This window comes from Stenotrophomonas sp. 86428_Sma, from assembly GCF_056481585.1.
Genome location: NZ_CM151156.1, coordinates 3,093,206 through 3,147,425, shown reverse-complemented (window position 1 = coordinate 3,147,425; position 54,220 = coordinate 3,093,206). Strand labels below are relative to the sequence as shown.

At 63.4% G+C, this 54,220-nt stretch carries 59 protein-coding genes and 1 tRNA gene (1 of these 60 only partly in view); 31 read left to right on the top strand and 29 right to left on the bottom strand.

Annotated elements, in window-relative coordinates; translation table 11 throughout:
* The first annotated feature begins 93 nt into the window (after positions 1–93).
* The 3 genes from serC to aroA all read left to right on the top strand — a co-directional run bounded on the left by serC (position 94) and on the right by aroA (position 3,814).
* Positions 94–1,179: a 3-phosphoserine/phosphohydroxythreonine transaminase gene (serC, locus tag ACZK3J_RS14520; RefSeq protein ID WP_478476006.1), complete on the top strand. Its 1,086-nt coding sequence runs from the start codon at positions 94–96 to the stop codon at positions 1,177–1,179.
* 51 nt (positions 1,180–1,230) lie between these two features.
* Complete coding sequence (gene pheA, locus ACZK3J_RS14515; protein WP_478476005.1) at positions 1,231–2,430, top strand: prephenate dehydratase; 1,200 nt, start codon at positions 1,231–1,233, stop codon at positions 2,428–2,430.
* A gap of 76 nt (positions 2,431–2,506) precedes the next feature.
* Positions 2,507–3,814, top strand: a complete 1,308-nt coding sequence (aroA, locus tag ACZK3J_RS14510; protein ID WP_478476004.1) for a 3-phosphoshikimate 1-carboxyvinyltransferase — start codon at positions 2,507–2,509, stop codon at positions 3,812–3,814.
* Between the two features lie 272 nt (positions 3,815–4,086).
* Here aroA and ACZK3J_RS14505 read toward each other — a convergent pair whose 3' ends face one another.
* Both ACZK3J_RS14505 and ACZK3J_RS14500 read right to left on the bottom strand, forming a co-directional pair.
* Positions 4,087–4,659: a TonB family protein gene (locus ACZK3J_RS14505; protein WP_279943126.1), complete on the bottom strand. Its 573-nt coding sequence runs from the start codon at positions 4,657–4,659 to the stop codon at positions 4,087–4,089.
* A gap of 119 nt (positions 4,660–4,778) precedes the next feature.
* On the bottom strand, positions 4,779–5,417 hold the full coding sequence (locus ACZK3J_RS14500; protein WP_478476003.1) for an energy transducer TonB: 639 nt from the start codon (positions 5,415–5,417) through the stop codon (positions 4,779–4,781).
* 113 nt (positions 5,418–5,530) lie between these two features.
* On the opposite strand from ACZK3J_RS14500, the gene serS reads away from it, so the two are divergent.
* On the top strand, positions 5,531–6,811 hold the full coding sequence (gene serS, locus ACZK3J_RS14495) for a serine--tRNA ligase (protein ID WP_032129791.1): 1,281 nt from the start codon (positions 5,531–5,533) through the stop codon (positions 6,809–6,811).
* Between the two features lie 297 nt (positions 6,812–7,108).
* Here the strand turns inward: serS and ACZK3J_RS14490 are convergent, their stop codons facing one another.
* Positions 7,109–7,459 carry an SH3 domain-containing protein gene (locus ACZK3J_RS14490; RefSeq protein WP_049460795.1) on the bottom strand — a complete coding sequence of 117 codons (351 nt, stop codon included), beginning with the start codon at positions 7,457–7,459 and terminating at the stop codon, positions 7,109–7,111.
* A 221-nt stretch (positions 7,460–7,680) separates the two neighbouring features.
* On the bottom strand, positions 7,681–8,268 hold the full coding sequence (locus tag ACZK3J_RS14485) for an FMN-dependent NADH-azoreductase (protein ID WP_134951004.1): 588 nt from the start codon (positions 8,266–8,268) through the stop codon (positions 7,681–7,683).
* A 122-nt stretch (positions 8,269–8,390) separates the two neighbouring features.
* Here ACZK3J_RS14485 and ACZK3J_RS14480 point away from each other — a divergent pair, with 122 nt between their 5' ends.
* Positions 8,391–9,383 carry a LysR family transcriptional regulator gene (locus tag ACZK3J_RS14480; protein WP_005410175.1) on the top strand — a complete coding sequence of 331 codons (993 nt, stop codon included), beginning with the start codon at positions 8,391–8,393 and terminating at the stop codon, positions 9,381–9,383.
* Positions 9,384–9,464: 81 nt separating this feature from the next.
* Here ACZK3J_RS14480 and ACZK3J_RS14475 read toward each other — a convergent pair whose 3' ends face one another.
* A complete protein-coding gene (locus ACZK3J_RS14475) occupies positions 9,465–10,535 on the bottom strand; it encodes a DUF4241 domain-containing protein (RefSeq protein ID WP_414578320.1) in 1,071 nt (356 codons plus the stop codon).
* Positions 10,536–10,658: 123 nt separating this feature from the next.
* On the opposite strand from ACZK3J_RS14475, the gene ACZK3J_RS14470 reads away from it, so the two are divergent.
* Positions 10,659–10,748: transfer RNA gene (locus ACZK3J_RS14470), tRNA-Ser, on the top strand.
* A 155-nt stretch (positions 10,749–10,903) separates the two neighbouring features.
* Positions 10,904–11,032, top strand: a complete 129-nt coding sequence (locus ACZK3J_RS14465) for a hypothetical protein (RefSeq protein ID WP_478476002.1) — start codon at positions 10,904–10,906, stop codon at positions 11,030–11,032.
* A gap of 20 nt (positions 11,033–11,052) precedes the next feature.
* On the opposite strand, the gene ACZK3J_RS14460 is transcribed toward ACZK3J_RS14465, so the two are convergent.
* Positions 11,053–12,404, bottom strand: a protein-coding gene (locus ACZK3J_RS14460) for an IS3 family transposase (protein WP_478476001.1) whose coding sequence is annotated in 2 segments (ribosomal slippage) — positions 11,053–11,957 and positions 11,957–12,404 — 1,353 coding nt in all. Because the reading frame shifts where the segments join, the coding sequence is not laid out codon by codon here.
* Positions 12,405–12,487: 83 nt separating this feature from the next.
* Here ACZK3J_RS14460 and ACZK3J_RS14455 point away from each other — a divergent pair.
* From ACZK3J_RS14455 to ACZK3J_RS14445, 3 genes are read left to right on the top strand one after another with little or no spacing between them, the layout of a single operon-like run.
* Positions 12,488–13,195, top strand: coding sequence for a hypothetical protein (locus ACZK3J_RS14455; RefSeq protein WP_414577228.1), 708 nt, complete (start codon positions 12,488–12,490; stop codon positions 13,193–13,195).
* Between the two features lie 23 nt (positions 13,196–13,218).
* The gene (locus tag ACZK3J_RS14450) at positions 13,219–14,988 is read left to right on the top strand and encodes an ATP-dependent nuclease (RefSeq protein WP_414577226.1); all 1,770 of its coding nucleotides are present in this window, start codon (positions 13,219–13,221) and stop codon (positions 14,986–14,988) included.
* Positions 14,985–15,776, top strand: coding sequence for a hypothetical protein (locus ACZK3J_RS14445; protein ID WP_414577224.1), 792 nt, complete (start codon positions 14,985–14,987; stop codon positions 15,774–15,776). The genes ACZK3J_RS14450 and ACZK3J_RS14445 overlap by 4 nt, the downstream gene beginning before the upstream one ends.
* A 138-nt stretch (positions 15,777–15,914) precedes the next feature.
* On the opposite strand, the gene ACZK3J_RS14440 is transcribed toward ACZK3J_RS14445, so the two are convergent.
* Positions 15,915–16,253 carry a nucleotidyltransferase domain-containing protein gene (locus ACZK3J_RS14440; protein ID WP_046272133.1) on the bottom strand — a complete coding sequence of 113 codons (339 nt, stop codon included), beginning with the start codon at positions 16,251–16,253 and terminating at the stop codon, positions 15,915–15,917.
* A gap of 165 nt (positions 16,254–16,418) precedes the next feature.
* Positions 16,419–16,895, bottom strand: coding sequence for a hypothetical protein (locus ACZK3J_RS14435; protein WP_414577222.1), 477 nt, complete (start codon positions 16,893–16,895; stop codon positions 16,419–16,421).
* A 467-nt stretch (positions 16,896–17,362) separates the two neighbouring features.
* Between ACZK3J_RS14435 and ACZK3J_RS14430 the strand changes: the two genes are divergently transcribed.
* The 6 genes from ACZK3J_RS14430 (at position 17,363) to ACZK3J_RS14405 (ending at position 21,691) form a co-directional block, all read left to right on the top strand.
* A complete protein-coding gene (locus tag ACZK3J_RS14430; RefSeq protein ID WP_414577220.1) occupies positions 17,363–17,578 on the top strand; it encodes a hypothetical protein in 216 nt (71 codons plus the stop codon).
* A gap of 31 nt (positions 17,579–17,609) precedes the next feature.
* A complete protein-coding gene (locus ACZK3J_RS14425) occupies positions 17,610–18,023 on the top strand; it encodes a hypothetical protein (RefSeq protein WP_414577218.1) in 414 nt (137 codons plus the stop codon).
* A 105-nt stretch (positions 18,024–18,128) separates the two neighbouring features.
* Positions 18,129–18,647: an H-NS family nucleoid-associated regulatory protein gene (locus tag ACZK3J_RS14420; protein WP_478476000.1), complete on the top strand. Its 519-nt coding sequence runs from the start codon at positions 18,129–18,131 to the stop codon at positions 18,645–18,647.
* 2 nt (positions 18,648–18,649) lie between these two features.
* Positions 18,650–19,069, top strand: a complete 420-nt coding sequence (locus ACZK3J_RS14415; RefSeq protein ID WP_414577214.1) for a hypothetical protein — start codon at positions 18,650–18,652, stop codon at positions 19,067–19,069.
* A 431-nt stretch (positions 19,070–19,500) separates the two neighbouring features.
* Positions 19,501–19,920, top strand: coding sequence for a hypothetical protein (locus tag ACZK3J_RS14410; protein WP_414577213.1), 420 nt, complete (start codon positions 19,501–19,503; stop codon positions 19,918–19,920).
* A gap of 28 nt (positions 19,921–19,948) precedes the next feature.
* A complete protein-coding gene (locus ACZK3J_RS14405) occupies positions 19,949–21,691 on the top strand; it encodes a hypothetical protein (RefSeq protein WP_414577211.1) in 1,743 nt (580 codons plus the stop codon).
* Between the two features lie 146 nt (positions 21,692–21,837).
* Here the strand turns inward: ACZK3J_RS14405 and ACZK3J_RS14400 are convergent, their stop codons facing one another.
* Both ACZK3J_RS14400 and ACZK3J_RS14395 read right to left on the bottom strand, forming a co-directional pair.
* On the bottom strand, positions 21,838–22,152 hold the full coding sequence (locus ACZK3J_RS14400; RefSeq protein ID WP_414577210.1) for a hypothetical protein: 315 nt from the start codon (positions 22,150–22,152) through the stop codon (positions 21,838–21,840).
* Positions 22,153–22,453: 301 nt separating this feature from the next.
* Positions 22,454–22,759 (bottom strand): hypothetical protein, encoded by a 306-nt coding sequence (locus tag ACZK3J_RS14395; protein WP_132810413.1) that lies wholly within the window; start codon positions 22,757–22,759, stop codon positions 22,454–22,456.
* A 322-nt stretch (positions 22,760–23,081) separates the two neighbouring features.
* Between ACZK3J_RS14395 and ACZK3J_RS14390 the strand changes: the two genes are divergently transcribed.
* From ACZK3J_RS14390 to ACZK3J_RS14375, 4 genes are all read left to right on the top strand, one after another.
* Positions 23,082–23,225 carry a ribbon-helix-helix protein, CopG family gene (locus ACZK3J_RS14390; RefSeq protein WP_223276969.1) on the top strand — a complete coding sequence of 48 codons (144 nt, stop codon included), beginning with the start codon at positions 23,082–23,084 and terminating at the stop codon, positions 23,223–23,225.
* A 46-nt stretch (positions 23,226–23,271) separates the two neighbouring features.
* Positions 23,272–23,979: an HNH endonuclease gene (locus ACZK3J_RS14385; protein WP_414577208.1), complete on the top strand. Its 708-nt coding sequence runs from the start codon at positions 23,272–23,274 to the stop codon at positions 23,977–23,979.
* Positions 23,980–24,176: 197 nt separating this feature from the next.
* Positions 24,177–25,559 (top strand): competence protein CoiA family protein, encoded by a 1,383-nt coding sequence (locus tag ACZK3J_RS14380; RefSeq protein ID WP_478475999.1) that lies wholly within the window; start codon positions 24,177–24,179, stop codon positions 25,557–25,559.
* On the top strand, positions 25,556–26,344 hold the full coding sequence (locus ACZK3J_RS14375) for a DUF6988 family protein (protein WP_414577204.1): 789 nt from the start codon (positions 25,556–25,558) through the stop codon (positions 26,342–26,344). The genes ACZK3J_RS14380 and ACZK3J_RS14375 overlap by 4 nt, the downstream gene beginning before the upstream one ends.
* Positions 26,345–26,434: 90 nt before the next feature.
* Here the strand turns inward: ACZK3J_RS14375 and ACZK3J_RS14370 are convergent, their stop codons facing one another.
* Positions 26,435–26,635 carry a hypothetical protein gene (locus ACZK3J_RS14370; RefSeq protein WP_478475998.1) on the bottom strand — a complete coding sequence of 67 codons (201 nt, stop codon included), beginning with the start codon at positions 26,633–26,635 and terminating at the stop codon, positions 26,435–26,437.
* A 60-nt stretch (positions 26,636–26,695) separates the two neighbouring features.
* Positions 26,696–29,449: a UvrD-helicase domain-containing protein gene (locus ACZK3J_RS14365; protein ID WP_478476987.1), complete on the bottom strand. Its 2,754-nt coding sequence runs from the start codon at positions 29,447–29,449 to the stop codon at positions 26,696–26,698.
* A 163-nt stretch (positions 29,450–29,612) separates the two neighbouring features.
* Between ACZK3J_RS14365 and ACZK3J_RS14360 the strand changes: the two genes are divergently transcribed.
* Entirely contained in the window at positions 29,613–29,837 is a 225-nt protein-coding gene (locus tag ACZK3J_RS14360; RefSeq protein ID WP_049463017.1) for a hypothetical protein, read from the top strand.
* 69 nt (positions 29,838–29,906) lie between these two features.
* On the opposite strand, the gene ACZK3J_RS14355 is transcribed toward ACZK3J_RS14360, so the two are convergent.
* The gene (locus tag ACZK3J_RS14355) at positions 29,907–30,227 is read right to left on the bottom strand and encodes a hypothetical protein (RefSeq protein ID WP_478475997.1); all 321 of its coding nucleotides are present in this window, start codon (positions 30,225–30,227) and stop codon (positions 29,907–29,909) included.
* A 128-nt stretch (positions 30,228–30,355) separates the two neighbouring features.
* Complete coding sequence (gene acuI, locus ACZK3J_RS14350) at positions 30,356–31,345, bottom strand: acrylyl-CoA reductase (NADPH) (RefSeq protein WP_478475996.1); 990 nt, start codon at positions 31,343–31,345, stop codon at positions 30,356–30,358.
* Between the two features lie 101 nt (positions 31,346–31,446).
* On the opposite strand from acuI, the gene ACZK3J_RS14345 reads away from it, so the two are divergent.
* A complete protein-coding gene (locus ACZK3J_RS14345) occupies positions 31,447–31,794 on the top strand; it encodes a winged helix-turn-helix transcriptional regulator (protein ID WP_107431662.1) in 348 nt (115 codons plus the stop codon).
* Between the two features lie 292 nt (positions 31,795–32,086).
* Here the strand turns inward: ACZK3J_RS14345 and ACZK3J_RS14340 are convergent, their stop codons facing one another.
* From ACZK3J_RS14340 to ACZK3J_RS14305, 8 genes are all read right to left on the bottom strand, one after another.
* The gene (locus tag ACZK3J_RS14340) at positions 32,087–32,284 is read right to left on the bottom strand and encodes a hypothetical protein (protein WP_032128612.1); all 198 of its coding nucleotides are present in this window, start codon (positions 32,282–32,284) and stop codon (positions 32,087–32,089) included.
* A gap of 115 nt (positions 32,285–32,399) precedes the next feature.
* Positions 32,400–32,777, bottom strand: coding sequence for an EF-hand domain-containing protein (locus ACZK3J_RS14335; RefSeq protein ID WP_478475995.1), 378 nt, complete (start codon positions 32,775–32,777; stop codon positions 32,400–32,402).
* A gap of 26 nt (positions 32,778–32,803) precedes the next feature.
* The gene (locus tag ACZK3J_RS14330) at positions 32,804–33,199 is read right to left on the bottom strand and encodes a hypothetical protein (RefSeq protein WP_049463022.1); all 396 of its coding nucleotides are present in this window, start codon (positions 33,197–33,199) and stop codon (positions 32,804–32,806) included.
* A gap of 90 nt (positions 33,200–33,289) precedes the next feature.
* A complete protein-coding gene (locus tag ACZK3J_RS14325) occupies positions 33,290–35,254 on the bottom strand; it encodes a MacB family efflux pump subunit (protein WP_049463023.1) in 1,965 nt (654 codons plus the stop codon).
* Positions 35,251–36,441, bottom strand: a complete 1,191-nt coding sequence (locus tag ACZK3J_RS14320; RefSeq protein WP_478475994.1) for an efflux RND transporter periplasmic adaptor subunit — start codon at positions 36,439–36,441, stop codon at positions 35,251–35,253. The genes ACZK3J_RS14325 and ACZK3J_RS14320 overlap by 4 nt, the downstream gene beginning before the upstream one ends.
* A 135-nt stretch (positions 36,442–36,576) precedes the next feature.
* A complete protein-coding gene (locus tag ACZK3J_RS14315) occupies positions 36,577–36,975 on the bottom strand; it encodes a hypothetical protein (protein WP_478475993.1) in 399 nt (132 codons plus the stop codon).
* A gap of 341 nt (positions 36,976–37,316) precedes the next feature.
* Positions 37,317–38,666 carry a sensor histidine kinase gene (locus ACZK3J_RS14310; protein ID WP_032128607.1) on the bottom strand — a complete coding sequence of 450 codons (1,350 nt, stop codon included), beginning with the start codon at positions 38,664–38,666 and terminating at the stop codon, positions 37,317–37,319.
* Positions 38,666–39,340 (bottom strand): response regulator transcription factor, encoded by a 675-nt coding sequence (locus ACZK3J_RS14305; RefSeq protein WP_032128606.1) that lies wholly within the window; start codon positions 39,338–39,340, stop codon positions 38,666–38,668. The genes ACZK3J_RS14310 and ACZK3J_RS14305 overlap by 1 nt, the downstream gene beginning before the upstream one ends.
* 209 nt (positions 39,341–39,549) lie before the next feature.
* Between ACZK3J_RS14305 and ACZK3J_RS14300 the strand changes: the two genes are divergently transcribed.
* The gene (locus ACZK3J_RS14300; RefSeq protein ID WP_071227584.1) at positions 39,550–39,831 is read left to right on the top strand and encodes a hypothetical protein; all 282 of its coding nucleotides are present in this window, start codon (positions 39,550–39,552) and stop codon (positions 39,829–39,831) included.
* Between the two features lie 56 nt (positions 39,832–39,887).
* Here ACZK3J_RS14300 and ACZK3J_RS14295 read toward each other — a convergent pair whose 3' ends face one another.
* The gene (locus ACZK3J_RS14295; RefSeq protein WP_478475992.1) at positions 39,888–42,029 is read right to left on the bottom strand and encodes a TonB-dependent siderophore receptor; all 2,142 of its coding nucleotides are present in this window, start codon (positions 42,027–42,029) and stop codon (positions 39,888–39,890) included.
* A 73-nt stretch (positions 42,030–42,102) separates the two neighbouring features.
* Positions 42,103–42,747, bottom strand: a complete 645-nt coding sequence (locus tag ACZK3J_RS14290) for a TetR/AcrR family transcriptional regulator (protein ID WP_478475991.1) — start codon at positions 42,745–42,747, stop codon at positions 42,103–42,105.
* 82 nt (positions 42,748–42,829) lie between these two features.
* Between ACZK3J_RS14290 and ACZK3J_RS14285 the strand changes: the two genes are divergently transcribed.
* A complete protein-coding gene (locus tag ACZK3J_RS14285) occupies positions 42,830–44,359 on the top strand; it encodes an FAD-dependent monooxygenase (protein ID WP_478475990.1) in 1,530 nt (509 codons plus the stop codon).
* 45 nt (positions 44,360–44,404) lie between these two features.
* Here the strand turns inward: ACZK3J_RS14285 and ACZK3J_RS14280 are convergent, their stop codons facing one another.
* The 4 genes from ACZK3J_RS14280 to ACZK3J_RS14265 all read right to left on the bottom strand — a co-directional run bounded on the left by ACZK3J_RS14280 (position 44,405) and on the right by ACZK3J_RS14265 (position 46,957).
* Positions 44,405–44,650, bottom strand: coding sequence for a hypothetical protein (locus ACZK3J_RS14280; protein ID WP_197615117.1), 246 nt, complete (start codon positions 44,648–44,650; stop codon positions 44,405–44,407).
* Positions 44,651–44,775: 125 nt separating this feature from the next.
* Positions 44,776–45,045, bottom strand: a complete 270-nt coding sequence (locus ACZK3J_RS14275; RefSeq protein WP_032128601.1) for a hypothetical protein — start codon at positions 45,043–45,045, stop codon at positions 44,776–44,778.
* Between the two features lie 103 nt (positions 45,046–45,148).
* On the bottom strand, positions 45,149–45,625 hold the full coding sequence (locus ACZK3J_RS14270; protein WP_478475989.1) for a hypothetical protein: 477 nt from the start codon (positions 45,623–45,625) through the stop codon (positions 45,149–45,151).
* Positions 45,626–45,718: 93 nt separating this feature from the next.
* Entirely contained in the window at positions 45,719–46,957 is a 1,239-nt protein-coding gene (locus tag ACZK3J_RS14265) for an NADH:flavin oxidoreductase/NADH oxidase family protein (RefSeq protein ID WP_032128599.1), read from the bottom strand.
* A gap of 89 nt (positions 46,958–47,046) precedes the next feature.
* Here ACZK3J_RS14265 and ACZK3J_RS14260 point away from each other — a divergent pair, with 89 nt between their 5' ends.
* Entirely contained in the window at positions 47,047–47,526 is a 480-nt protein-coding gene (locus tag ACZK3J_RS14260; RefSeq protein ID WP_478475988.1) for a MerR family transcriptional regulator, read from the top strand.
* Positions 47,527–47,542: 16 nt separating this feature from the next.
* Here ACZK3J_RS14260 and ACZK3J_RS14255 read toward each other — a convergent pair whose 3' ends face one another.
* Positions 47,543–48,754: an MFS transporter gene (locus ACZK3J_RS14255; RefSeq protein WP_478475987.1), complete on the bottom strand. Its 1,212-nt coding sequence runs from the start codon at positions 48,752–48,754 to the stop codon at positions 47,543–47,545.
* A 235-nt stretch (positions 48,755–48,989) separates the two neighbouring features.
* Between ACZK3J_RS14255 and ACZK3J_RS14250 the strand changes: the two genes are divergently transcribed.
* From ACZK3J_RS14250 to ACZK3J_RS14225, 6 genes are all read left to right on the top strand, one after another.
* A complete protein-coding gene (locus ACZK3J_RS14250; protein ID WP_006374755.1) occupies positions 48,990–49,247 on the top strand; it encodes a hypothetical protein in 258 nt (85 codons plus the stop codon).
* Positions 49,248–49,283: 36 nt separating this feature from the next.
* Positions 49,284–50,963, top strand: coding sequence for a type IV secretory system conjugative DNA transfer family protein (locus ACZK3J_RS14245; RefSeq protein ID WP_134950671.1), 1,680 nt, complete (start codon positions 49,284–49,286; stop codon positions 50,961–50,963).
* Between the two features lie 427 nt (positions 50,964–51,390).
* The gene (locus ACZK3J_RS14240) at positions 51,391–51,837 is read left to right on the top strand and encodes a hypothetical protein (RefSeq protein WP_049422460.1); all 447 of its coding nucleotides are present in this window, start codon (positions 51,391–51,393) and stop codon (positions 51,835–51,837) included.
* Between the two features lie 89 nt (positions 51,838–51,926).
* Positions 51,927–52,982, top strand: coding sequence for a VirB8 family type IV secretion system protein (locus ACZK3J_RS14235; protein WP_049463034.1), 1,056 nt, complete (start codon positions 51,927–51,929; stop codon positions 52,980–52,982).
* Complete coding sequence (locus ACZK3J_RS14230; protein ID WP_014037652.1) at positions 52,979–53,758, top strand: TrbG/VirB9 family P-type conjugative transfer protein; 780 nt, start codon at positions 52,979–52,981, stop codon at positions 53,756–53,758. The genes ACZK3J_RS14235 and ACZK3J_RS14230 overlap by 4 nt, the downstream gene beginning before the upstream one ends.
* Positions 53,755–54,220, top strand: the start of a protein-coding gene (locus ACZK3J_RS14225; RefSeq protein WP_049463035.1) for a TrbI/VirB10 family protein. 788 nt of this gene lie beyond the right edge of the window; 466 of the gene's 1,254 nt are visible here — the first part of the coding sequence; the start codon lies at positions 53,755–53,757; the stop codon falls past the right edge of the window. The genes ACZK3J_RS14230 and ACZK3J_RS14225 overlap by 4 nt, the downstream gene beginning before the upstream one ends.

Below are 54,220 nucleotides of genomic sequence, written 5' to 3'. Positions count from 1 at the left end.
ATGGATTCCAATGAAACCAAATTTCCCTTGCGCCACAAGGCCGCAAGGCTGGTGCACTGCGGCATACTAGGGGTCTTGCCCCACAGGTGTGACATGACGCGCGCGTTCAACTTCAGTGCCGGCCCTGCGACCTTGCCGGAATCGGTCCTGCGCCAGGCGCAGGCGGAAATGCTGGACTGGCACGGTACCGGTGCCTCGATCGTGGAAATGAGCCATCGCGGTGCGGAGTTCATGTCCGTGGCCGCCGAGGCCGAGGCCGACCTGCGTCGACTGCTCGATATCCCCGAAGACTATGCGGTGCTGTTCCTGTCCGGTGGTGCCACCACCCAGCAGGCGCTGATCCCGCTCAACTTCGCCACCCCCGGCCAGCGTGCCGATTACGTGGTCAGTGGTCACTGGGGCAAGACGGCGGTCAAGCAGGCCGGTGTCTACGTCGACGTCAACATCGCCGCCAGCAGCGAGGCCGATGGTTACCGCACGCTGCCGCCGCGCGCCGACTGGCAGCTGTCGCCCGATGCCGCCTACGTGCACATCACCGCCAACGAAACCATCCACGGCGTCGAGTTCCGTGATGTGCCCGACACCGGCAGCGTCCCGCTGGTCGCCGACTTCAGCTCGTCCATCGCCAGCGAACCGCTGGATGTGCGCCGTTATGGCGTGATCTACGCCGGCGCGCAGAAGAACCTGGGCCCGGTCGGCATCGCGGTGATGATCATCCGCCGCGATCTGCTGGAGCGCAGCGGCCAGCCGCGCGCGGACATCTTCGACTACCGCTCGCATGTCGCCCGCGATTCGATGCTCAACACCCCGCCGACCTGGAACTGGTATCTGGCCGGCCTGGTGTTCAAGTGGATGCTGGCCGAAGGCGGCGTGGCCGAGTTCGCCAAGCGCAATGCCGCCAAGGCAGCGCTGGTGTACGGCGCCATCGACGGCTCCGGCGGCTTCTACCGCAACGAGGTCGCACACCCGGCACGCTCGCGGATGAACATCCCGTTCTTCCTGCCCAATGCCGAGCTTGATGCCCGTTTCGTCGCCGAAGCCAAGGCCGCCGGCCTGCTGGCGCTGAAGGGGCACAAGGTGGTCGGGGGCATCCGCGCCTCGCTGTACAACGCCATGCCGCTGGCCGGGGCCGAGGCGCTGGTCGCCTTCATGGCCGATTTCCAGCAGCGTCACGGCTGAGCAATGAACGGCGCGCACCGTCGGGTGCGTGCCCCGCAACAAGGAACTCCGATGGCAAGCAGCAAATCCAGCAAGAAGGCGCCGAAGAATGCTGAACCGGCCAAGGACAGCGCGCCCACCAAGGCGAAGGGCAAGGCCAAGGCCGCGTCGAACCCGGCACCCACCCTGGCGCCGCTGGCGCTGGCCGATGTGCGCTCGAAGATCGACCAGATCGACCGCGACATCCAGAGCCTGATCGCCGAGCGCGCGCGCTTCGCCCACCAGGTCGGCAAGGCCAAGGGCAAGCTTGCCGCCGCCGTCGACTACTACCGCCCCGAGCGCGAAGCGCAGGTGCTGCGCATGGTGGTGGACCGTAACGAAGGCCCGCTCAGCGATGAGCTGCTGGTGCACGTCTACCGCGAGATCATGTCGGCCTGCCTGGCCCAGCAGGAGCCACTGAAGATCGGCTACCTCGGCCCGGAAGGCACCTTCAGCCAGCAGGCGGTGCTCAAGCACTTCGGCCGCTCCGCGCTGGGCCTGCCGATGGCCAGCATCGAAGAAGTGTTCCAGGAAGTGGAAGCGGGCAACGCCGATTTCGGCGTGGTGCCGGTGGAGAATTCGGGGCAGGGCACCATCCAGATCACTCTGGACATGTTCCTGACCTCCAACCTGAAGATCTGTGGCGAAGTGGAACTGCGCGTGCAGCAGTACCTGATGTCGCGCAGCGGCCGCATCGAGGACATCGAGCGCATCTACGCACACCCGCAGTCGTTCATGCAGACCTCGGCGTGGCTGCGCGCCAACCTGCCGAAGGCCGAGAAAATTCCGGTGTCGAGCAATGCCGAAGGTGCGCGTCGTGCGCGCAACGCCGACGACGCAGCGGCCATCGGTGGCGAGAGTGCCGGCCACGTGTACGGCCTGAAGAAGGTGGTCACCAAGCCGATCCAGAACGATGCCGACAACACCACCCGCTTCCTGGTGGTGGGCCGGAATATCTTCCCGACCTCCGGCCACGACCGCACCTCGGTGCTGGTGTTCATCCATGACAAGCCTGGTGCGCTGTTCGACGTGCTCAGCCCGTTCGCCCGCCACGGCATCAGCATGAACCGCATCGAGTCGCGGCCGTCGCACCACGGCAAGTGGGAATACGGCTTCTTCATCGACCTGGCCGGCCACATCGACGATGCGCCGATGCAGGCCGCGCTGGCCGAACTGGAAGCGCACTCGGCACAGATCAAGGTACTCGGCTCCTATCCGGTGGCCGTGCCCTGAGTGCTGCTGCGGCGGCCACGGCCGCCGCTCCCTGATGCATCGCCGGCGCTGCCGGCGTTTACGGAACGATCGAACGATGAGCAACGCGCAACACTGGATCGCCCGCAAGGGCCAGCCGCTGCAGGGCAGCCTGACCATTCCCGGCGACAAGTCGGTCTCGCACCGCTCGGTGATGTTCGCCGCGCTGGCCGATGGCACCTCGCATATCGAAGGTTTCCTGGAAGGTGAGGACACCCGCGCCACTGCGCGCATCTTCAGACAGCTGGGCGTGCGCATCGAAACCCCCAGCCCGTCGCAGCGCATCGTGCACGGCGTCGGTATCGACGGCCTGAAGGCGCCGGATGCGCCGCTGGACTGCGGCAACGCGGGCACCGGCATGCGCCTGTTGGCCGGTCTGCTGGCCGGCCAGGCATTCGACTGCACGCTGATCGGCGATGAGTCGCTGTCCGGCCGCCCGATGCGCCGCGTGACCGGCCCGCTGTCGCAGATGGGCGCGAAGATCGACACACAGGAAGACGGGACGCCGCCGCTGCACGTGCATGGCGGCCAGACGCTGCACGGCATCGACTTCGCCTCGCCGGTGGCCAGCGCGCAGATCAAGTCGGCGGTGCTGTTGGCCGGCCTGTACGCGCAGGGCGAAACCCAGGTGACCGAACCGCACCCGACCCGTGACTACACCGAGCGCATGCTGTCCGCGTTCGGCGTGGACATCGAATTCTCGCCCGGCAAGGCACGCCTGCGTGGTGGTCAGCGCCTGCGCGCGACTGACATCGTGGTGCCGGCCGACTTCTCTTCGGCCGCGTTCTATCTGGTGGCTGCCAGCATCATTCCGGACTCCGAGCTGCGTCTGAAACAGGTCGGCCTGAACCCGCGCCGCACCGGTCTGTTGCATGCGCTGCGCCTGATGGGGGCGGATATCACCGAAGAGAACCAGGCCGAGCAGGGCGGCGAACCAGTGGCGGACCTGGTGGTGCGCTACGCCCCGCTGAGGGGTGCACGCATTCCGGAAGCACTGGTGCCGGACATGATCGACGAGTTCCCCGCGCTGTTCGTGGCCGCTGCGGCCGCCGAAGGCCAGACCGTGGTCAGCGGGGCCGCCGAACTGCGGGTAAAGGAATCCGATCGTCTCGCCGCGATGGCGACCGGCCTGCGCGCGCTGGGCATGCAGGTGGACGAAACCGAAGACGGCGCCACCCTGCACGGCGGTGTGCGCCTGGGCAGCGGCACCATCGAAAGCCACGGTGACCATCGCATCGCCATGGCCTTCGCCATCGCCGGCCAGATCAGTGACGGCGAAGTGCGCATCAACGATATCGCCAACGTCGCCACCTCCTTCCCGGACTTCGATGGCCTGGCGCGCAGCGCCGGGTTCAACCTGGCCTGAGCGGCCACGCCCGGCAGATGACGTAACCCGGTGGGTGCCAACCTTGGTTGGCACGCTCACATCACCCGATAGGTGCCGACCTCGGTCGGCACGCTCATATCGCCAGGTAGGTGCCAACCTTGGTTGGCACGCTCACATCACCCGGTAGGTGCCGACCTTGGTCGGCACGCTCATATCGCCCGGTAGGTGCCGACCTTGGTCGGCACGCCTTTCCGCATAAAAAGACGGAGGCCGAAGCCTCCGTCGAAACATCACGAACCCCTCGTCCGCGATCAACGCTGCTCGGTGCGGAAATCCACCGGGACCCGCACCACGCTTGCTACTGCGCGGCCGTCATGCACCGCAGGCTGGAACTTCCAGTTCTGCACGGTGTTCAGCACCGCACGGTCCAGGTCGCGGCTGCGCTCGCCGCTGCGCGAAACAATCGCAGCGTTGGCGACATTGCCACGGGTATCGACATTCAGGCTGGCGATCACGCTGCCCTGCACGCCACTGCGCAGTGCGGCAGCGGGGTAGGTGGGCATGCGGTTGCTGGCCAGCGGGCGTGCTTCGCGATTACGCGCTACCGGCGTAGTCTTGTGCTGGCTGGAGGCCGGGGCGGCCTGGCGCGTTGCAGGTGCTGCTGCATCGGTCACCGCAGCCTGCTCAGGGGCGGGCAACATGCGCTCACCGACCGGTGCCGGCGCCACATCCTCCTGGTTGGAATGGCGCAGCCACAGCAGGGCGGCCGCAAACATCGCCACAATCAGCGCGATCCACATCCAGGGCGACGTGGGCTTGTGCTGCACGCTCGAATCCTGCTGCAGCTGCGGCGAATGAAGGTCTTCGTGGGTGGTGGCAGTCATCGCAAACTCCTTCCGTCAACTGACGACGTGGGAAGTGTTGCCCGAGCCATGGACGGGAAGTGTCAGCGCTGCGTCAACGCCACCGGCAGGGTTCAGTTTGCTTGCCGGGAAGCGTTCAGTTACTGCGTCTTGAAGTCGAACGGCACTTCAATGCTGCCGGGCACGGCCTGGCCATTGCTCTGCGCCGGGGTGAAACGCCAGCGGCGTACCGCGTCGGTGGCGGCACGGTCGAGGTCGCGTGAACCACTGCGCTGGATCACTGTGGCGTTGTTGGGATAGCCGGTGGCGTCCACATCCACGCGTACCACCACGGTGCCGGTTTCGCCGGCGCGCAGGGCGGCGGCGGGGTACGACGGCGGCGGCGACTGGCCGGCAATCGGCATCGGCTGGCTGTTGCCGGTCGCAGCCTGCGCAGCGCCCGGGGCGGCCGGGGCCGGCTCGGCGATCGGGGCGGGTGGCGGCGGAGCGGTTTCGACCAGCTTCGGCGCTTCTTCCTCCACCGGTGCCGGCTTGGCGTCAGGCATGTCGCTGGAACCGGCCGCAGCGGCCAAGGGTTCCGGCAGGGGCTCGACCTGGGCGGTTTCCTGCGGGGTCTGTGCGGCCGGGTCGGCGCGGAAGAACTCCTTGTCACGGCCGGTCAGCCAGACCAGCACGAACAGCAGCACGCCCACGCCGAAGGCGATGCCGGCGATCTTCAGGGCGTTGCGCGGGATATGCACAGTGAACGACTTGGCGGACGACGAGCGGGGTGCAGACATGGACCGGACCAGTACGGAATAGCCCGATTCTGCCACGCCGGGAATGAACCGGGCGGCAGAAATCCGTATAACAAGCGATAATCCCATCCCTGATACCCACCACGACACCTGCCATGCTTGATCCAGCCCTGCTCCGCCACCAGCCCGCCGACCTCGCCGAACGCCTGCGCACCAGCCGCGGCTTCGAGCTCGACGTGTCTGCCCTGGAGTCCCTGGAGGCTGATCGCAAGCGCATCCAGGTGCGGACCCAGGAGCTGCAGAGCCTGCGCAACAGCCGTTCCAAGGCCATCGGCCAGGCCAAGGCCAAGGGCGAGGACGTCTCGGCCATCATGGCCGAGGTCGCCGCCTTCGCCGACGAGCTGAAGGCTTCGGAAGTGGCGCTGGACGAGCTGCGCGAGAAGATCGACGCCATCTCGATGGGCATTCCGAACCTGCCGGCCGATGACGTGCCGGCCGGTGCCGACGAGAACGACAACGTCGAACAGGCGCGCTGGGGAACCCCGCGTCAGTTCGACTTCAAGGTGCTCGATCACGTCGAACTGGGCGCCCGCAATGGCTGGCTGGACGGCGAGACCGCGGCCAAGCTGTCCGGTTCGCGTTTCACCGTGCTGCGTGGCCCGATCGCGCGCCTGCACCGCGCCCTGGCCCAGTTCATGGTCGACCTGCACACCGGCGAGCACGGCTACGAGGAAACCAACGTACCGCTGCTGGTCAACGCCGACTCGCTGCGCGGCACCAGCCAGCTGCCGAAGTTCGAGGACGACCTGTTCAAGACCGCCGTGGGTGATTCCACGCGCTACCTGATCCCGACCTCGGAAGTGCCGCTGACCAACATCGTGCGCGATGAGATCGTCGATGCCGAACGCCTGCCGCTGCGCATGACCGCCCACTCGATGTGCTTCCGTGCCGAGGCCGGCAGCGGTGGCCGCGACGTGCGCGGCATGATCCGCCAGCACCAGTTCGAGAAGGTCGAGCTGGTCTCGATCAGCCGCCCGGAAGACAGCGACGCCGAACACCAGCGCATGACCCGTTGCGCCGAAGTGGTGCTGGAAAAGCTGGGCCTGCCGTACCGCAAGGTGCTGCTGTGCACCGGCGACATGGGCTTCTCGGCGGTGAAGACCTACGACCTGGAAGTCTGGCTGCCGTCGCAGGAGACCTACCGCGAGATCTCCTCGTGCTCGAACTGTGGTGACTTCCAGGCCCGCCGCATGCAGGCCCGCTGGCGCAACCCGGCTACCGGCAAGCCGGAGCTGGCGCACACGCTGAACGGCTCGGGCGTGGCGGTGGGCCGCGCGATGATCGCGGTGATGGAGAACTACCAGAACGCCGACGGCAGCATCACCGTGCCGGAGGCCCTGCGCCCGTACATGGGTGGCCTGGAAACCATCGGCTGATAGCCTGATGGGGTGGGGTGGGTGCCATGCTTGCATGGCACTTGCTCTGGCTCTGGTGGGTGCCATGCTTGCATGGCACTTGCTCTGGCTCTGGTGGGTGCCATGCTTGCATGGCACTGCTCTGGATCTGGTGGGTGCCATGCTTGCATGGCACTGCTGCGGCTCTGGTGGGTGCCATGCTTGCATGGCACTGCTGCGGCTCTGGTGGGTGCCATGCTTGCATGGCACCGTATCCACGCATGGCGTGGATCTACAATGCGGGCTACATCCACGCCATGCGTGGATGAGCCACCGTGATCACTCCACAACCCGCACCTTCTCCAACGGCACCCAGCCCGGTTCGCCCGTCTCCGGCACGCACCACGCCCAGCCATTGAGCGTGCGCTCGCCACGCAGCAGCTGCCCGGGATCCACATCCAGTTCGCGCGCACAGTAGTCTTCCGTGGCAAATGCGCCACCCTGCGCGTCGCGGCCGATCACCGGCGCGGGCACGAATCCCGGCTGCTGGCCCTCTGCCTCGCACAGGAACCAGTCTTCCCAGCCTTCAGGCCCTTCATAACGTTCGCCCACCACCAGCGCCTGGCCACGGCGCAGGGTGATCGGGTGCGGAAATTCGCTGCGGTGTGCAGTGGTCACGATGTAATTCATCGCCCCAGCCTAACGTTCTGGTGAGCGTCGCGCATGGCAGCGTATCCACGCGCACGCGCGGTAGAGCCACGCCACGCGTGGATGACATAGCGCTCAGTCCATACGCCACAAAAAAACGGCCCCGCAAAGCGGGGCCGCCGGGGGGCCGGGATGGGGGAGGGGATCCCGGCCCGCGTTCAGCGCCCAGACGAGGAGAGAGTGGCGCCGAACGCTGGAACGCATTACGCCGCGGCGGCCTCGGCCGCTTCGTGCGACGGCAGCGCAGCCAGTGCGCCGGCAATGGCGTCTTCGCGGTGCTGCGGCGAGTAGGCGATGCCTTCGGCGCGTACGAACTCGACATCGTTGATGCCCCAGAAGGCAAACGTCTGGCGCAGGAACGGCTCCTGGAAGTCCGCGGGCGAATCGGTGTAGATGCCGCCACGGCTGCTGGCGATGATCACCCGCTTGCCACCGGCCAGGCCGACCGGGCCGTTCTCGGTGTACTTGAAGGTGCGCCCGGCCACGGCCACGCGGTCGATCCAGGCCTTCAGGGTGGACGGAATGCTGAAGTTGTACATCGGCGCGCCGATCACCACGATGTCGGCCGCCAGGAACTGCTCGAGTACCTGTTCAGCATCGGCGGCTTCGGCAGCGTCGGTTTTGGCAAGCGATCCGCTGCGCAGATGCGGTACCGGATTGGCGTCAAGATCGCGATAATCAACCTGCAGGCCGTCGATCTGCTGAGTGAACTGGGCCACCACGGCGGCGGTCAGGTGGCGGGAGACGGAGTTCTCGCCAAGCACGCTGGCGTCGATGTGCAGAAGCTTCATGGCAGTACCTATGTTCGGGAGAGGTGGCGGACTTGCCGCCGACGGAGAGAACGATAGGTTGTTGCAAAGGCGGGATAAAGGTGGTTGAATGCCACGTATTGTTCTAGATATGGAACTCGGGCATGCATGACCTGAATGATCTGTACTACTTCGCGATGGTGGTCGACCATGGCGGATTCGCCGCCGCCGAGCGCGCACTGGGTATCCCCAAGTCGCGCCTGAGCCGCCGCATCAGCCAGCTGGAAACCGATCTGGGCGTTCGCCTGCTGCAGCGCTCCACGCGTCGTTTCGCCGTCACCGATGTCGGCACCAGCGTGCACCGCCACGCGCAGACGATGCTGGCCGAGGCACAGGCCGCACGCGAAGTGGTGGACCGCCTCAGCGCGGAACCGCGCGGCGTGGTGCGCGCCAGCGTGCCGGTGTCGCTGGCGCAGATGCAGCTGCCCAAGCTGCTGCCCAAGTTCCTCGAGCAGTATCCGAAGGTGCGGCTGCAGCTGAACATCAGCAACCGCCGCGTGGACATCATCAATGAAGGCTACGACGTGGCCCTGCGCGTGCGCTCGCGCCTGGACGACGATGGCAGCCTGGTGATGCGCAGCTTCGGACAGGTGCAGGAACTGCTGGTGGCCAGCCCGAAGTACCTGGATCGCGCCGGCCGGCCGAAGGATCCTGAAGAGCTGACCCAGCACGTCACCCTAAGCATCAGCGAAGACGAAGCACGCCAGCGCTGGGAGCTGCATGGCCCGGAAGGCGAAGTGCGCCGGGTCGACCTGCAGCCGCGCGTGGCCGGCTTCGACTTCCCGCTGCTGCAGAGCATGGTGAAGGACGGCTTCGGCATCACCATGCTGCCGGAAACCGTGTGCGCCGATGCGGTGCGCAACGGCGAACTGGAAGTGGTGCTGCCGGACTGGTCGCTGCCGCAGGGCGTGTGCCATGCCGTGTTCGCCTCGCGCCGCGGCTTGCTGCCGGCGGTGCGCGTGTTCATCGACTTCCTGGCCGAGCACCTGCCGCCGCAGCTGGAGGCCTCGCGCCTGGATTGCGGTGGCGCCTGTGAAAAGGCCAAGGAGCGGATCAAGGCCAGTGCGCTGGGCGCGTTGGCGGTGGATGCGGGCTGAGGCACCTGGCCGCAACCGCACCGCCAATCTGTGAAACGGTAGCGCCGGGCCATGCCCGGCGTTGCTGCTTTCCGGCCCCGGTCACTTCCGGCCGAACAGCCGATCCCAGAAGCTGCGCCGCGGCGGTGCGGCCGGCCTGGGCTCGGCAACGACCGGCGCTTCCAGCACCGCCATCAGTTCCGCGCTGCGTGGCTTCTTCAGGAAGCGCGCGTAATCCAGATAGCTTGTCACCTTGCTCATGTGCAGGCGCTCGGGCATTGCGGGCAACGGTCCGCCCTGCAGCAGCACTTGCAGTGCCTGTGGGCGGTCCAGGCGGATCGCCTCGAACAGGGCGGTGCCGCCGCAACCGGGTTCGATCTGGTTGGCGCGTTGTGGCGCATCCTTCAACAGCTCTCGCAGCGCATCCGGGTCGTCGCGGTCCACGGCGGCAACCAGCCGTGCCAGCGCTTCAGCTTCTTCGGGTGGAAGGCTATCGCGATAGGCCTGGTCGGCGATCTCGCGCTCGTCGCGCCCGTCACCGCCCTGGATGCACAGGAAGTCGGTGACCAGGGCGACCGGAATGCCGGAGGTATCCAGCGCCCAGTAGCTGGGATAGACGCCGTCGCCCCAGCCGCTGGTGAATACGACCAGGCCGTGTGGAGAGTCCTCGCCCCAGGGGCGGTACTCGGCGCCTTCATCCAAGCCGTCATGGTCGATCAGCGCATCCGACCATTCGCTGTCTTCGTCGCCATCGGCCTGTTCGATCAGGGCCAGCAGTGCCTGCTGGGTGTCGGTGTCCATGAAGCAGCCGATGCCGGCGTCGACCGGATAGCCAATGAAACTGTCCTCATCCAGGCCGGTCAGGTCCTGCGTGGTCCAGCGTGCCATCTGCCAGTGCAGGGCAGACGCAGTGAGGGCTTCGCGGGGCTTGAACCAGACCACGGCCAGCGCCGGGCGGCCGCTGTGCACGATGATTTCGACCGGATGCCGGCCCAGCGGGGCGGTGTAGTCGGCCAGCGCGGGCGCCTCGGCCTGGACCAGTGGATCGCAGACCACCAGATGCCCACTGCTGACCGGCAGGTGCCCGGCGAAAGTGCGGTGCAGGGCCACTGCGGCCAGCTGGGTGTCGTCCAGCAGGGTGGTGCGCAGGTTGGCCAGATCGAGGTGGGCCATGGGGGCTCCGATTGCAGTGAAGGCCCCACCGTGCCGGATGCGAAGGGCGGGGGCAAGGTGGTCTTGGGCAAATGCTCTTCACGTGCGAGAATACGCCGCTGCCCGGGCGACCGGGACCCGATTGGAGAGATGGCCGAGCGGTTTAAGGCACCGGTCTTGAAAACCGGCGAAGGGTTAAACCTTCCGTGGGTTCGAATCCCACTCTCTCCGCCAAGCCTTAGTAAGTGATTGTTTTTAAACAACATTTTTTGAGATCTTGAAGGGCGGCTTGGGGCACAAATCGGGGCACAACTCCGATGCGATTACCAAGCTATCTCACTCGCTCTTCCACTGGTCGCTACCAGTTTCGCATGCGCGTTCCAACGGACATGCGCGGCATCGTCGGCAAAGCTTTCGTCAAGCATCCCTTGGGTATTCACCTGCATGGCGCCAGAGTGGCTGCCTTGGGCATGGCACAGCGTTATGCTCAAGCATTCGATGCCATCAGGGTGAAGTGACCCCCGAGACTTGGACGGTGTCAGGCGGCCGACTGGGCCTGCTCCCGGTACTTTACCGGGCTCAGACCTTTCAGTTTCAGTTTGATGCGTTCTTCGTTGTAGTACTGGATGTATTCCACCAGCCCAGCCTCCAGACTCTCGAGGCTGTCAAAGCTGTTCAGGTAGAAGAATTCCGACTTCAGCGTTCCAAAGAAGCTTTCCATCGCCGCATTGTCCAGGCAGTTGCCGCGCCGGGACATGCTTTGTTTCAACGAGTGCTTTTCCAGCATGTGCCGGTAGTTTTCATGCTGGTACTGCCAGCCCTGGTCGGAGTGGATCATGGGGCGCTCATCCGGGGAAAGCTTCTTGATCGCCTCCTCCAGCATTTGACCCACCAGATCAAATACGGGCCGACGCTTGATCTGATAAGCCACGATTTCGCCGTTGTAGAGGTCCATGATCGGCGACAGGTACAGCTTCATGCCCTGCACCTTGAACTCGGTCACGTCAGTCACCCACTTCTGGTTGGGCCGCTCGGCATGGAACTGGCGATTGAGGTCATTGCCAACCACAACATTGGCCGCCCCCTTGAAGGCCTGGTAGCGCTTTACGCGCACCCGCGATTTCAGTCCCATCTCCCCCATCAGGCGCTGAACCCGCTTGTGATTGGTCCGATGACCCTGATTGGCTAATTCCAGCGTCACCGTGCGATAGCCATAGCGCCCTTGGCTTTGATCGTAGATTGCACGGATGCGCTCGCACAGGGCTGCCTCATCCTGATCCGGATGGGCCAGGACATGGTTCTGGTAATAGAACGTACTGCGTGACAGCTCAGCTGCTTCGAGCAGAAGCGACGGCGTATGAACCTGCCTCAATCCTTGGACGGCTTGCGCTTTGCGTCCTGCGCCGCCTGCTCTTCCCGGATCAAGGCATCGAGTTTTTTTAGGTAGTCGGTCTCCGCACGCAGATAGGCGACTTCCTTGAGCAGCTCATCGCGGCTCATATCTTCAGGCGGCTTGGACGAACGGGTCTTCTTCATCGGCTTTCGGGGCGGCGGCGGAGGGGGTGCCAACGCTTGGGCACCGCCTTGAGCATACAGGCGCCGCCATCGCCCCACCGCGCCGGCATCGCCAATTTGAAAGTAGGTGGTGGCCTCGCGCCCGGACAGGCCGTCCTGGCTCATCTTCTCCAGGACAGCCAGTTTGAACGGGAGGTCATAGGACCGGGCCTGGCGATGAAATCCCCGCCTACCATGCAGCCGATAGGTCGCCACCCAGCGCCTGACCGTGGAGAACTCCAGGCCGTGGCGACGGGCAATGGCTTTGACCGATGTGGAGGTCTTGCAGGCCTCCTTGGCGACCTGCAGTTTGAAACGCGCGTCGTATTTGTTCATGTATCCCTCGGGGTTGGATCTAGCGTCCAACTCCAGGGGGTTACTTCACCCAGGACCGAACGGTCACCGATTTGGTTGGCTGGTTGGATCACGAGGTCCGCGATCACACCGTCAAGCAGCCGGTGCTGCGCGAGTGGCTTCGAAAGTCCGTTGATGGTCTGCTGAATAGGGGTCTTTCGTTGGAGCAGTTGCTCAAAGGGCAGTTCGTCCTGCGTCGAAAGCTCGTCGAACAGCTCGCTGCCTCAAAGGCGAACGCTTACAAGCGAGGATTTCAACAGGCGTTGTTCGGAGGTGGCATGGACGTCGTGACCAGTGATGATCCTGGTCATTCTTACACCTACCCGGCCGACATGACGGCGTATCCTGCGCGCTACTACTACCAGGGGCCATATCGCTTCAAGAAGCATTACTACCCGGTCCCTGGCGATCTGAATTGGAAGACGGGAAAGGGCAAGGTCACCGAAGAGTTCGATTGCGCTCAGGCCATCGATATGATGGACGAGGTTGAGTTTTGGGTGCGAAACTTGGTTCACCCATCCCAGTTCTGGATGCCAACTTCTAAGCAGCGCACTTACCCGGATTTCGTCGCTCGTCTTACCGATGGGCGTCTGCTGGTGGTGGAATACAAGGGAGGTGACCGATTCTCCGCTGATCAGGAAAAGGAGAAGCGGTTGGTCGGACAGTTGTGGGCCGAGCGCAGCGACGGGCGGGCCGTCTACCTCATGGCGCAGTTGAGGGATGAAAACAACAGCAGCCTTACGGATCAGCTGAAGGCAGCGATCGGTGAGTAATCAGGATAACAGGGGGCAATGGAATGGCTGTCTACATCTCAAGTTTGGATGTTCTGAATTTTAGATCATGTGTTTCCACAAGCTTGCAGCTGACCAGCTTTACACCGCTGGTTGGGTTGAACAATTGCGGGAAGAGCAATTGCCTTACCGCGCTCCAATGGCTCGTGCGCAAGGCAAAGCTTGGTGTGGAAGATTTCCACGAGCCGACCCTGCCGGTGCAAGTGATGGGAACACTGCGTGGGATCACCGAGGCTGATCTGGCGGTCCTGGAGCAAAAGCACCGAAAGAAGATTGAAGGACACGTTCGGGACGGGGCGCTGATGGTTCGTCGCGAACAGCAGGTGCCTGGGGGCGACACCGAACTGACCGTGATGAATCCCGACACAGGCGACTGGGAGCCGAACCCTACGGGCATCGATAACGCCATCTCAGCACTCTTTCCAGATCCTATTCGCATCGGAGCAATGGAGAATGCTGAGGAGGACGCCAGTAAGGCCAAGACGACGACCACGATCGGCAAGCTGCTGGCCTCGATGCTTGCCGCTATCCAAGAGCAGCACGAGGAGGCCTTGACCCCGCACTTGGCAGCCATCCTAGGAATGATCTCTGCAGAAGGTGGGGATCGTTTTAAAGAGTTGGGTCGCATCGACGATTCAATCAATCGTAAGATTTCGGATCTTTTTCCTGGTATCCACATCAAGCTGGATTTCCCAGTGCCGGTCTTCAACGACCTCATTAAGGCGGGAACTGTCAAAGTTTACGAAGGGGAGGGGCGTGGACGTGCCTTCGGGTCATACGGCCATGGCGCTCAGCGCGCCATCCAGATGGCCATGGTCCGGCATCTAGCGGATCTGAAGCGTGGAGCAGCGGCTGCGGGCGGAGTAACGCTACTGCTGGTGGACGAGCCGGAACTCTTCATGCACCCGTTTGCAGTGGAGCAGGTGCGTGAAGCCTTGCGTGCGTTGTCAGAGGCTGGATATCAGGTCGTGTTCTCAACCCACTCTGCTCAGATGATCTTGGCCAAGGACGCGAAGAACGCGCTGCTAATGACGAAAAAGCATCCGGAGGGAACCAAAGCACGTCCGCGCATGCAATCCGTCGTAGAACAATTAGTGGACAATCCCACGCATCAACTCCAGCAGCTATTCAGCCTGACAAATTCGTCTCAGATATTGTTTGCCGACAAAGTCGTGCTCACAGAAGGGAAGACCGAACTCCGGCTGTTGCCATCCATCTTCCAGTTGGTGGCGGGCAAAACCATGGGGCAGTCATCGTTGGCAATTGTTGCGATGAGTGGGGTCTCGGATACTCGTAAGTCAATGGAAGTTTTGTCTGCCCTCGGGTTGCCTGCGTGTGCCATCGTGGACTTGGATTTCGCTTTCCGCCAAGCAACAAAGCATGGTTTCCTGCAGGCGGATGATCCCGATGTTGCTGCGTGCAAGAACGTTCTCGCGAGGATGGCAGGCGCGGGCCTCGTGTCTTTAGACGGAGCGTTGCCTTGCAAGGGGATTCAAGGGCCGGCTTCGAAGGCATTCGAGTTGCTTGCGGCCGATGACGAAGCAAAGCCCCACATCGCTGCTTTAATACAGAAACTGCGTGCTCAAGGCCTTTGGTTGTGGGGCGCTGGTGCCATTGAGCCTCACCTTGGGATTTCGGAGAAGTCGGAACACGCCTGGCTATCTCTCCAAGTCCGATTGGAGAGCGAGCCACTGGAAGATTGCTGCTCGGACGCAGATGGCATTCGATCCTTGATCGAATGGCTGGATGCCCCGCCTGCGGTTCAGCCGGCATGAGCGGCCGCGAGTGGAGCGCCTATCAGCTGGTGGATTCCGAACGGGAGCTCCGCGTCTCGGAGCATCGGTTCTACGTTGACCAGGCCAAGACCCGCCTTCTGTCTCAGTTCGCCAACATTGAGGCGGAGGCCGATCAAGCGGAATCCGAGCACTGGGAGCGCAGCGGTCAGTCCTTCGACCCTGACTGGCACGACCCTGGCGATCTAGCGGACGCTGCGCGCGATCACGGCCTCGAGTTCTACCAGCTTCTAAGTGAGATGCATGATCGAACCCGCCTCAGTGTCGTGGCTGGCATGTATCACCATTGGGACAAGACATTTCGACGCTTCCTCGTTCGTGAGTTCAGGTGGCCCAAGTTGGTGATCGGCGACAACACGCGGCGCGCTCTTTGGAAGCTGGATAGCGCGAAGCTGGAGAAGTTGCTTGAAGCCATCGGCTTGGACCTTTCTGCTCTCGCCTGTTACCCACGCATTGATGCCATGCGGTTGGTCGTCAATGTGTTCAAGCACGGGGAGGGGAAGTCATTGGACGATCTCCAGCTGCGCTACCCGGAGTTCTTGCGAGCAAGTTCTCACGGATGGAACTTGTTCGACGACACCGACATGGAGGTGTCGGATGTTCACGTCGATGACTTTGCTGCGTCTATTGAACTGTTCTGGCGTGAATTGCCGGCTACCGTAAAGTTCGACGAGGCAAACCTAAATGTTCCAGACGATTTTGCAAAGGCCTGGAACAAAGACCTTGAGGCGCAGAAGGTATCTCGCTTTGTCAAACAGCACGACATTTAACCGGTGTTGTCTCTTTGAGTAGCCCGGGTGAGCGCTTGGTTCCATCGAAATAGTGAAATGGTGGAATCGAAGCGCTGGTGGCTCAGGGCGGAAGTCGGGGCTGGGGCGGCGGCGTTAGGTGCTCCGGAGCGCGATGTTCTAACGAAACTTTTCGTAGATGAGCTTTCCCGACCGTTCGAGCCCCGCATGGAGGATCGGGGTTTCCTCGGGGCCATGGTAGAACTCCAAGTCAACCGGGATGGGCAGTCGTTGCGCTAGTTCGGCCTCCCAGTGCTCGGAGTATCGGCTGAAGGTCGCGAACCCATCGCTAAAGTCGACTCCTGGTGCCGCTGAAAGATCAAGCTCCACCGCGATGTCAATGTCGCTGTCGGGGCGATGATCGCCTCTTAGTCGGCTCCCGAACAAGTGGATCTTCGCGATGATAGGTTCTTGGCGAGCCCATTTCAGCAGCACTGCTTCGATCACTTCTAGGTCCATTGCAACTCCAATGTCAGATCTTCTGTCCAGCTGGGGCGGACTCTATCATCCCATGATGCGTGCTCTTGGATCTGCTGCCGCGCGCGCAGCAGCTTACCGGTCGGGCGGTGTATGCCGGCGACAAGCTATTCGGTCTTCAGGTAAAGCATGGGCGTCCCATCTCCCTCACGGGCCTACCCCCGATCTAAGCGTTCCATAGTTCAGCAGGTGAAGCAGGCACTCGGCCACGTCCAGTGCGGCGGCGGCCCACTCGTCATCATCGCCCAAATGCGGCTCTTCCTTGCCCCCGTGGAAGAGGTTGTTGCGCACCCGGCGTGCCGCTTCGACCAAAGCACCGGCATTGGATTGCTGAAGGGACAGGCGCTGGAAGACAGCGTGGTTGAGGCCGTTGACCACCGCCACCTCCTGGACCATCGGGCGGTCACGCGGAGGTGAGAGGATTTGCTCGCGCGTGCTGTCCGACACCCGATCGAAGAAGAGTGAATCGTCCAGTCGTGACACCGCCTCATCCACCGCGGACCAGTTCACCTGGGCCATTCGGTAGGGTCCGGCGCGAAGAAAGCCTGGATCGTTCTTGAGGCGAAACTCCAGCTGCGCGAACGCCCGCAGCAGGTCGAACGCGAGGAGATCAGAGACGGGCATGGGCGCCTTCAAGGTCGGTGGAGGACGTGGGCTTTTGAATCTGTCGGCCAGACGCCGCAGATTATGAGTTTAGCCGTCCCGTAGCACTGGACACCGCGCCGCTCTCTGTTTGCAGGGGGACAAGGAACACAGACGTATTCCAGGAAGGAGGGTGATCCTGGGCGGTGGCGAGAAGTCAAGGCGTGAGCGTTGCGGTGGCGGTGGCGGTGGCGGTTATGATCCTTACGTTTCAAGGCAGGCAATGTCGCGGAGTCACCTGCAGACTTGGGTGTGGGACGGGCAGTTCTCCTGGCAAGATTTTTAGCCCAAATAGCTTGTAGCAACAAAGCTCGAAAATGGTTTAACGTGTCCAAGCCGCCTGGTTCGGCGGTCTACAGGGGACGCATATGCAAAGGAAGAGCATGTGGTTGGCTGGCGCTCTGCTAGCCGTTTGTGGTCAGGCTTGGGCGGGTCAGGGGGAGGTGTGCTTGGCAGATAGCCAGAACACGCCCGCTGGCATCATGAAGCCTTTTGAGGACGCCACCGTCTTCCGCTGCAAGACGACCGGGGCGGTGACCGTCGCGCAGCTCTACGCGAAGGGTTGGCGGGTGGTCTCCGTGTTTCCGCAAAGCTCATTGGAGCCAGCGAAGCCCGGTGTGGTCAGCGTGGTCTGGACCATCGTGGCTGAAAAAGACGAGCGCTGAGCTCTGGACCTCCGGTTGAGAATCAGTGCTGATGCATCGATACCAAGAGGTTTCCCAGGAAGATCCATGGGGCTGCGCAGCCGCCTGCGTGGCCTCTCTCATGGCCATTCCGTATGCGCGAGCGAAAAGATGGCTGGAGAAGGAGAAGGGGCTGTCGGTGTCGGAGAAGCCCTATGGGTTCGAAATCGACGAGATAGCCAACGCCCTGTTTAAAAGGGGGACGAAGCTGATTGCCGACTGGAATCCCTCTTCGCCAGTCCCTGACGGCGCCATCCTGTGTATCTACAGCAGAGTTCGCTACCGCGATTTTCATTACGTCCTCAAGGTCCCAGGGGGTTACATGGACCCCTGGTTTGACTTGAAGAAAGGCCAGATGGTCGGCAAGGTGCGTGCGTCCCTGCCGAAGGGAACGAAGATCTACGTGGCACTTGTGCCGGCTCTTTGACCCGTGGTTCGCTCAAGGAGCGAGAGGCGTCGAGAGCTGGTGCTTAGGATGGAAGACTTCAGGGGGATCGGCTATAACCTTTGAATTCCCTAATGGAGCCCTCCCTTGGCCCTGACCACCCTGAAGTCCCTCAACGCCGAAATCAAACAGCTCGAAGCCCAGAAGAAGCTGGTCGAGAAGCGCGACGGTGAGGTTCCCAAAGCCCTGGCGGTCCTCCAGAAGTATGCGAAGGTCCTCAGTCCGGCTCAGCGGCGGCAGGTGGCCAAGCTCATCGGGGAAACGATCGACGCCAAGCCGGTGCGTGCCGCCAAGGCTGCCGCGGGGCCCCTCAAGGGACGCAAACTTGGCAAGGTGGCGCCGAAGTATCGCCTCCCAACTGGTGAGACGTGGGCGGGCCGTGGCTTGGCCCCCAAGGCCTTCACCGTGTGGGCCAAGTCCGCCGAGGGCAAGGCGTGGGCGCAGGCCAACCCGGGCAGCAAGTTCCCGTCGGCCGATGGGACGGTCAAGAAAGCTCCGGCCAAGGCGGCCAAGACGGCGGGCAAGCCGGTGAAGAAAGCCGCACGGAAGGCCGTCAAGAAACCTACTAAAAAGCCCGTTGCCAAAAAGGCGAGCAAGAAGGCCTGACCATGCGCGGCCTGTTCCCCAAGAAGAAGAGCCGGCTCTCGCCCCAAGGCAAGGCCATTGCGGCCGCCCACGCACTCCTGGACACCATGGAGGGCCATCTTGACGAGAAGGCGGCTGGGCGTTGGTTGCGAGAGGAAGTAGGGCTTCAGTGGTCAATGCTGACCTGCCTTCAATACCTCTCTGGAAAGGAAGCCCTGGGCGCGCTAAAGGCGCTGCCAAACGACTGGTCGGAGCGCGGTCGCACCAAGCAGCACCTCCAAACCGCTTCCATCCTGGCCGCCCATGCCGTAGGAAACGTGCGGCAAGACGGGAGAATGCTGTGCGCGAGTGACTTTGCTCACGAACTCAGAGGAAAGACAGTCGAGCAGTGGTTGGCTGAGGCTTCTAACGGTGCGGCGAGCGGCGCGGGGCCAAGCGTCTAACAAAATGGCATCGGGCCGTTGGCAGCGGATCCGTCAGCTCAATCTCCGTCTGTGATCGGAGGCGCCACCACCCCTAGCGCCTCTAGGCATGCTTTGACCTCGATCTTGCCCCTGGTCGCCGATTGTGGATAGAGCATGTTTGGCTCCAGATGCTTTGTCTTGTTGGCATTCTTTGGGCCGGCAATGCCGTGTTCGAGAAGCCCCTCTATTTTCAGATCGTTAGCTCCTTCGATCGAGGCCGCGCTTCACCCAGTGGTTGCAGTAATCGGGATCTCAAGCTGGGCGCTTGTCGGCCGCTAACCTCACGGACGACCAGGCTTGTGGTGCCAGTTGCGCAAGGGGCGGGGGCACAAACCATGTTCTCCGCTTTCTCAATGCGTGCGACAAGATTCGGTTCCACTGGCGTCCCAACCAACACAAGGAGCTTCAAGATGGCATTGGATATTTCGGCCGCCCAGGCGCGCGACAACATGTCCGCGGTGCGCGATCAGTGGGTGACGGCACACTTGGAGCAGATCACTGCGGTGATTTCGACCGCCTCCGATAGCGGCGAGATGGCAGCTTCGTATGAGCTCCAGGTGGGCGTGAGCGAGGAGGCTGGGCTTGAGCGAGTCATGGAGGCCTTGACGGTCCAAGGATTCTCTGTAGTTCGGCGTGGTAAGCGCACTGTTGTTAAGAAGTCGGCTGTGCGACGCAGCCTTGCTGACCTCGCTGCCGGCAATCCGGTGCCGGAGGGCGAGACGGGTCACAAGGAAGATGTGGTGTTGGATATCAGCTGGGCCGAGGAGGAGGAAGTGTCCGAAGACGCAAGTGGTTTCAGCCTGCCGCTGACCCCGGCGCCGTTGATCTGATCACCTCGCCAAGCGAAAGGAGCTCGTTTTGAACACGATTGTTTCGGCTGCAGACCTCCGCCGGACGGCGCAGCAGCGTTCCGACGCCTGGGCGGACAAGGTGCTGTCCACGTTGACCAGCCACATCGATGCAGCGTCCCGCGGCGGGCATGGCGCGCTGCGCTTTGTGATGGATACCCCAGCGATCGCTGGCGGATTGGAGCGGGTGTTGAAATCACTCGATGCTCAGGGTTTTGTGGTCTCCAACGTCGCAGGGGAGGGTGAATGCCCGATTCTGGTGATCCGTTGGGATGAGACTGCTGCGTCCGTGGTCATGGGAACGGTGGCGTTGTCCGATCCGCCCGGTATCGGCAACCTGTATGAAATGTTGTCAACGTCGGCGGTAGCCGTCGCCTTGGAACGCACCCAGATCAACAAGTTCCACACCAAAGGTGGAACGGGCTTCGCCGCCGAAGAGGCAAACGCGTTTGCCGACATCCTTGCTGGCCGTAAGGTTGAGCAGGTTGGCGCGGACAATTCGCTCAATGGCCCGGATCGAATCGTCGATGGCGTTCGGATTCAGACCAAGTATTTCGCGACGGCGAGGGAAACGGTTGGATCGGCGTTTGGAGCGGATGGGTATCGATACGAAGGGCAGTTGCTCGAAGTGCCCTCCGATCAGTATGAGGACGCAATCGAGCTGATGCGCAAGCGCATCAGCAGCGGTCAGGTGCCGGGGATCAGCGATCCGGCGGAAGCCGAGCGCATCATCAAGAAAGGCAGCACGACTTATCGCCAGGCGAGGAACATCGCCCGGGCCGGCAACATCGATAGCCTGACCTACGACATGAAGACGCAGAGCATCGCCTCCAGCTATGCGTTTGCGATCTCCTTCTCCATCAACTTCGCTCGGCAAAAGTGGGATGGACGGACCAACATGGAGGCGCTCAATGGTGCGCTGACCATGGCACTGGAATCCGGTGCAACTTCCTTTGTTTCTGGGATTGCCACCGCCCAGATCCTGCGAACCAAGGCCGCGGCCATTGGAGTGGTGGCGGCCCGGGATGGGGTCAAGTTCGTGTCCCAGAGCGCCCTTGGCCGCAGTGCAATTCAGAAGGTCGCTCAGGTGTCCTTGGGCAAGGCTGTCTACGGGGCCGCTGCAGTCAACCACGTCGCCAAGCTGTTGCGGACCAATGCTGTCACAGGGGCTGTGACCACTGCCGTGATTTCTGGCCCGGACTTCTACCGGGCTGCGTTCAGTCGCAACATTTCTTGGGCGCAGTTCGGTAAGAATCTGGCGGTCAACGGCGCAAGCGTAGCCGGCGGTGCTGGCGGCTGGATGGCTGGCGCTGCGGGTGGGGCTGCCGTTGGTTCGGTGGTTCCGGTCATTGGCACCGCTGCTGGTGGGGTGATCGGTGGCATTCTGGGAGCGCTGGCGGGTGGTACTGCGTCCAGTGTGGCGTCCAAATACCTGCTTGATGGGCTGGTGGAGGACGATGCCAAGGAGATGCTACGCCTGCTTCCTGGCTATGTAGAAGCCGTGGCGAATGACTACTTGCTATCCGAATCGGAGACCAATGCGTTGGTTGAGATCATCAAGTCTCGGCTCAACGCGTCGTTCTTGAGGGACATGTATGCGAGCAAGGACAGGGCTCGGTTCGTCTACCAAGCCTTCGAACCGGATTGCGAAAAGATGGCCAAGGCGCGCCCAACGGTCACGCTGCCGAAGGAGGCCGTCGTTCAGGCTTCCCTCGACGAGATCGAGGAAGAGGTGCTGAACGAGGTTGAGTAACGCGGCTGGCCGTGGCCCGGAGAGTTGGTACCGGGTATTAGGGGGGGGGCGCTGAAAGTCTCTTCGAGCGTCCCCTAAGAAAAGACCCAGCGCCTGATTAGGCTCTGGGTCTTCTTTTGCTCCGTGGGCACCTCTGCGTCGCGGTGTCAGTCTTGGTGCTTCTGGTCGCTATTCTCGACCTTGGTCACTTTGACGATGGTCGCATTGTCGATGTCAAAGTCTCCGGTGATGGCGCAGATGTCGTCGATCTTGCAAGAAGCAAAGATCTTCGGTGCAACGTTCTTGTCTTCCACCTCGAAATCGAAAGTGCCTGCATCGGGGGTTTCAAAGTTGCAGGTCATGATCCCGCATCCATAATGGCCGACGATGCGCTCACCCTTCAGGATTTCCGCATGGGCAAGCGCTGGCAGGGCCAAGACAGCAACGAGAGCGAGGGTGGTGGTGCAATAAAAGAGTTTCATCCCGAGTCCTTGAGATTTTGTCAATTCGCTTGGATTCCAAGCATGTGCGCGCCACGTCTTTGGCACTTAGGTTTATCGGAACGACGGCGAGAATCTTGATATTCTGACTTGCCATGTTCTGGCCAGGCTGTCCTGCAGAAAATGGATAGAAGCTGCCCGGTGACACTCCCTTGTGGCGCGTCACTTGGTGGTTCCCCGCACTCTCGGTCACTGGCCAAAAACAATAGTCCTAAGGTTTCTAGATGCGTTTCCAGTATGGCTAGCTGAAATCGGGTTTCAATGGTCTTACTGTCATTCGATCTTAAGGAGGGCCGATGTTACTTGTTCCGTGGAATCCATCGCGTTCACCGATCACCGAAACGTGGTTCCTGCGATACGCATCGTCCGTGTTACTGAACAAGGATATCTCGATTTTCGGCAGTGTCGCGTCTGCCTCGCTGGCTGCTTCGTCGTGTGGTCGAGAAGCTGGGAGCACCTGCTTGAGCATTAGCACCTTCGTCGTCTTAATTCGCTCAGCTTCGGCGTCTCGCCTGAAGGCGTAGAACAGCGCCGCAACAACGACCACGGCGAGAGCCGCGATGAGAGCGTAGGTGGTGATGGTGGACATGGCGTTCTCCAGATTCCTTCTGGAATGTTCTCATGCATCAGTCAGGTACAAAGTTGTGCTCAAGCGAACCTCCTATTGCTGGGCTAGGTCGGTTTGTTGGCCGCGTCCGGAGGTTGGGGGGAGGAAAGACAGCCGCGAGAAAAAAATAGCGGCCACTCGCCGCCGTTTTGCATCTGGGTAGTCGAAGTTCGCTCAGCCCGGGCCGACACGGTTCCGGCCCCAGTAGCCATGCGGATCACCGCTGATCGACAAGTGGTTCGGCGTTGGCGTGGGTGCTCACCGTGGCGAGGCTGTCCACGTGAGCCGGCCACCTTACGTGCAGATGGCCGTTCGCGTGCCACGGCAGCTGAAAGAGCGGCTGGAGCAGGCGGCGGCCCGGGAGGGGGTTCACGTCAGCGAGTTGGTACGGCTGTTGCTGAGAGATGGTCTGGACCAGCCACGGGCGATCTCTGCTGGCAGCTGGTAGGGAAAGCGGGCACCATTCTCGGGTGTCTGACAAAGGCGGGTGGGGCATGGTCCGTCGTTATCCCTATGAGCGCCTGGGAGATCAGGTCTTTTCCGACGGCATGATCGGTTGCCGGTTTCAGCGTGTGGATCTCAACGCACGTTTTGGGATCAGCGACGAGCTGAGGCAGTTTTTTACCCAGCATGGGCGATGTGCACGCTGCAACGGAACGCTGGAGGATTGGAGCATTCACGAGGCGTGCAAAGCAGGTGCTCGCCGTTTCTTCCAGTCCTCCGATCTGGAGGTGCTCTTGCCCTTGGATACCTTTCATGCACATTGGAAAGTCCGCGTCCGAGAGACACGTCGACGAACGTCGTTTCACCGGGCCTTGAAGTCGAAGGCGGCGCCGGGCTCGCGCACCGCTGAGCAGATTAGGGCGGTGCTGGCACTCCAGGAGCGTCGCTGCTACTACTGCTACAGATCCCTCGAGGGACCGGGTGGTGCTGTGAACGGCCCAGGCGAGCCCACCAGTTGCCACGAGGATCACTACGTGTCCTTGCATCACGGGGGGAGCCACTTCATCTCCAACATCGTGTTGGCATGTGTGAGTTGCAACTCGCGCAAATCGGATCTGCATGGGGACGATTTCGTTCGGGAGGCGCTCGAGCAAGCAACGCTGGCGAGACGCCGTCAATTGTTGCGTATCCACCAGAATCGAGCAGCGAACGCTTTTCGCTTGGTGGTTGAGGTGGTGGTGGATGCTGGCGACGATTGACCCTTGGTTGCTGTTCCCCTGCCGGCGTTGATGTGTTGGGTGCCAATGCCTTTCGGATCAGGGTCTCATCTGGCGAGACAGGTTCTGACTAAAGTAGTTCCATGGAGAGAACCGTCCTTTACATGCCAGCTGCGAAGCGATCCCACGATTTGGTCTGGGATCGGAAGGGTGGCGAATGCTTGACGTTGGAGGCCTTCATGGAAGGCCGGGATTACGGAGAGGTCGTCCGGGATGGGCGGCTGGCGGCCGAACTGGAGGTGCTCGGCGGCATCCCGAGGTTCATGTGCCCCTATTGCCAGGACACCATGGGCGTGAGGTCCAAAGCCATCCGTGCCCGAACCGAATACCGTTTCTACTTCGATCACCTCACGGCTCGCCACCGCGAAACCTGCACCGGGCGTAAGGGATATTCGCCCCAAGCCATCCTGGCGCGCCGGTTTGGGCTGTGTAAGGAGGGCGCGCTCCACAAGGCGTTCAAGGAGTGGGTGAGGGACAGCTTGGATGCTGATCCGTCTTTCCATGAGACCAAGTTGGAAGAACGCTGGTGGGACATCGAGGGTGTGAAGTGGCGCCAGCCCGACGTGCAGACGCGGCGGGACGGCCAGTGGTGGGCCATCGAGATCCAGCTTTCCACCACCTTCGTTCACGTCATCGCGAAGCGGATGCTGCACTACCGGAAGAACGGAGCGCGCATGCTGTGGCTCTTCAAGGACTTGGATCTGGATCAGTTCCGCTTGTCCGAAGACGACCTGTTTTTCGCCAACAACCGCAACGCGTTTCGGGTCACGCCCGCCACCGTGGCCCGCTCCCAGCGCGAGGGCCGCTTCTGCTTGGAAGGCGTTTGGCTGGAGCCCCGCCTGGAGAGGGGCACGATCCGCGACGTGGAGGTGCGGCGGGAGGTTTGCTTCGACGATCTCACGTTCGACACGTGTAGCCGGGGCATCCCTCGGGCCTATGCCTTCGACTACGAAGGGCACAAAGCCCAAGCAGAAAGGGACCGAATAGCTTGGCAGGAGGAGCAGGTCTGGAGCCATCGGCGAGAGGCTTTCGAGACCTTCTACGTGGCCCTGCTGCGGGGAGAGATCACCGACTACAAGGAGCGCGACCGCCGTTGGGAAGACTTGCGCCGCTTGTTCTCCCCGGTGGGGATCACGCTGCCGGTCTATGCCAAGGACGCCCCCGAATTGGACCGACTGCTGGTGATTGGCTATTCGATCAAGCACGGCGAAGGGCGCCCGATGGGCATTGGGTTTGAAACGCTGGCCGAGCTGGGCCACCACGCCCACAAAATCTGGTCCAAGAGCTTGTGGTTCTACCGTTGCATGCTCCGTGCTCACCACCAATTGAAGACGGTCGTGTCCCAAGATCGCACCGGAAAGCTCCAGGCAAAGATGAAAGGCGTGCTCACCGGTTTGGCCCGGGGGGAGACCACCTTTGCGCCCCACCGGTCCTGGGATCCCCTCATGCTCCGACTGTTCCCCGAGGTGGGGCCTTTGTGGTTGGCGGATCCAAGGCAGGTGGCGACAGATGCCTTGAAGCCGCGCCAGCAGGCAAAGAAACTCCAAGAGGCGATGGCATGAAGGAAGACCCGTTGAGCCGCGGCATTCAATCGGCGCTGGACGCTCGTGCTACCAAGCGCCAGCCCACGGCGTTGGACATCGCACCGGAGGCCAGAGAGGCCAAGGCCAGCCTGGAATCGAACATGTCTTGCATGGCCCGCATCACTGTTCCCGCCGGCAGTGAGCGCCACCGGGTGACCTTCCAGCTGTTGAGGGCATCGATGGACTACGGCCGTGCGCTGCTGTTCCTCCTGGAGACCCATCCCATCGATCTCCCCGCAGTGGGCTTGGCGATGCACCGCTCCCAGATTGAGCAATTCCTGCGGGCAGTGTTTGTCCAGTCCCTTGCCGACGATGAACAGTTGGAGGACTTTCTCCAGGAAGATCGCGGCCCCCGAAAGAAGAACGAGAAAGGAAAGTGGGTGGCTATTGCCCTCAAGGACCTGGCCGCGGACGTGGAGCAGACCATTGCACGCATCGGGCAGGACGATGAGCCTCAGAAGCTGGCTCGGACGGTGACCAATTCGTGGGACCCACTGTGCGGACTGGTCCATGGCGGGAAGGCCATTCGGGTGATGTATCAAGATCCCAATGGGCAGATCGGGGCGCACGTGCCAGCAGCCATTCTTTTTCAGACCACCGTCAACGCGGTGGCCACCACCAACTTGTGCGTCATTGCAGCACTGACGGCAGTTGGGGTTGGGGCCTTCGAGGAAAGCCCCGTTGTTGAGCAGTGCGCCAGCGGGATGTTGCACTACATGCAACGGAGGAAAGCTCGCATGGAAGAGCTGGCCTGGCCGCCTTAAAGGACCGGACGCGCATCGTCGCGCGGCTCTGTATCCTCACCAACGATCGGTGGCAGGGGAGTTGCAATCGCAGGTCCGCGAATCCTCGATTCAGGCGGCGTGCCTTCTGACCAAGAGGTCCAAAATTGAGTCTGCTGCGTCAATTAGGGGCTTTTCGATGAGGACAAGCTGGGCCGATGCCTTGAATCTCTCAAGAAGTGCTGCTCCATACCCCGGTGGGTTCAGTTCAACGTGGCTGCTGGCCTCCGCTGCGTTGAGCTCCAACATGTTTAGTTCAATCAGCGTCGTCATGGCAACAGGGGGCCGGGTGGGTCGGTATGGGCGGGCGCATATGGGTTCAGCTGAACGCACTTACCCGCGTCGCCCAACCTTCGGCTTGTTGTGGCACAACGGATAACTTGAGCACGACCGGAAAGCCCCATGCGGCCCATTGCGGTCCACAAACACGCCGACCTTGCACACTGGGCAGCGTTCTTCATTGATGGCCACGCCAGACAGGCTTGTTATTTCCACTGCCCCGTCCTTCACCAGCTCGTCCAGGAACGGCGAGTGCTTGCCCTGCAGGGTGAACATGGCTACCGACCGTCGCGCCCGCGTCAGCGCGACATAGAACAACCGCCGTTCTTCGCTCAGTGGGTAGGTATCCCCATCCGGCATTGCCAGGGAAAGCACCGGGTCATCCGCGCGCAGGCTCGGGAAGCTGCGGTTGATCATGCCCGGCAGGATCACGTAGTCCGCTTCGCGCCCCTTCGATCGATGTGCGGTCAGGAATTCGACCTCCATCGTGCTGCCGAAGGCTGTCTTCCAATCCAAAGGCATCGCGCTGCGATCGGCGCGGTAGCGCCCCAGGATGAAGACCGTCACGCGTCCGTTGTGCCCTTGCGGCACCGCCCCGGACAACAACTGCTGATGCAGCTTGGCGAGGTACTGGCGAACGCCATCCTGCACCTCCTCACGCCGATTCATCTGGAACGCCTGCAGCACCGGGCCCATGGCCGTTGCAGCTGAGCGAACTGCTTTGGCGATCTGCGCGGGGTTGCGGCTGATGAAGCGGCTGGACACATCGCAGAGCGCCTGTGGGCAGCGGAACGTCTGCTCCAGTTTCAGCACCTGGCCATGGCCCATCCACTCGCGGAATCCGGTCATCACCGAAACGTCGGCCCCGGCGAAGCGGTTGATCGACTGCCAGTCATCGCCCACTGCAAACAGATACCGGCCGGGGCGGCTGACCAACGCACGGCAGAGGCGTGCGCGGGCGCGCGATGCGTCCTGGAATTCGTCGGCCATCACCAGTTCGTAGGGTGATTCATAGTGGCCCTGTTCCAGCAGCCCGGCCGCCATGTTGAGCATGTCTTCGAAGTCGATGCCACGCTCGTCAGCCAGCGCGTTGTCCCAGGCCTGGAAGACCGGCCCGGCGATTTCCAGGAAGCGACGGTGTCGCTCCTTGAACTGATCCTCGGGCATCTGCCGCAGGCGCGCGGCCATGTCATCCAGCGTCAGGCAGTTGCTCTTGGCATGGGCAATGAAGGTGCGCATCAAGCCGATCAGGTCCGCGTCCGGCATCGGCTTGGCGCCCTGCTCGGGGAGCTCGCGGTCCGGGTTCGGGTCGAGCTCGATGTCGCACTCGCCCAGCTTCTCTGCGAGGTCCAGCAGGGCATGCCCGCTGCGCAGGCCAAAGGATGTCGTCTCGACAAGGGCCGTGCCGCGTGCCACATGCTGCTTGCGCTTCCAGTGCATCCCTTCGCTGTAGTTGGCAATGTGCTTCGGCGGCTGACCATCAGCATCCAGCGCAAAGTGCTCGTGATACAGCCCGGCGTCCGGGTAATAGAAGTCGGGGCGATACTGGCGATGGGTGTCTGTCGCGGTGTCGAACTCGTAGCGTCGCTCGTAGTCGTACGTCACGCCGTTGTAGAAGAGCCAGTCGGCGATGACGCACTCTTCCAGGCTCTTCACCCGTTCCCCCTGCAAGGTACGGATGTAGGGCGTGCCATCGCGGTCGTAGCCATCGGCCTCCATTTCCGCGCCGAATGGCGGCAGGTCGCGCCCGAACACCAGGCGGAACATGTCCCATTGGGTACGGAAGTGGGTCGAGCGATCCTTCAGATCGTCCACCAGTTCGGCCAGCTTGTTGAAGCCCAGAGTGGCGTCAGTGGTCCATTCGGGGATGTCGGGCTTGCGACCGGTGGCCTTGGCGACGATGGCCAGGCCGAGGGCGTGGAAGGTCCGGGCTTCAACCACGGTGTCGCCCATGCCGAGCCGGTCGAAGCATTGCTGCGCGCGCTCTTCAAGCTCCCTGGCGGCGTCCTTGTTGAAGGCGAGCATCACGATCCGTTCGGGTTCGACAAAGCCGCGATCAATGGCATAAGCGGCCTTGGCGACCATGGTGGAGGTCTTGCCAGAGCCAGCGGAGGCGACGACCTGCACGCGGTTGTCGAAACAGATGACGGCGCGGGCCTGTTCGTCGGTCAGCGGCTTGCTCTCGACCCGGTCCAGGAAGTCCTTGGCCAGTACCCGTTCGCGCGCTGCCATGGTTGCGTTGGCGTCGGCCCACGCCGCGGGCCAGTCCAGCTGCCAGTCGCCCAGGGCGTCCAGTGCTGCACGGTGGCTGGGCGAATGCAGGTCCTCGTGCACATCCTCATCCAGGAACAATTGTTCCAGCTCGCGCGGCGGGAGCGGCAGGGCGGGGCGACCGGCCAGCAGTGCCTGCTGTTGTTCGTGCGTGATCCAGCGGCGGCCGGTGCTGCCCCGGTCGATGAGGGCATCTGCTTCGGCCAGCCACGACTGGATCTGCTCCAGAATCGTGTCGAACAGTGCCTTGCGCCCGCGCGTGGTACCCGCAAAGCGCACCTGCTGCAGCGCTGCCGCAAGCCGGGAAGCCTGGCTGTTGGACAGTCCATCCATGGTCAGCACGCCGTCGCCCTGGGTCTGCAGGACGACCTTGGCCCAGAAGAGTCCAGGGATGACCTGCACGCGCTCGTCGCCAGCCACGTGTTGCCGGTACTGGCGACCTTCAATCAAAAGCTCAACATGTTCGCCGTCAAGTCGCAGCCACCAGTTCGGCGAGCGGGTCACACGTAGGCCCCAGCCCGAGGGGCGCCATTCCATAGACATCCAGATACTGCCTTGCATACGTCAACTGGGCTTGCAGAGCCCTTACCCCTCCATGATAAGGGGCCTTGACCACGCGCGTGGCCTTTCGCTTCATGGTCGGCCGTGCGACCGGTTTCATTGACGTGGGCGAAGGCCGTTGCCAGCATGAAGCCTGTGGATGTGGACGCCGATCATGGAAATCGACTGGAACAGTGTGGGTACCTTGAAGCACACCGTCGGCGGCTACGATATCCGCACGGATGCACTGAAGATTCTGGTGACCGCTGCAATGCAGGGGCACGAAGGTGATGCCTCGCAGATGCGCATCGAAATGGAGGACGGCGTCGTGTTTCTGCCAGACGAGATCAGGCGCCTGGCACTGGCGCGGAGTCGCATCCGCTAGCCTCGCCGATCGGCACTGGACCTGGTTGCCCTGCGGCAGCTCCAGGTGCCAGCACCTGCCGGCACGGAATCACTCGTAGACGCGGTCCTGCCTAGTTGGAGGCACCTCAACCAGGTCTCCCCGCCGGATCAGCTCATCCAGATCCACTGCCGATGCCGCCAATGCCTCCTGCGCATCGAAATCCCATTTGTTCCTGTACTCACGCGCCAGGAGATCGCAGACCGCCTTGGCGCGCTGGTAGGCATCGCTCTTCGCGTCATCCTGCATCAGCTCATCGCGATGGATCTGGCAGAGCATCAGCTGGTGTGCGTCTTCGCCGCGCACACGCTCCCAGGAAATGTCGGGCAGGCCGGAAAGAGCGGTCGCAAGTGCGAGTGCAGTCATTGACATGGCGGTGTCCACAGTCGGCGGAAACCTGAGCGTATGCGAGCAGCAGTGGCAAGCGGCCATTGCTGCGCGCATGGTTTCACGGCATGTTCACCATTCGTTGCCGGATGGAATCCGCTGGGGAGGCTTCCTCAGGCATTCACATCCACCACTATCCGCCCACGCACCTTGCCCGGAATGATCTGCTCGTAAACCTCAAGCACGTCGGCAAGCCCAATCAGCTGCACCGTGCTTTCAAGCTTCTGCGGATCCAGGTCGGTGGCAAGCCGGTCCCACGCGCGCTGGCGGACGTCCTGCGGCGCGTTCACCGAATCCACGCCCGCAAGGGTCACGTTGCGCAGGATGAAAGGCAGCACCGAGCCGTGCAGCGCGTCGCTCTGCGCCAGGCCGCACGCGGCCACGGCACCGCGGTACTTGGTCTCGGCGATGGCGTTGACGAGGGTAGGGCCGCCGGCCACATCCACCACGCCGGCCCAGCGTTCGGCGCTCACCGGCCGGTCGCGTGGTTCCGAAAGCTGCGCGCGGTCGATGATTTCGCTCGCACCCAGGTTGTGCAGATACTCAGCATGCTCCGGGCGCCCGGTGGCGGCCACCACGCGATAGCCCAGCTTTGAAAGGATCGCCACCGCAATCGAGCCGACACCGCCGTTGGCGCCGGTCACCAGCACATCGCCCTTGTCGGGCGTCACGCCGGCATGTTCCAGGGCCAGCACGCACAGCATGGCGGTATAGCCCGCGGTGCCGATGGCCATGGCGTCACGGGTGGTCAGGTTGCCGGGAATCCGGTTGAGCCATTCACTACGCACGCGCGCACGCTGTGCCAGGCCGCCGTGGTGACTCATGCTCAGGCCCCAGCCATTGAGCACAACGCGGTCGCCTGGCTTGAAGTCGGCCCTGCTGGATTCCAGCACCACGCCTGCCAGATCGATGCCGGGAATGAGCGGGAACGTCCGGATGACCGGGCTCTTGCCGGTGAGGGCAAGCGCATCCTTGTAGTTGAGCGTGGAGTACTCGACCTGCACCAGGACGTCGCCGTCCATCAGATCGGCCTCATCAAAATCGACCAGATCGGTCGAAACCTGGTTGTTCGTCTTGCGGGCGAGCAGTGCTTTGAACGTCATGGAGGGGCTCACATTCAAGGAATGGGGCCATGCTAGGCTCGTACTACTATTGCAACAAGAACGATGATTTTTCGTAGGTACTATGGTTTTCCGGAGTATGCATGCGTAGCAAGCGTTGGGATGGCAAGAGCGGTTGCGCGGTGGAGGTCACGCTGTCGGTCATGGGTGGCGTGTGGAAGCCTGTCATCCTCTTTCACCTGATGACCGGCAAGCGTCGCTTCATGGAGCTGACGCGGCGGGTGCCCAATGCCACCCAGTCCATGCTGACCAGCCAGCTGCGGGAGCTGGAAGCTGATGGGGTGGTGATCCGCCATGTCTATGCAGAGGTGCCACCGAAGGTCGAGTACGAGCTGTCCGAATTCGGGCGCACGCTGGTGCCGGTGCTGCTGGCCATGCGCGAGTGGGGCGAAACCTATCGTGGCCATAGAAGCACGGACAGCGACAGCTGAGGTCTGAAGCGTAGCGCCGAGTGTGGTCGACATGGCCCGAGCACCCCGCAGCGTTTCGGAGGCCGTAGCAATCGCGGTAGTGCAGGAGGCAGCGCATGTGGGGCGCTGCCTCGCTTCGTGAAGGGCGGCGAGCAGGATATCGAAGTGCAGGCGCGCGAAAATAACGCGATGCGGATGGGATGAAATCACTCCGCCCACGCGTATGGAACCTCTTCAGTAGCACGGGGCAGCGCCTGGCAGCCAATGCCAGCCCCCGCAATGGGGGCCGGCACACATCACGGCAGTGCGTGACTTATGGGATGGTGCAGCCGCTGTTCCGCAGGCAGCGGGCAAAAGCCGGGTAGCACACCTTCTCGCCATTGCCCGCTGCGAGGCAGGCCTCGTAGGCGGTGTAGCACGGGGTACAGCGGGACTGCGCGGAGGCACTGCCGATTCCCAGGGTCAGTGCAGCAGCCGCAATAGCAACAGACAGCTTGAATCCAATCTTCATGCTTCACTCCGTTGATAGCCCTCCTTGGGCACCTCGGAGGCTAACGTGGGAAGAGGGTGTATTCAACCCGCACCGAGCCCGGATGGGTATCCATCTTCAGCGCCCCGCCCTGGATTTACTTTGTTGGTGCGTCTGCAGTCTGAGCGGCCACCATGGCCTGTTGCATTTCCTTCAGCGACAGATAGCCATCACCATCGGTGTCCAGGCCCGCGAAGTACTTCGCGATCTCCGGCACCACGTTGGCTTCCTCCTTGCTGATCCTGCCGTCTTTGTTCCTGTCCATCGCGGAAAACGCGGCGTCGATGGAATCGGCCTGCTTGCTGAAACGTTCCTGCTGAAATGTCGCGTACTCGACCTTGTCAACGCGTCCGTCGTTGTTGGCATCCATGGCGGTGAATGTGGCGTCGATGTAGGCCTGCTTCGGGTCGGCCGGTGAGGCCTGGGCCAGCAACGGGGCAGTGCACAGGGCGATCAACAGAGTGATCCTGGTCATGGGTGATTCTCCTTGAAAATTGCAGATCAGCGGCAGGGATAGGCGTAGCCGTCGGCGCCGCGATAGGTGTCGTTGCGGCGGTCGTAGTTGCCGTAGCGGTTCATGCAGTAGTCGGCGCGCTCGCGGGTCTCGCGCTCGCGTTTGGCGGCAGCGGCAATCACGCCGGCCACCACCGCTGCACCTACCACGCCCACCACGACACCGGCGGTCTTGGCATCGTGCCGGCGCTCGCGTTCGCGCTCATGATTCCGCTCACGTTCGCGCCGTTCCCATGCATCGCGCTCCCGATCGCGGTAGTCCTGGTTCCACTGCGGGTTGTAGCGGTCGCCACGCTGCGCATGGGCGTCGCCGGCGTACGGCATCAACACCAGCTGCGCAGCGACCGCCAGAATCAGCGCGGTTCTTCCTGTCTTCAGAAACATCGTCCAGCTCCTGTGCGGACATCGTTGGTAGCCGTAGTACACCCTGCAGACATTGCGCGAACCTGCCGTCAGGGCGAGCAATTGCAGCGGCTATCGAACCAGCGCCTCCACAGGATCCAGCTGTGCGGCACGGCGTGCCGGCAGGAAGCCGAAACCAACGCCGATCAGGCTGGAACACACGAATGCAGCCAGAATCGAATTGACGGAGAACACCAGGCTGAAGCCCGCATCGGCCAGCTCCATGACCGCGCCCAGCGCCAGCGCCACGCCGATGCCGAGCACGCCACCGAGCAGGCAGACCAGCACCGATTCGATCAGGAACTGCTGCAGGATGTCGCTGCGTCGCGCGCCCACCGCCATGCGCACGCCGATCTCGCGGGTTCGCTCGGTCACCGAGACCAGCATGATGTTCATGACCCCGATTCCGCCCACCACCAGTGCGATGGCAGCGATGGAGCTGATCATCATGGTCAGGATGCCGGTGGTCTGTTCAATGGATCTACGGATCTGCGCGTTGTTGCTCATGTAGAAGTCGGTGCTGCCGTGGCGGCGAGTCAGCAGTCGCGCGATGGCCTGCTCAGCCGCTTCCATGCTGATCGCATCCGAGACGCGCACGGTGATGCTGGAGACGTGGCTCTGCCCCAGTACGCGCGCCATTGCGGTGGTGTAGGGCAGCCATACCCGCAGCAGCGATGCATCACCGGCCGCACCGGCGTCCTTCTTCACCACACCCACCACGCGCACCGGGACATTGCCCACCAGCAGGGTCTGCCCGATCGGATTGTCGGTCGCGGCGAAGAAGCGTGCGCGGGTATTGGCGTCGATCACCACCACCTGCTGGTAGCCGACCACGCCGGGTGGACCGAAGAAGGCGCCCTCGCCGAGCTTCAGGCCATGCACGCGGAAGTACTGCTCGCTGACGCCCTGCACCTGCACACTGGCAGAGCGATTGCCGCGCAGGGCGGTGCCGCTGGTGGCAACACCCGGGGTGGCGCTGTCCACGAATGGCTGCCGGGCCAGGGCCACGCTGTCGCCGGGGGTGAGTGTTTCCACCCGCGCCGAGTGCAGGTCGCCAAAACCGGAACCGGGATAGATCTCGATGGTGTTGGTACCCAACGAGGAGATGTTGGACAGGATGGCCTGCCGTGCACCGGTGCCCAGTGCTACCACCGCCACGACCGAAGCAATGCCGATGATGATTCCGAGCATGGTCAGGAAGGTGCGCATGCGGTGGGCGTTCATCGCGCGCAGTGCCATGCGGAAGGCTTCAGCGAACCGGTCCCGCCAGACCTGCCAGCCGCTGCTACCCACGGATTGGGGCGCGGCTGGCGTCGCCACGCCCGCTGCCAGAGCTGTACCGGTTGCACGATCATCCACGATCCGCCCATCGCGGATTTCGATGATGCGCTGCGCATGCTCGGCCACGGCCATGTCATGCGTGACCAGCACCACAGTATGGCCCTCGGCGTGCAGCTCGCCGAGGATCTTCATCACCTCTTTTCCGGAATGCGTATCCAGCGCACCCGTGGGTTCGTCGGCGAAGATCACCGCGCCACCATTCATCAGCGCACGCGCAATCGAAACGCGTTGCTGCTGGCCGCCCGAGAGCTCGCCAGGGAGATGCTGCATGCGCTCGCCCAGACCCAGCCGCGACAACAGCGTGGCTGCCCGTGCATGGCGTGCTTCGGCAGGCATGCCGGCGTAGATCGCAGGCACCTCCACATTGCTCAGTGCAGTCAGATCGGTCAGCAGGTGGTAGCGCTGGAAGATGAAGCCGAAGTGCTCGCGGCGTAGTTCGGCCAGTTCATCAGGCGACATCTGCGCGGTCTCGCGCCCGGCGATCTGATAGACGCCAGCGGAAGGGCGATCCAGGCAACCCAGGATGTTCATCAGCGTGGACTTGCCCGAACCGGATTGGCCTACGATGGCCACCAGTTCACCTGCGTGAATATCCAGGTCGATGCCGTCGAGTACCACCAGTGTTTGCTCGCCCGCGGCAAATTCACGGCGTACGCCGCGAACGCGCAGCAGTGGCTCGGTCATGGTCGTACTCATTTGGGCTGAGCGGGTGCGCTGGTGGCTTCGACGTTGGCCTGCGCCAGCACGACCTGTTCGCCTTCGTTCAGCCCGTGGCGTACTTCCACCTGGATCTGGTCATCCAGCCCGGTGGTGATGCGCCGCGTGCTGGCGCGGCCGTCGGCACCACGGACCTGCACGCTGTAGCTGCCATCGGCGGCGCGCGCACCCAATGCGGCCGAGGGAATGGTCAGTACGTCGTTGGCGCGGCCCAGCACGATGCGAACCTGCGCGGTCATGTAGCTGCGCAGGCGGCCATCGGCGTTGTCCACATCGAACTGGCCGTTGTAGTACATGGCCGTGCGGCTGCCACCCGACACCGCCGGTGCGGCGAGGCTGGAACTGTCTTCGTTGGTGATCGATTCCGGTGCTGGCGCTATATCCCGAAGCCTGCTGCTGTAGCGGCGGCCGGCATCACCAAGGATGGTGAAGAACGCCTCCTGCCCAACAGCGGTGTGTACGACGTCAGCCTCGGAGATCTCGGCGTACACCGTCATCACGTCCTGATCGCCCAGCATCACGATGGTCGGTGCGCTCTGCACCGCATTCACGGTCTGCCCCTGGCGCGCGACCACGGCCAGTACGGTGCCGTCGGTGGGGGCGGTGATGCGGGTGTACTCCAGGTTGGTCTGCGCGACATCGACGTCGGTCTGTCGGCGCGCAACTTCACCGTCCAACGCGGCGATCTGTTCACGGGTGGCGTCGACCTTGGCCTTGGCTGCATCGAAGTCGGCGCGGGCCACCAGCTGCGCGGCAGCCAGTTGCTGCTGCCGATGCAGTGTCAACTCGAACTGGCGCAGGTCGGTCGCCAGTGCATCGCGGTTGGCGCGCGCGGTGCGCTGTGCGGCCTGCGCGCTCAGCAATGCATTGCGCTGCGTGCGCGAATCGATATCGGCGATGGGATCGCCGGCTTTCACTTTGTCGCCCAGTTTCACATGCAGGGTGTCGATGCGGCCGGAGACCTGCGCGCCCACGCTGACCAGTCGCGAGGGCTTCAGCGTGCCAGTGGCTTCCACCACCTGTTCGATGCTGCCGCGAACGACCGGCGCAACCTGCAGTTGCGGAGGTGGTGCGGGCCGCAACCATGCGAACAGAATCAGTGCGCTGAACAGCAGGGCGGTAGCAATCATGAGCGCCCGGCGGCGCTTGCGTGGTGCGGCGCTCATCGGCGCAGCATCCAGTAGAGACAGGTCATCGCGGGTCCTCGCGGCAGTAGAGACACACGTCTGGCGTGGCAGACGGGGTTGGCCGTCGAGTCTCGATGCGCTGGATTGCGTGAACCTTGCGGGGCTATCGCTGTGTCAGCGTGCGGCAGGAAGGGCGAGCAATGCTACGGCGATGAACTGCAGGGCGCTACCGAGAACCAGCAGTGCATTGCGCAGCCGGTGACCTGCCAATCGCGCAGCGAAGAGTTGGCTCACCGCGCCGGCCAACAACCAGAAGAAAGCTGGAACAGGCAGCTTCGTCATTCCTGCACCGATGGCGATCAGCAGCGCGCTGGCAATCATTATCCCAGCGGCATGATCATCCAGGACGCGCAGCAGTGGTGGCATCGGGCGGGAGGTTGCCGCGCGCCATGCCGCCAACCCATGCAGCGCGGCATGCACGGCAACGAACAGGAGCACGGCAGCGGCCGCCGCAGCGCTGGCGTGCCTATACGTTGAAGCCACCAGTGCAATGCCGGGCAGCAGCAGGAACAAGGCGCCGAACAACCGCATCAATACACCTGCGCGCTCGGTTTCGGGAACTGCCCGCAGCCAGAGCGGCCAATGTTCCAGGCCGAGTGCGCGGCCAGTGCGTGGGCGGCGATTCCATGCGGCAGCGGTAAGGCCCGGCGATTTCCGCGGTGGCACAGTGCGCGTGGAAGAGGACGGTGGAGGAGCTCCCTGGGTCACATGCAGGCTTCCTGTCAGATCGGAACGCGGTGGCACGGCAGGTGCCACACCCCGATGCTGTGCAGCGAACATTGCCGCAACCTTGCCTGTCCTCGCTACCGGCTTCGCATGGACAGGTGCCAGTTACACAGGTGCATGCGGTGTGTTCAGTGCTCCAGCGGTGGCGCGCTGGTCACGCCCGGGTGCAGTGGAAACTCAACACGGATCAATGCACCACCGCCAGGCGCATCCAGAATCGTGACGTGGCCGCCGTGGCGGTCGATCACCTGGCGCACCAGGTTCAACCCCAGGCCTGCGCCTGTCTGCCGCGGCCGCAGCCGCTGGAAGGGTTCGAAAACCCGTTCGCGCTGGTCGACCGGTATGCCAGGGCCGTCGTCCTCGACCTCCAGGCAGCTGCCCTGAACGCGCACGATGATCTGGCGTCCGCCATGTTCGGCAGCATTCAGCACCAGGTTGGAGATTACCCGCTCCACTGCGCCGGTCTCGCCGAACACCGGGAAGTGCGATTCCACCGCCACGGCTACGGTCTTGTCCGACTGGATCAACAGCGGCGCCAGATCGGCGGCCACCCGTTTGGCCACCCGCGCCAGGTTGATGGTTTCCTTCGGCCCGTCTTCGTCCATGCGGTGCAGATCCAGCAACTGCTCTGCCAGCGTCGCCAACCGTGCCACTTCCACGGCCAGGTTGCGCGAGGTGGCGTCGTCGGCCGCATCGACCTTCACCCTCAGAATCGCAATGGGGGTGCGCAGCTCATGCGCGGCGGCGGCGATGAAGCGGCGTTGCCGCTCGTGCCCCTCGTCCAGCCGCTCCAGTGCTTCATTCACCGCCGTCACCAACGGAGCGATCTCCACCGGCACCGCGGTTTCTGTCAGGCGGACACCGCGGCGACTGGCGGAGATGTTGCGGGCTTCCTGGGCGATGCGCTCCACCCCGGCCAAAGCTCGTCTTACGATGATCGGTGTCAGGACGATGGTGGCCAGGCCCAGCAGCAGGAAGATCGGCAGGGTGATGATGTGTGCCGCCAACGCCATCTGCCAGGTCAGCGTATCGGTTTCGCCGTGGGCCATGATGGTCAGCTTGCCGGCCGGCCCGCTGTGCTGGCGGACCACGACGGCCAGGCCATCGCTGCGGTCGCGCCCGCGCAGGTCGCCAAAGGGGATGCCATCCAGTGCGCCAACCAGCGAGGCATAGGCCGGCGGCACAGGCCCGAACGTAACGTGGTGGCCGTGCTCATCCTCGGCGATGAACCATGCACCGGGAACAACCTTCAGCAGTTCGGCCAGTTCCGGCGTGTTCTGCACGTAGAGGTCGCCATTGCGGTCGCGGTGCACCGCGTCGGCCGCCACCGGCGCGAAGGTCTGGATGGTGTAGTAGCCACCGCTGTCGGCACGTATCAGCACCATCAGCAGTGCGAAGAACGCCACCAGCAACGCCAGCAGCTGATAGATCAGCGTTTTGACGATCAACGGGCGCTTCAGCGAGGGACGACGCGCCATTACTTGGCTTCCCGCATCAGATAGCCGACGCCGCGGATGGCGTGTATCTCTACTCCTGCATCGGCATCGGCCAGCTTGCGGCGAAGGCGAGAGACGTGCGAGTCGAGCGTGTTGGAATGGATGCCGTCATCGAATCCATACACCGCCATTTCAATCGACTCGCGCAGCACGGTGCGCCCCAGCCGCCGGGCCAACGCGGTCAGCACACGGATCTCGCGGCGCGGCAGCTCAAGCCGTTGCCCGCCCACACTGGCTTCACCCGATGCCGGGTCGAACACCAACCGGCCGATGCTGACCAGTTCCACCTGCATGCCGCTCGGCCGGCGCCCTGCAGCGCGGATGCGGGCGAACAGTTCCTCAAGTGCGAAGGGCTTGGTCAGATAGTCGTCCGCGCCCTCATCCAGGCCGGCGATGCGGTCCGGCAGCTGCCCCAGCGCGCTCAGCACGATGATCGGCACCCCTGGGTTGCGCTCACGCAGCAGGGAAATCAATCCCAGCCCGTCACCGTCGGGCAGGGTGCGGTCCAGCAGCACCAGATCGTGCGATCCGCACAGGGCCGCTTCGCGGGCCAGTGCCAGCGTGTTGGCCAGGTCCACCACGTAGCGCTCGCGCTGCAGGGCGGATTTCAGGGTGGCGGCCAGTTCGGCTTCGTCTTCGATCAGCAGGATGTGCATCGGCAGGGCTTGGGCAGGAAGGGGCGTGGCAGGGCGGTTCGGCACGCGCCGGCACCGTATTACAGGAACATTGCGTGAACATGGCGTGCCTTCCCGATCTTCCGCACGGCTGTGGTGACGCAGGAAAAGCGCTGTCGGCGCAAGGTTCGCGCAATCCAGACACTCCAGCCTTGGCGCCCACTCGCTGCCCCCCAATCCCTGGAGTACCCATGAAGTTGTTCGTTCCGTTGTTGCTTGTGGCCGCGTTGGGTGGCTGTACCACCGCGAAGATGACCGTTACACCCGATGGCCGGCGCGGCGTCTCCATCGACTGCAGCGGCTCCAGTTCCTGGAGTGGCTGCTACGAAAAGGCCGGACAGATGTGCCCAGGCGGCTATGTAGTCTTCAGCAAGGATGGTGACGACGGCAACGCCATCGCGGTGGGCAACAAGAACGGCTTCACTTCCACCCAGATGGCCACCCGCTCGATGCTGGTGGCCTGCTCGCACTGACACCCACAGGGGAGGTGGGTTACCACCTCCCCGTCATCACCGCCCCCAGCCCTTCGTCAGAAGCTGTAAGCGGCCTGCACGTACACCCGCCGCGGCTCACCCGGGAAATGCCCGTTGCGCGCGATGAAACCGCTGGCTGCATATACCTTGTCGAACAGGTTCTTGACGTTGGCCTGGAACTGCCACTGCTTCCATGTGGTCTTCCAGCTCATGTCGAACACGGTGTAAGCCTTGACCGTCTGCCCGTCCAGACTGACGCGCTCGCCAACGTGATCCATGCCAAAGCCGATGGCGGAGTTGATCGCCGGAAGGTCATAACGCGTCCACATTCCCAGCTTGTTGCGTGGCGCATTGGCGAATCGGTCGCCGGAAGCGTTGGTGATGCCATTCGGGCCTGCATCCTTCACCCGCGCATCGTTGTAGGCGTAGGTCAGATTCAGCACCCAGCGCTCGCTGAGGTCGGCCAGCAGGTCCAGTTCCATGCCGGTACTGCGCACCAGGCCCAGCGCGGCCAACTGGTTCACGCCACCGATCACTTCGCCGGTGGCCTGCACGATGTTGCTGCGGTCGATCCGGTAGGCGGCCATGTTCAAGGTCACACGGTCGGCCAGCAGGGACTTCATGCCCACTTCCCACTGCTTGCTGCGCTCGGCATCGAACGGTCCGCCAGCGGCCGGATTCTGGTTGGCGGCACTCTGCGGCACGAAACCACTGGCCACGTTGGCGTAGACATTCAGGCCCTCGCGCACGGTGAACGTGCTGCCCAGCCGCCAGCTGAGGTCGTTGCCGTCCACACTGCTGCCGGCAATGCGGTCGTCGTCCTTGAAGCCATCCCAGCGCAGCCCGGCCAGCACATGCCAGCGTGTGCCCAGTGCCAGCTCGTCCTGCAGATAGCCGCCATAGCGCTTGCTGCGGGTGGACGTGCTGCGCCAGGGCAGGGCCACCAGGTTGTAGTCGTGCCAGGTACTGGCGCCGTACACGGGATTGAACAGGTCGATGCCGCGCACCGGCCCCGCACCACGGGCAAGGTCGGCGCTGTTGGCGGTCTGTGCAGTGAAATCCGCATCCAGCTGGTACACATCGGCACCGAACAACACCTTGTGCTCAACTGTGCCGGTGGTCACCCGCCAGACTGCATTGCCGTTGGCAGTGAATGCTTCGTTGTCGCGGATCTGGTTGCGCAGCTGGCGGGTCATCCACTCGGCCACGCCATCGCGGTCACGATCGATCAGGCCCATCGGCTCGTGGTACATCTGGTGCTCGTTGTTGCTGAACCAGCGAGCGGCGAAGTCCACATCCAGATTGTCGCGTGGTGCGAAGCGGTACTGCGCCAGCGCCACTTTGGCGCGCATGTCGAGGAAGTCGCTGGCCTCGTTGTGGTTCCAGCGGCGGTCGGTCAGGAAGGTGCCCGCATCATTCACCGGCACGCCGCGCAGGCGGTTGCCGCCGAGGTTCTGGGTGATGTCGGTGAACTGCAGCACCAGCTCGCCGGTCCGGCCGACATCGAAGGCCAGCGAGGCGTCGCCGATCACGCTTTCGCTGTCGGTGTTCCAGCGCACGCCCTGCTCGGTGTCGGCATACAGGCCGGCGCGATAGCGCACACTGCCAGCGGCATTCAATGGACCCGTGCCTTCGATCGAGCCGGCGCGGAAATCCCGGTTGCCCATCTGCACTTCGATGCGGCGCTCAGCGGCCGCCCTGGGCTTGCGCGTGACGTAGTTGATGACGCCGCCGGCGTCGCCACCACCGTAGAGTGCGCCGGCCGGCCCCTTCAGCACTTCCACGCGTTCGATGTTGAACAGCTGCGGGACCGAGAAACCTGCATACGGGTCGCCGCGCAGGCCGTCATACAGCACGTTCTCCTGGCGGAAGCCGCGCAGGGTCACCCCGGCATAGCTGAAGTAGCTGATGCCGCTGATGCTGCGATAGAGGTCGGTCACCTGACGCGCGGCCTGATCGTCGATCAGTTCACGCGGGATGACCTGGATCGATTGTGGGACCAGCTCCAGCGGTGTATCCGTGCGGGTGCCGACCGCAGCATCGTCCACCCGGTACAGGGTCTGTGCACGTCCGCGAACTTCGACCTTGTCCAGGTCCTTTGGCGCGGCAGTGGAGGGCTCGACAGCATGGGCAAGGGTTGCCAGGGGCAGGGTCAGTGCCAGGCACAAGGCGCGTTGCAGGGGCGTTGGAAAAGGCATCGGGAGAGGGGGCGTGTCTGCAAATGAGAAAGATTAGCATTTGCAACACTTCGTGACCTATCCCCCGAATGCGTTATGGACGCGCGCCGGGGTCCGTGTACGGGGTGCCCGCCAAGGCCACCAGTACCCCGGTGGCGCCGCGCACGATCAGCTGCAGCATGGCCTCACGCGGGTCCTCGCCCTGCAGTTGGCTTGCCAATCCCTTCTCATAGGCCGCCACCATCGACGCCAGCAGCATGGCCGCGCCCAATCGCGCTTCGGCGTCATGTTCTGGCCGGCCGGCAGCGTCGGCCATCAATCGCGCCAGGTCGTCAGTCAACTGCGTCTGGAGCCGTCGCGCGTGCGCGACCAGTACCGGGCTCTCCGCCACGGTGCCCCAGAAGGCGGCAGCGCCGGCATTGATGCGCAGCAGCGGATGGCCAGCCTCCAGCAATTCGCGCACCAGTGACTGGAAGGCCGCCAGCGGGGTCATGCCGCTGCGCGCCATCATGCCCTCGCGCAGCAGCATGCGCGCCTCCTCATCGCGATCGAACACCAGGTCTTCCTTGCTGGCGAAGTAGTTGAAGACCGTCTTGCGTGAGACGCCCGCGGCTTCGGCGATTTCGGACATGGAGACGGCCTCGAAGCCACGCCGGATGATCAGCTCGGTGGCGACGTCCGAAATCGCTTGTCGGGTCTCGGCCTTGCGTTGTTCGCGACGACCTGGAGGCGGGGTCATGGGCGGTTCACTTGTGGAAACGTACACCGAGTGTAACATTTGACCCGCCAGAGCGCCGACCCGGCGCTCACAAGGATTCCCCATGCTGTACGACGTCGTCATTGCCGGTGCTGGCCCGGTGGGCCTGTTCCTGTCCTGTGAACTGGCCCAGGCCGGGTGTTCAGTGCTGGTGCTGGAACAGGCCAGGTCCGCCGGTTCGCCGTTGAAGCGCTTGCCATTGGGGCTCCGCGGCTTGAACGCCCCTACGCTGGAGGCATTGGATCGGCGCGGCCTGTTGGACGCGGTCGCCGCGACACAGGTGCTCAAGCCCGAGAAGGGGGCGCCGCCGCCCGGCACCGCCCATTGGCTCGCTCAGCCGCGGGCGCTGGGCGGCCACTTCGCCGGAATACCGTTTGCCTTGGACGACGTCGACCGCACGCGCTGGACCTGGCGCCTGCCGTCGCCGGTGGGCACCCAGATGGCGGTGGAGCTGCAGGCCCTGGAAACGGTGTTGGCCGAACGTGCGACCACGCTGGGCGTGCGCATCGAACGCGGGCGTGCGGTACAGGCGGTGCGCGCCGGTGCAACCGAAGTGGAGATCGAGACTGCTGACGGGGCGGTACGTGGTCGCTGGCTGGTAGGTTGCGATGGAGGCCGCAGCACCGTGCGCAAGCAATGCGGTTTCAGTTTCATCGGCACGGATCCCGAATTCACCGGTCATTCGCTGCAGGTCGATCTGGAAGATCCCGGCGTGCTGACCCCGGGCCGTCAGTACACCGCGCAGGGCATGTGCAATTTCAATCCACCCGGTGTGCTCGCGCTTGCCGATTTCGATGGCGGTGCCGGGCATCGAAAACCTCTCGCGCTGGATGAAGCGCAATCGCTGCTGCGACGTGTGTCTGCCCGCGACGTGACCATCACCGCGCTGCATCTGCACAGCACCTGGACCGATGGTGCGCGCCAGGCCAGCGCCTATCGCAACGGCCGCGTGCTGCTGGCAGGCGACGCTGCACACGTGCATTCCCCGTTGGGAGGGCAGGGCCTGAATCTGGGCATCGGCGATGCGATGAACCTGGGCTGGAAACTGGCCAGCGTGATACGCGGTGACGCTGACGTGGCGCTGCTGGACAGCTATCACGCGGAACGGCATCCAATTGGCGCCAACGTACTGGACTGGTCGCGCGCGCAGGTTGCGCTGATGCGTCCTGGAGCCGGTTCGCGCGCGTTGGCGGCGGTCATGGCCGATCTGGCCGGCACCCGCGATGGCGCCACCTATCTGGCCGAACGGGTCTGGGGTGTGTCGCAACAGCTCAATCCGGGCGATGGCCATCCATTGGCCGGTCGCAGCGTGCCGGACTTCCTGCTGGCCGATGGCCGCCGCATGGGAGAGATGCTGAGGACGGGGCAGGGGGTGTTGCTTGTGCTCGATGAGAACGGCGCTTCGTACAACCCCGTCGACCGTTGGCGACAGCCGTTCACCCGCATTGCCTCGCCGGTGGACGATGCGCTCGGCCTGGGGGCGGTACTGGTGAGGCCCGATGGAATTGTCGCGTGGGCCTGCGATGCGGGAGGTGATCAGGCAGGGTTGCGCCAAGCGTTGCAGCGCGGGTTCGGACTGCCGGAGGCCGACTGACGTACAGGGCGGAGGCGCAGCCGATGTGGGCTGCGCCGGGTGCGGTTACAGATCCTTCTTCTTGCCGCTCAGGTCGATCGGCCTGTCACTGCCCTTGCGCTCGCTCGACCACACTTCCATGCTCTTGTTGCAGCGGCTCTCGCGGGCAGCCACTTCGCGCGGCAGGTCCTTCAGATGCGGCGACTCCTGGCAGGCCTGATGCATGTTGCTGTCGTCATAGGTTGCACAGGCGCTGAGCGAGGCCAGAGTGATGGCGGCGAGGGTGGTGCGGAGCAGGGGCTGCAGGTTCATGGGAGGGTCTCGGGTGGTGCCGGGCTGGCCATGGAATTCAAATCCGTGACACCGGGCGCAGACAATCCGACCAATCACACTTGTTAATCTATAACAGATGCGCGATAGTCCGGCGCCTGCTGCTGTCAGGCGACGCAGATCATCAGCATCATGCTCAGCGCCAGCATCAGCACGAATACGCGCCGGCTGAGCGCAAGGCAGGCCAGGCAGGCGGCCAGTGCCCAGGCAGCCAGCAGCGCGCAGGCCAGCAGCCACAGCCCGATCACCATCAAAGAGCCACTCGCCAGCGCTGACAGTGCGATCGCCTTGAACAGCGTCACGCCCAGCACACTGCCGAGCACGCCAGCCTGCAGAGCGATGGCATCGTGACGGGCAGGGGCGGGCGGGTGGCGCATGTCGGCGGCGTTCGTTTGCTGCAAGGGAGGCGCAGCCACTGTGCCCGATCACATATCCACGCCATGTGTTTTTTGCGCACGCGATGCAGGGCCTACGCAGGCCTCAGTCGAACTCACCCTCGGCCGATTCCAGCCGTTGCCGGTAGGCAGCGCGGTGCTGATACAGGCGCTGGCATTCGGCCGACCTGTGGATGCGGCTGCCGGGTTCGTTGGCTACCGAGTCGCACATCCGCGCAATATGATTGTTCTCTGCCAGCTCGGTGACGAAGAACACGGCGGTGATGCCGGTACCGAGCAGCACCACGTAGAGCAGGCGGCTGAGCCAGCGTGACAGCTTGCGCTCGAAGTGCTGCTGGAGGGTCAGGTCGAAGCGGATGATGCTGAGCACGATCCAGATGATCGCGACCAGGAAGCAGAGCGTGGGCAACAGGCCGCGCCAGAGCCCGGCCTCGTAGACCGATTCGTTGTAATGGACGGCAGCCCCGGCACCGGCGATGGCGATGGCAAGTGCCCAGTTGCGGCCCAGCGAGAGCAGGTCATCGAGCAGCTTCTCGCGGTTCCTGGTTGATCCTGCTGCCACGTGGGTTCCATCTCCATGCTGCGACCGGCGACGGACTGCCGCCGGCCCTGCAGATGGTGGAGCATCGCTGCGGCGATGAGAAGACCGCGCGGCTCAATGTGCGATGGCGCGGGCGCTGATCCAGCGCCGGTAGCGGCGGGTCCGACACTTTGCGGCCGCCTGTGCCAGCAGCAGTGCCCACGCCGGTGAAACCGTGGGTGCGGTGGGGCGGCGCCGGCTCAACCGGCCCAGCTGATACTTCACTGCCGCCATGTGCGCGCTGGCCGCCAGCGGCTTGCTGCGCCAGTTGATGTTGCGCAGCGTCGGCACCGGGTCGCGGCCCTGCTGCCAGTGCTGTGGCAGATCCGGCTCGATCGCCAGTGCGGTGGCGATGCCGACCATGGCCACGCCGCTGGCCAGCACCTGTTCTGCCACTTCGCGGCGGCGGATGCCACCGGTGACCATCAACGGCATCGTTGCCACCGTGGCGATCTCGCGTGCGAATTCGAGGAAGTACGCTTCGCGGGCCACGCTGCGATCGTCGCGTGCGGCGCCGGTCATGGCCGGTGCTTCATAGCTGCCGCCGGACAGTTCGACCAGATCCACGCCGAGGGGGGCCAGCATCTCCACCACGGCGCGTGCATCCTCGGGCGAGAAACCGCCGCGCTGGAAATCGGCGGAGTTGAGCTTCACCGCCACCACGAATGTGGGTGCCACCGCCGCGCGTACACCCTGCACGATCTCCAGCAGCAGGCGCGCACGGTTTTCCAGGCTGCCGCCCCACTGGTCCTCCCGCCGGTTCGACAGCGGTGACAGGAACTGGCTGAGCAGGTAGCCGTGCGCGGCATGGATCTCCACGCCACTGAAACCGGCGCGCTCGGCCAGTTCGGCACTGCGGATGAAGCGCGCGATCACCGAGTCGATGTCGTCCTCGGTCATCGCCTTCGGCGGTGCGAACTGCTTGGACAGCGCGCCCATCTGCAATGCAACGGCCGACGGCGCGAGCGCGGGTTGACCGAGTGCGGCCGGCATCTGCCGCCCCGGGTGATTGATCTGCATCCACATCTGCGCACCCCGCGAGCGGGCAGTGTCTGCCCAGGCAGTGAAGCGGTCGAGGTGGCGGTCATCCTCCAGTACCACGCCGCCGGGCCCAGTCATGGCGCGCCCATCGACCATCACGTTGCCGGTGATGATCAGTCCGGCGCCGCCGTCGGCCCAGCGCTGGTACAACTGCAGCAGCGCTTCGGAGGGAGCGTGGTCGGCGTCGGCCATGTTTTCCTCCATCGCCGCCTTGGCGATGCGGTTGCGGATGACGGCACCGGAGGGTAGTGCCAGGGGCGAGAACAGCGACATCGGACAGCTCCAGGACAGGGGAATGGGGCTACGCTAACCTTCAAGTTTGATTGAAGGTCAACAGGCTTCCATGTCGAGGATTCAGGCAGATGAAGATCGGTGAGCTGGCCCGCCGCACGGGCCTGGCAGCGTCGCGCATCCGCTTCTACGAAGAGGCCGGGTTGCTCGTGGTCCAGCGCCAGGCCAACGGCTACCGCGATTATCCGGAGCAGGCGGTGCTGCTGCTGGAACTGATCACCGGTGCGCAGCGCGCCGGTTTCAGCCTGGAAGAGATCCGCGCGCTGTTGCCGCCGGACATGGGCCAATGGCAGCACGAGGCACTGATCACGATGCTGCAGCAGAAGGTGGCCGACATCGAAGCGCTGCAGTTGCGCCTGTCAGAGAGCCGTGCGCACCTGCTGGCCCTGATCGAAGATATCCAGGCGCGGCCGGAGGGCATCGATTGCGCGGCCAATTCGCAGCGGGTGCTGGACCGGGTGAAGCGTGGTGAGCTGGCGCGGCCGACCCTGGCGGCCGGCGATACCGCGTTGCTGCGGCCGGATCGCCGCCGCCGCACGGGCAGCGACTGACGATCCGGCGCGATGTTCAGAGGCTGCCGGCGACGGCGCTCTTGCGCTTCTTGTCCAGCATCACTGCCACGCACCACAGCAGCAGGCCGCCGATGGCGGTGGCCGCGCCCACATAGCCGGTGCTGGCCGGACTGAAGCCGGCGCTGATCGCCATGCCACCCAGCCACGGGCCGAGCGCGTTGGCGGTATTGAAGGCGGCATGGTTGGAGGCGGCAGCCAGGGTCTGTGCTTCGCCGGCCACGTCCATCAGGCGGGTCTGCAGCACCGCAGCCAGCGCACCCATGGTGCCGACGGTGATGATCATCGGGCCGATGGTCCACACCGATTGCGCGGCCAGCGGATACAGCAGTAGCATCACGATCGACCACAGCAGCACCACCGCGGCGGCCTTGAAGTGGAACTTGTCCACCAGCCAGCCACCGGCGATGTTGCCGATGATCGCGCCGATGCCGAACACGCCCACCGCCAACGGCATCCACGATTCGGCCACGCCGGTGACCTGCACCAGGGTCGGCGCCAGGTAGGTGAACACGCAGAACATGCCGGCGAAACCGACCGCGCCGATCGCCAGCGCCAGCCACACCTGGGTGGTGTTGAAGGCACGCAGTTCGCGCATCGGCGAGGTGCGCACCTCGTCCGGGTCCGGCAGAAGGAAGCGCGCGATCATCGCCACGGTGGCGATGGCCAGCAGGCTGACCAGGGCGAAGGCGGTGCGCCAGCTCAGCTGCTGGCCCAGCCAGGTGGTCAGCGGGTTGCCGACCAGGATCGCGATCGACAGGCCCAGCAGTACGCGCGACATCGCCTGGCCGCGCTGGCCGGCCGGGCTGATTGCCGCCGCCACCAACATCGCCACCCCGAAGTAGGCGCCATGCGGCAGGCCGGCGACAAAACGCGCGATCAGCATCGTGCCGTAGTTCGGTGCCAGTGCGCTGGCCAGGTTGCCGACAGCATAGAAGCCCATCAGTGCCAGCAGCAGCTTGCGGCGCGGGAAGCTGGCGCCGACGAAGGCGAGGATCGGCGCACCGACGACCACGCCGATGGCATAGGCGCTGATCAGGTGGCCGACCTGGGTTTCGGAGATCGACAGGCCACGGCTGATCTCCAGCATCAGGCCCATGCTGGCGAACTCGCTGGTACCGATGGCGAAGCCGCCCAGGGACAGGGCAAGGATGATCAGGGTGCGCTGACGGGGCGTCAGCCGCGCAGCCAGGGAAGAGTTGGGGCTCATGCGGGGGCGCGATGGGGGCGGGGAGCCGTGCATTGTACTGCTGCACCGCAACAGCAGCAGCCATGCTGAGGGTAAATCAGCGTTTGATCCGTGGGGTTGCGGCAAGCCGGGCACGGGCTCGGTACGAAAGCAGGTTCGGCGCATTGTTGTCGGCGTCCTGCATGTAATGACGACATGGACGTCGGCATGATGCGAAACACAGGGGCTGCGGAGTGCTGGAACAAGGAGGATGTCGATGCAGGAATTCAGGCATGTGCTGGAGACGCGCGGCCGCTATCAGCTGGTAGCGGTGTCCTACGCGCCGGTGTACGCTCCGGGCGATGTGGTCGGCCATGCGGTCGTCGCCGACGATGGGGATCGTCTGACCGACCTGATGTCGCTGGCCGAAGCGCGCCAACGCCTGCAGGCACTGGTGCGTGAAGAGGGCGAAGAGCCCGGGCTGGAGAACGAAAACCACCTGCGGAAGAAGGCGTCGCGCTGGCGCCGCCGCTAGGCCGTCGCGCCCTTGTGCGCATCATGGAGGATCCGGGTGTTGCCCAGTAAGAAGTATCTGCTCATCGCCATCATCACGCTGGCGACCCTGCTGCTTGGTTTCGTGTTTTCCGGTTACCTGACCCTGTTGTTGCTGGGGTTGGACACCAAGCTGTTCACCTGGAACACGTATTACCAGTATTACCACGCCATTGGCCAGCCGCAGGTCGCGCCGTTCGTGGGCAAGATCAAGTGGGCCGGTTATCTCGGCTTCGGCCTGCCGCTGCTGGTTCTGCTGGTGACCGGCCTGGTGCTGCTGCTGAAGAAGGACAAGCGCTCGTTGCACGGCGACGCGCGCTTTGCCACCGGCGCCGACCTGTCCAAGCACGGCATGTTCAAGAAGACCGGCCAGAGCATCGTGGTTGGCAGCCATGGCGGCAAGCTGGTGCGGCTGGACGGCCAGCAGTTCGTGATCCTTGCAGCGCCCACCCGTTCAGGCAAGGGCGTGGGCGTCGTCATCCCGAACCTGCTGGAGTACGGCGAATCGCTGGTGGTGCTGGACATCAAGCAGGAGAACTTCGACCTGACCAGTGGCTGGCGTGCCAGTCAAGGGCAGGAGATCTACCTGTTCAATCCTTTCGCCGAAGATCGGCGCACGCACCGCTGGAACCCGCTCAGCTATGTGTCCGATGACCCGGCGTTCCGTGTCTCGGACCTGATGAGCATCGCCGCGATGTTGTATCCGGACGGGGCCGAGGACCAGAAATTCTGGGTCAGCCAGGCGCGCAATGCGTTCATGGCCTTCACCCTGTATCTGTTCGAGAACTGGGATGACGAGCGCAGCAGCGGATTCCCGGGCGGCTCGGGCACGCCGACGCTGGGCGCTGTCTACCGGTTGTCATCGGGCGACGGCACCGATCTGAAGAAGTACCTCAAGGCCTTGTCGGAGCGGTCGTTCCTCAGTGGCAACGCACGTTCGGCATTCGCCAACATGCTGTCCCAGGCCGATGAGACCTTCGCCTCGATCCTGGGCACCTTCAAGGAGCCGCTCAATCCCTGGATCAATCCGGTGCTGGACAAGGCCACCAGCAGCAACGACTTCCTGCTGACCGATGTCCGCAAGAAGAAGATGACCATCTACATCGGCATCCAGCCCAACAAGCTGGCCGAGAGCCGATTGATCATCAACCTGTTCTTCAGCCAGTTGATCAACCTCAACACCAAGGAACTGCCCAAGTCCAACCCGGACCTGAAGTACCAGTGCCTGCTGTTGATGGACGAATTCACCTCGATCGGCAAGGTCGAGATCATCGCCTCGGCGGTGTCCTACATGGCCGGTTACAACATCCGCCTGCTGCCGATCATCCAGAGCATGTCCCAGCTTGATGCCACCTACGGCCGGGAAGTGTCACGCACGATCATCACCAACCACGCACTGCAGATCCTGTACGCGCCGCGCGAGCAGCAGGACGCCAACGACTACTCGGACATGCTGGGCTACACCACCGTCCGCAAGAAGAACGTCACCCATGCCCGTGAGAAGACCCACAACTTCACCGAAGAGCGGCGTGCACTGATGCTGCCGCAGGAGCTGAAGGCGATGGGGCCGGACAAGGAAGTATTCCTCTACGAGGGCATACCGCATCCGGTGAAGTGCGACAAGATCCGCTATTACAAGGATCGCTATTTCACATCGCGGCTGCTGCCGAAGGTCGACGTTCCGATGCTTAACGTCTAATTCACGTCGCTAAATTTGTGACGTAGATTCATATTCACCGACGTGAAACCGTGAGCTGAGTCAAAAATTCGGCATCTGTTCATAGATTTTCAGACTTGTCTGACATGGAATTGACGCGTGGTTGTGTAACTCTGTGTGCGTCATCCAGAAGTGTGTGCTGGATGCCAAAAGTTGTAACGCAGGGTGGCCAGGAGTTTGTGCCATGGAAACAAGGATGGTTTCGACGTTGGTGAGGGTGTGCGGGTGTGTCGTCGGCAACGTCTGGCGGCCCCGCGACCTGGTTGGCAGCTTTCGGGCTGCAGGGGAGCCGGGGCAGGTGTGCTGCATGCCAGCGCGTCTCCCCGATTCCGGCGTGCGCCATGCAGCGCCGGACGGCCAGGGAACCAACGCTCGGGACTGCTTTTTCGTACGTCAAAGTGAAGCCCGTATGAATCAGGCGTTTATCGCGAAAATCTCCATCGCCGCAGTCGCGGCGCTGATGGTGGCAGGGTGTGCCACCAAGTCCGCCCCCGATTTCGGTGGGCGCTGGAAGCCGGTCAACCGCTTTGCCGTGGCGACGACCGAGATCCCGCTGTATTCCAGCTACGTCTACCAGGCCTCGCCGATGGATGGAACGCTCAAAGCCATGCTCGAGCGCTGGGCCAAGGATTCCGGACGAACACTGGACTACCGCCTCAGCTCGGACTTCACGCTGTATGGCGCGGTCTCGAAGATCGACACCACCAATGCGCAGCAGGCCGTGATCGATCTGACTTCGGCGTATTCGGCGCAAGGCATCTCCGTCTCCATTGTTGGCAACCAGATCGTTGTGCAGAGCGCTGGCTCGACGCCCACCGCGTCGGCGCAGAGCGCTGATTCCAACAGCGGCACCTGAGTCCACCTCGAAACCATCGAACGTGCCGCTCCCCGCGCCTGTCGCAGGGGCTCCATGCCCATTGATGTTTCAGCAGTACGGAAGAATCCATGTTCCGCAAGAAGGATCCCGGCAACAGTCCCAAGGTCGAGCAGTCGGTCGCCAAGGCGGTCAGCTACGAGATCACCGTGGCCGACATGGCGCGTCGCAGCGAGCGCCGTGCCTGGTGGGTCGCCACGGGCTCGTTGCTGATGTCGCTCGCACTGGCGGGCGGCTACTACTACATGCTGCCGCTGAAGGAGAAGGTGCCGTTCCTGGTGATGGCCGATGCGTACACGGGTACCGCGACGGTCGCACGCCTGAGCGGGACCTTCCAGGGCGAGACGATTACCAGCAACGAAGCGATCAATCGCAGCAATGTGGCCCAGTACGTACTGGCGCGCGAGTCGTACGACTCGGCGGTGATGGGCCTGCGCGATTGGGAACTGGTGTTCGTGATGTCCACCGATCCGGTGGCGCAGTCCATGCGCGTGCGCTATGCCGGCAACAACCCGCAGAACCCGTTCGTGATGTATGGCCGCGAACGCGCCATCCGGGTCAAGATCCTCAGCATCACGCCGCTGGGCGCCGAAGCGAACGGCAGCTTCCGCGGTGCGTCGGTGCGCATCCAGCGCAGCCTGTTGGACAAGCGCACTGGCGTTGCCACCTACCTGGACAATCAGCTGGTGACGATGCGCTTCGGCTACAACCAGAACCTCGCGCTGTCCGAGCAGGATCGTATCCTCAATCCGCTGGCCTTCCAGGTCACCGAGTATCGCGTCGACAACGACTATTCCCGTGGCGTCCCGGTGCCGGATGACGGCGCCATGCAGGCGCAGGCGCAGCAGGCTGCACAGGCCGCGCAGCAGGCACAGGGCGTCTACGATCCGAACAATCCGGCTGCGGCCACGATGATCGATCCTGCCACCGGCCAACCGGTCGCGGCTCCGGTCAACGGCCAGGTGCCGGGTCAGGCGATGCCGGGCCAGCCCGTACAGGGTCAACCCATGCCGGGTCAGCCGGTGCAGGGGCAAGTAACGCCGGGGCACGCCATGCCCGGACAGCCGGCCATGAGGCCGGCGCAGAACAATTCCACCGGAACTGCTGATGGAGCAAGCAACCGATGAGTAGTCGAAATATCAGGGGAAGCGCGCTGGCGCTGCTGTCGATGTTGTCGCTGTTGTTTTCAGCAGCAGCGATGGCGCAGGCGGTGGACCACTACGAGTACGAGAAGGACCGCATCTATCCGGTTCGCACCGGCCTGGGCCTGACCACCCAGATCGAGTTGAGCCCGAACGAGAAGATCCTCGACTACAGCACCGGCTTCAGCAGCGGCTGGGAGCTGACCCGCCGCGAGAACGTGTTCTACCTCAAGCCGAAGAACGTCGACGTGGACACCAACATGATGGTGCGCACCGAGACCCACTCCTACATCTTCGAGCTGAAGGTGGTAGCCACTGACTGGCGCCAGCTGGAACAGGCGCGTCGTGCAGGCGTGCAGTACAAGATCGCCTTCGTCTATCCGAACGACACCGTGTTCGGCGTCGCCCAGGAAGCGGTCGAAGAAGAGGCCAAGCCATTGTTGAGCTCTGAACTGGCCAAGGACCGCCAGTACAACTTCAACTACTCCTATTCGACCAGCAAGGCGAAGAAGATGGGATGGCTGATCCCGGTCAACGCCTATGACGATGGTCGTTTCACCTATCTGAAACTGCCGAATTCGCCGGAGTACAAGACCGGCATCTTCCCGGCGGTTTTCGGTCGCGAAACGGAATACGGTGAAGACTTCGTGGTCAACACCACGGTTGAAGGCAATACGCTGATCGTGCACGGGACGCACCCGTACCTGGTCATCCGCCACGGCGACTTCGTCGTCGGCCTGCGAAGGAACGTGAAGAAATGAGCCAGCAGAACACTCCCGGAAACGACCCGAACAACGGACGCGACGAGAGCCAGAGCCCGTATGGCGCACAGGGTGCCCCGGACGCGCCGTCGAATCCCTACTTCGGCACGGCCCAGGCCGAGCCAGCGCCGGACCTTGATGCGGCCGCGCCGCAGCTGCGCTCGGCCGAAGAGCAGCGGTTGAATCGCAAGGCCCTGCTGTTCCTCGGCGGCATCGTGCTGCTGCTGATGGCAATGGGCTTCCTGCTGTTCCGCAAGGGCCAGGATAGTGATGACGCCGTGCAGAAGGTGCCGGATGTCGCACGTGCCAGCACGCCGACATTGCCGGACGTTGCGCCGCCTCCGCAGGCGCCGCCGACTGCCGCCGAACCGATTCCCATGCTTCCGCCGATGCCACAGGACGAAGGTCCGAAGCTGGTGCCCATCGCATCCCGGCCGGAAGCCATGGGACCCCGTGAGCCGA

Bases quoted from the DNA above. Each gene is read 5' to 3' on its own strand.
- ACZK3J_RS14335 (WP_478475995.1), bottom strand. From the start codon at position 32,777: ATGACCAGGATCACTCTGTTGATCGCCCTGTGCACTGCCCCGTTGCTG.
- ACZK3J_RS14290 (WP_478475991.1), bottom strand. From the start codon at position 42,747: ATGACCCCGCCTCCAGGTCGTCGCGAACAACGCAAGGCCGAGACCCGA.
- ACZK3J_RS14230 (WP_014037652.1), top strand. From the start codon at position 52,979: ATGAGTAGTCGAAATATCAGGGGAAGCGCGCTGGCGCTGCTGTCGATG.
- ACZK3J_RS14365 (WP_478476987.1), bottom strand. From the start codon at position 29,449: ATGGAATGGCGCCCCTCGGGCTGGGGCCTACGTGTGACCCGCTCGCCG.
- ACZK3J_RS14240 (WP_049422460.1), top strand. From the start codon at position 51,391: ATGAATCAGGCGTTTATCGCGAAAATCTCCATCGCCGCAGTCGCGGCG.
- ACZK3J_RS14340 (WP_032128612.1), bottom strand. From the start codon at position 32,284: ATGAAGATTGGATTCAAGCTGTCTGTTGCTATTGCGGCTGCTGCACTG.
- ACZK3J_RS14490 (WP_049460795.1), bottom strand. From the start codon at position 7,459: ATGAATTACATCGTGACCACTGCACACCGCAGCGAATTTCCGCACCCG.
- ACZK3J_RS14375 (WP_414577204.1), top strand. From the start codon at position 25,556: ATGAAGGAAGACCCGTTGAGCCGCGGCATTCAATCGGCGCTGGACGCT.
- ACZK3J_RS14250 (WP_006374755.1), top strand. From the start codon at position 48,990: ATGCAGGAATTCAGGCATGTGCTGGAGACGCGCGGCCGCTATCAGCTG.
- ACZK3J_RS14385 (WP_414577208.1), top strand. From the start codon at position 23,272: ATGGTCCGTCGTTATCCCTATGAGCGCCTGGGAGATCAGGTCTTTTCC.
- ACZK3J_RS14255 (WP_478475987.1), bottom strand. From the start codon at position 48,754: ATGAGCCCCAACTCTTCCCTGGCTGCGCGGCTGACGCCCCGTCAGCGC.
- ACZK3J_RS14505 (WP_279943126.1), bottom strand. From the start codon at position 4,659: ATGACTGCCACCACCCACGAAGACCTTCATTCGCCGCAGCTGCAGCAG.
- ACZK3J_RS14415 (WP_414577214.1), top strand. From the start codon at position 18,650: ATGCGCGGCCTGTTCCCCAAGAAGAAGAGCCGGCTCTCGCCCCAAGGC.
- ACZK3J_RS14345 (WP_107431662.1), top strand. From the start codon at position 31,447: ATGCGTAGCAAGCGTTGGGATGGCAAGAGCGGTTGCGCGGTGGAGGTC.
- ACZK3J_RS14235 (WP_049463034.1), top strand. From the start codon at position 51,927: ATGTTCCGCAAGAAGGATCCCGGCAACAGTCCCAAGGTCGAGCAGTCG.
- ACZK3J_RS14500 (WP_478476003.1), bottom strand. From the start codon at position 5,417: ATGTCTGCACCCCGCTCGTCGTCCGCCAAGTCGTTCACTGTGCATATC.
- ACZK3J_RS14485 (WP_134951004.1), bottom strand. From the start codon at position 8,268: ATGAAGCTTCTGCACATCGACGCCAGCGTGCTTGGCGAGAACTCCGTC.
- ACZK3J_RS14395 (WP_132810413.1), bottom strand. From the start codon at position 22,759: ATGTCCACCATCACCACCTACGCTCTCATCGCGGCTCTCGCCGTGGTC.
- ACZK3J_RS14400 (WP_414577210.1), bottom strand. From the start codon at position 22,152: ATGAAACTCTTTTATTGCACCACCACCCTCGCTCTCGTTGCTGTCTTG.
- ACZK3J_RS14330 (WP_049463022.1), bottom strand. From the start codon at position 33,199: ATGTTTCTGAAGACAGGAAGAACCGCGCTGATTCTGGCGGTCGCTGCG.
- aroA (WP_478476004.1), top strand. From the start codon at position 2,507: ATGAGCAACGCGCAACACTGGATCGCCCGCAAGGGCCAGCCGCTGCAG.
- ACZK3J_RS14305 (WP_032128606.1), bottom strand. From the start codon at position 39,340: ATGCACATCCTGCTGATCGAAGACGAAGCCGAACTGGCCGCCACCCTG.
- ACZK3J_RS14285 (WP_478475990.1), top strand. From the start codon at position 42,830: ATGCTGTACGACGTCGTCATTGCCGGTGCTGGCCCGGTGGGCCTGTTC.
- ACZK3J_RS14480 (WP_005410175.1), top strand. From the start codon at position 8,391: ATGCATGACCTGAATGATCTGTACTACTTCGCGATGGTGGTCGACCAT.
- ACZK3J_RS14465 (WP_478476002.1), top strand. From the start codon at position 10,904: ATGCGCGGCATCGTCGGCAAAGCTTTCGTCAAGCATCCCTTGGGTATT.
- ACZK3J_RS14280 (WP_197615117.1), bottom strand. From the start codon at position 44,650: ATGAACCTGCAGCCCCTGCTCCGCACCACCCTCGCCGCCATCACTCTG.
- ACZK3J_RS14475 (WP_414578320.1), bottom strand. From the start codon at position 10,535: ATGGCCCACCTCGATCTGGCCAACCTGCGCACCACCCTGCTGGACGAC.
- ACZK3J_RS14260 (WP_478475988.1), top strand. From the start codon at position 47,047: ATGAAGATCGGTGAGCTGGCCCGCCGCACGGGCCTGGCAGCGTCGCGC.
- ACZK3J_RS14295 (WP_478475992.1), bottom strand. From the start codon at position 42,029: ATGCCTTTTCCAACGCCCCTGCAACGCGCCTTGTGCCTGGCACTGACC.
- ACZK3J_RS14355 (WP_478475997.1), bottom strand. From the start codon at position 30,227: ATGTCAATGACTGCACTCGCACTTGCGACCGCTCTTTCCGGCCTGCCC.
- serC (WP_478476006.1), top strand. From the start codon at position 94: ATGACGCGCGCGTTCAACTTCAGTGCCGGCCCTGCGACCTTGCCGGAA.
- ACZK3J_RS14360 (WP_049463017.1), top strand. From the start codon at position 29,613: ATGTGGACGCCGATCATGGAAATCGACTGGAACAGTGTGGGTACCTTG.
- ACZK3J_RS14440 (WP_046272133.1), bottom strand. From the start codon at position 16,253: ATGGACCTAGAAGTGATCGAAGCAGTGCTGCTGAAATGGGCTCGCCAA.
- ACZK3J_RS14380 (WP_478475999.1), top strand. From the start codon at position 24,177: ATGGAAGGCCGGGATTACGGAGAGGTCGTCCGGGATGGGCGGCTGGCG.
- ACZK3J_RS14390 (WP_223276969.1), top strand. From the start codon at position 23,082: ATGGCCGTTCGCGTGCCACGGCAGCTGAAAGAGCGGCTGGAGCAGGCG.
- ACZK3J_RS14320 (WP_478475994.1), bottom strand. From the start codon at position 36,441: ATGAGCGCCGCACCACGCAAGCGCCGCCGGGCGCTCATGATTGCTACC.
- ACZK3J_RS14370 (WP_478475998.1), bottom strand. From the start codon at position 26,635: ATGACGACGCTGATTGAACTAAACATGTTGGAGCTCAACGCAGCGGAG.
- ACZK3J_RS14425 (WP_414577218.1), top strand. From the start codon at position 17,610: ATGCATCGATACCAAGAGGTTTCCCAGGAAGATCCATGGGGCTGCGCA.
- ACZK3J_RS14310 (WP_032128607.1), bottom strand. From the start codon at position 38,666: ATGGCGCGTCGTCCCTCGCTGAAGCGCCCGTTGATCGTCAAAACGCTG.
- ACZK3J_RS14265 (WP_032128599.1), bottom strand. From the start codon at position 46,957: ATGTCGCTGTTCTCGCCCCTGGCACTACCCTCCGGTGCCGTCATCCGC.
- pheA (WP_478476005.1), top strand. From the start codon at position 1,231: ATGGCAAGCAGCAAATCCAGCAAGAAGGCGCCGAAGAATGCTGAACCG.
- ACZK3J_RS14410 (WP_414577213.1), top strand. From the start codon at position 19,501: ATGGCATTGGATATTTCGGCCGCCCAGGCGCGCGACAACATGTCCGCG.
- ACZK3J_RS14275 (WP_032128601.1), bottom strand. From the start codon at position 45,045: ATGCGCCACCCGCCCGCCCCTGCCCGTCACGATGCCATCGCTCTGCAG.
- ACZK3J_RS14300 (WP_071227584.1), top strand. From the start codon at position 39,550: ATGAAGTTGTTCGTTCCGTTGTTGCTTGTGGCCGCGTTGGGTGGCTGT.
- serS (WP_032129791.1), top strand. From the start codon at position 5,531: ATGCTTGATCCAGCCCTGCTCCGCCACCAGCCCGCCGACCTCGCCGAA.
- ACZK3J_RS14450 (WP_414577226.1), top strand. From the start codon at position 13,219: ATGGCTGTCTACATCTCAAGTTTGGATGTTCTGAATTTTAGATCATGT.
- ACZK3J_RS14325 (WP_049463023.1), bottom strand. From the start codon at position 35,254: ATGAGTACGACCATGACCGAGCCACTGCTGCGCGTTCGCGGCGTACGC.
- acuI (WP_478475996.1), bottom strand. From the start codon at position 31,345: ATGACGTTCAAAGCACTGCTCGCCCGCAAGACGAACAACCAGGTTTCG.
- ACZK3J_RS14435 (WP_414577222.1), bottom strand. From the start codon at position 16,895: ATGCCCGTCTCTGATCTCCTCGCGTTCGACCTGCTGCGGGCGTTCGCG.
- ACZK3J_RS14445 (WP_414577224.1), top strand. From the start codon at position 14,985: ATGAGCGGCCGCGAGTGGAGCGCCTATCAGCTGGTGGATTCCGAACGG.